The organism is Streptomyces sp. NPDC050625 (assembly GCF_040654755.1).
Lineage (GTDB): Bacteria > Actinomycetota > Actinomycetes > Streptomycetales > Streptomycetaceae > Streptomyces.
The window spans coordinates 1-52,768 of the sequence record NZ_JBFAIQ010000019.1 but is presented as its reverse complement, the minus strand read 5'-3'; the positions used below and the strand labels follow the sequence as shown (position 1 = coordinate 52,768).

General features: G+C 70.8%; 49 protein-coding genes and 1 pseudogene. 18 read left to right on the top strand and 32 right to left on the bottom strand.

Going from position 1 to position 52,768, the window contains the following annotated elements:
* Nucleotides 1-220 precede the first annotated feature (220 nt).
* The 11 genes from pstB to AB0I54_RS32170 form a co-directional block, all read right to left on the bottom strand.
* The gene (gene pstB / locus AB0I54_RS32220) at nucleotides 221-985 is read right to left on the bottom strand and encodes a phosphate ABC transporter ATP-binding protein PstB (RefSeq protein ID WP_363299868.1); all 765 of its coding nucleotides are present in this window, start codon (nucleotides 983-985) and stop codon (nucleotides 221-223) included.
* Between the two features lie 121 nt (nucleotides 986-1,106).
* Nucleotides 1,107-2,015 (bottom strand): sortase, encoded by a 909-nt coding sequence (locus AB0I54_RS32215; RefSeq protein ID WP_363299744.1) that lies wholly within the window; start codon nucleotides 2,013-2,015, stop codon nucleotides 1,107-1,109.
* 77 nt (nucleotides 2,016-2,092) lie between these two features.
* Nucleotides 2,093-4,087 (bottom strand): Ig-like domain repeat protein, encoded by a 1,995-nt coding sequence (locus tag AB0I54_RS32210; RefSeq protein WP_363299743.1) that lies wholly within the window; start codon nucleotides 4,085-4,087, stop codon nucleotides 2,093-2,095.
* Nucleotides 4,088-4,220: 133 nt separating this feature from the next.
* Entirely contained in the window at nucleotides 4,221-6,854 is a 2,634-nt protein-coding gene (locus AB0I54_RS32205) for a hypothetical protein (protein WP_363299742.1), read from the bottom strand.
* Entirely contained in the window at nucleotides 6,851-8,551 is a 1,701-nt protein-coding gene (gene pstS, locus AB0I54_RS32200) for a phosphate ABC transporter substrate-binding protein PstS (protein WP_363299741.1), read from the bottom strand. Before pstS ends, AB0I54_RS32205 begins: the two co-directional genes overlap by 4 nt.
* Nucleotides 8,551-9,927, bottom strand: a complete 1,377-nt coding sequence (gene pstA / locus AB0I54_RS32195; protein WP_363299740.1) for a phosphate ABC transporter permease PstA — start codon at nucleotides 9,925-9,927, stop codon at nucleotides 8,551-8,553. The genes pstS and pstA overlap by 1 nt, the downstream gene beginning before the upstream one ends.
* 1 nt (nucleotide 9,928) lies before the next feature.
* Nucleotides 9,929-10,948 carry a phosphate ABC transporter permease subunit PstC gene (gene pstC, locus AB0I54_RS32190; RefSeq protein WP_363299739.1) on the bottom strand — a complete coding sequence of 340 codons (1,020 nt, stop codon included), beginning with the start codon at nucleotides 10,946-10,948 and terminating at the stop codon, nucleotides 9,929-9,931.
* Between the two features lie 227 nt (nucleotides 10,949-11,175).
* Complete coding sequence (locus AB0I54_RS32185) at nucleotides 11,176-12,621, bottom strand: HAMP domain-containing sensor histidine kinase (protein ID WP_363299738.1); 1,446 nt, start codon at nucleotides 12,619-12,621, stop codon at nucleotides 11,176-11,178.
* A complete protein-coding gene (locus tag AB0I54_RS32180; protein ID WP_363299867.1) occupies nucleotides 12,622-13,347 on the bottom strand; it encodes a response regulator transcription factor in 726 nt (241 codons plus the stop codon).
* A 140-nt stretch (nucleotides 13,348-13,487) separates the two neighbouring features.
* A complete protein-coding gene (locus AB0I54_RS32175; protein WP_363299737.1) occupies nucleotides 13,488-14,078 on the bottom strand; it encodes an FMN reductase in 591 nt (196 codons plus the stop codon).
* On the bottom strand, nucleotides 14,075-15,181 hold the full coding sequence (locus AB0I54_RS32170) for an LLM class flavin-dependent oxidoreductase (protein ID WP_363299736.1): 1,107 nt from the start codon (nucleotides 15,179-15,181) through the stop codon (nucleotides 14,075-14,077). Before AB0I54_RS32170 ends, AB0I54_RS32175 begins: the two co-directional genes overlap by 4 nt.
* A 104-nt stretch (nucleotides 15,182-15,285) precedes the next feature.
* Here AB0I54_RS32170 and AB0I54_RS32165 point away from each other — a divergent pair, with 104 nt between their 5' ends.
* Nucleotides 15,286-16,095: a helix-turn-helix transcriptional regulator gene (locus tag AB0I54_RS32165; RefSeq protein ID WP_363299735.1), complete on the top strand. Its 810-nt coding sequence runs from the start codon at nucleotides 15,286-15,288 to the stop codon at nucleotides 16,093-16,095.
* Nucleotides 16,096-16,171: 76 nt separating this feature from the next.
* Here the strand turns inward: AB0I54_RS32165 and AB0I54_RS32160 are convergent, their stop codons facing one another.
* Both AB0I54_RS32160 and AB0I54_RS32155 read right to left on the bottom strand, forming a co-directional pair.
* Complete coding sequence (locus AB0I54_RS32160; protein ID WP_363299734.1) at nucleotides 16,172-16,669, bottom strand: MarR family winged helix-turn-helix transcriptional regulator; 498 nt, start codon at nucleotides 16,667-16,669, stop codon at nucleotides 16,172-16,174.
* A 79-nt stretch (nucleotides 16,670-16,748) separates the two neighbouring features.
* The gene (locus AB0I54_RS32155; protein WP_363299733.1) at nucleotides 16,749-17,195 is read right to left on the bottom strand and encodes a hypothetical protein; all 447 of its coding nucleotides are present in this window, start codon (nucleotides 17,193-17,195) and stop codon (nucleotides 16,749-16,751) included.
* Between the two features lie 119 nt (nucleotides 17,196-17,314).
* Between AB0I54_RS32155 and AB0I54_RS32150 the strand changes: the two genes are divergently transcribed.
* Genes AB0I54_RS32150 through AB0I54_RS32135 form a run of 4 tightly spaced genes read left to right on the top strand, consistent with a single transcriptional unit; the run spans nucleotide 17,315 to nucleotide 19,952 of the window.
* Nucleotides 17,315-17,653 (top strand): YnfA family protein, encoded by a 339-nt coding sequence (locus AB0I54_RS32150; protein ID WP_363299732.1) that lies wholly within the window; start codon nucleotides 17,315-17,317, stop codon nucleotides 17,651-17,653.
* A 59-nt stretch (nucleotides 17,654-17,712) separates the two neighbouring features.
* Nucleotides 17,713-18,489 carry an SDR family NAD(P)-dependent oxidoreductase gene (locus AB0I54_RS32145; protein WP_363299731.1) on the top strand — a complete coding sequence of 259 codons (777 nt, stop codon included), beginning with the start codon at nucleotides 17,713-17,715 and terminating at the stop codon, nucleotides 18,487-18,489.
* On the top strand, nucleotides 18,489-18,683 hold the full coding sequence (locus AB0I54_RS32140) for a hypothetical protein (RefSeq protein WP_363299876.1): 195 nt from the start codon (nucleotides 18,489-18,491) through the stop codon (nucleotides 18,681-18,683). The genes AB0I54_RS32145 and AB0I54_RS32140 overlap by 1 nt, the downstream gene beginning before the upstream one ends.
* Before the next feature lie 3 nt (nucleotides 18,684-18,686).
* On the top strand, nucleotides 18,687-19,952 hold the full coding sequence (locus AB0I54_RS32135; protein ID WP_363299730.1) for a tyrosine-protein phosphatase: 1,266 nt from the start codon (nucleotides 18,687-18,689) through the stop codon (nucleotides 19,950-19,952).
* Between the two features lie 6 nt (nucleotides 19,953-19,958).
* Here AB0I54_RS32135 and AB0I54_RS32130 read toward each other — a convergent pair whose 3' ends face one another.
* A complete protein-coding gene (locus AB0I54_RS32130; protein ID WP_363299729.1) occupies nucleotides 19,959-21,152 on the bottom strand; it encodes an RtcB family protein in 1,194 nt (397 codons plus the stop codon).
* Nucleotides 21,153-21,356: 204 nt separating this feature from the next.
* Between AB0I54_RS32130 and AB0I54_RS32125 the strand changes: the two genes are divergently transcribed.
* The 3 genes from AB0I54_RS32125 to AB0I54_RS32115 all read left to right on the top strand — a co-directional run bounded on the left by AB0I54_RS32125 (nucleotide 21,357) and on the right by AB0I54_RS32115 (nucleotide 24,666).
* On the top strand, nucleotides 21,357-22,166 hold the full coding sequence (locus AB0I54_RS32125) for a DUF3558 domain-containing protein (protein WP_363299728.1): 810 nt from the start codon (nucleotides 21,357-21,359) through the stop codon (nucleotides 22,164-22,166).
* Nucleotides 22,167-22,335: 169 nt separating this feature from the next.
* Nucleotides 22,336-23,208: a DUF3558 domain-containing protein gene (locus tag AB0I54_RS32120; protein ID WP_363299727.1), complete on the top strand. Its 873-nt coding sequence runs from the start codon at nucleotides 22,336-22,338 to the stop codon at nucleotides 23,206-23,208.
* A gap of 183 nt (nucleotides 23,209-23,391) precedes the next feature.
* A complete protein-coding gene (locus AB0I54_RS32115; protein ID WP_363299866.1) occupies nucleotides 23,392-24,666 on the top strand; it encodes a DUF2637 domain-containing protein in 1,275 nt (424 codons plus the stop codon).
* Between the two features lie 88 nt (nucleotides 24,667-24,754).
* Here the strand turns inward: AB0I54_RS32115 and lysS are convergent, their stop codons facing one another.
* The gene (lysS, locus tag AB0I54_RS32110) at nucleotides 24,755-26,494 is read right to left on the bottom strand and encodes a lysine--tRNA ligase (protein WP_363299725.1); all 1,740 of its coding nucleotides are present in this window, start codon (nucleotides 26,492-26,494) and stop codon (nucleotides 24,755-24,757) included.
* A gap of 132 nt (nucleotides 26,495-26,626) precedes the next feature.
* Between lysS and argS the strand changes: the two genes are divergently transcribed.
* The gene (argS, locus tag AB0I54_RS32105; RefSeq protein ID WP_363299724.1) at nucleotides 26,627-28,396 is read left to right on the top strand and encodes an arginine--tRNA ligase; all 1,770 of its coding nucleotides are present in this window, start codon (nucleotides 26,627-26,629) and stop codon (nucleotides 28,394-28,396) included.
* A gap of 32 nt (nucleotides 28,397-28,428) precedes the next feature.
* Here the strand turns inward: argS and AB0I54_RS32100 are convergent, their stop codons facing one another.
* Entirely contained in the window at nucleotides 28,429-28,851 is a 423-nt protein-coding gene (locus tag AB0I54_RS32100) for an ATP-binding protein (protein ID WP_363299723.1), read from the bottom strand.
* A 113-nt stretch (nucleotides 28,852-28,964) separates the two neighbouring features.
* On the opposite strand from AB0I54_RS32100, the gene AB0I54_RS32095 reads away from it, so the two are divergent.
* Genes AB0I54_RS32095 through AB0I54_RS32085 form a run of 3 tightly spaced genes read left to right on the top strand, consistent with a single transcriptional unit; the run spans nucleotide 28,965 to nucleotide 30,797 of the window.
* The gene (locus AB0I54_RS32095; protein WP_363299722.1) at nucleotides 28,965-29,792 is read left to right on the top strand and encodes a helix-turn-helix transcriptional regulator; all 828 of its coding nucleotides are present in this window, start codon (nucleotides 28,965-28,967) and stop codon (nucleotides 29,790-29,792) included.
* On the top strand, nucleotides 29,789-30,028 hold the full coding sequence (locus AB0I54_RS32090) for a DUF397 domain-containing protein (protein WP_363299721.1): 240 nt from the start codon (nucleotides 29,789-29,791) through the stop codon (nucleotides 30,026-30,028). The genes AB0I54_RS32095 and AB0I54_RS32090 overlap by 4 nt, the downstream gene beginning before the upstream one ends.
* Nucleotides 30,029-30,071: 43 nt before the next feature.
* Complete coding sequence (locus AB0I54_RS32085; RefSeq protein WP_363299720.1) at nucleotides 30,072-30,797, top strand: DUF4253 domain-containing protein; 726 nt, start codon at nucleotides 30,072-30,074, stop codon at nucleotides 30,795-30,797.
* Nucleotides 30,798-30,825: 28 nt separating this feature from the next.
* Here the strand turns inward: AB0I54_RS32085 and AB0I54_RS32080 are convergent, their stop codons facing one another.
* Complete coding sequence (locus AB0I54_RS32080) at nucleotides 30,826-32,031, bottom strand: PLP-dependent aminotransferase family protein (protein WP_363299719.1); 1,206 nt, start codon at nucleotides 32,029-32,031, stop codon at nucleotides 30,826-30,828.
* Between the two features lie 272 nt (nucleotides 32,032-32,303).
* On the opposite strand from AB0I54_RS32080, the gene AB0I54_RS32075 reads away from it, so the two are divergent.
* A complete protein-coding gene (locus AB0I54_RS32075) occupies nucleotides 32,304-32,507 on the top strand; it encodes a hypothetical protein (RefSeq protein WP_363299718.1) in 204 nt (67 codons plus the stop codon).
* On the opposite strand, the gene AB0I54_RS32070 is transcribed toward AB0I54_RS32075, so the two are convergent.
* Entirely contained in the window at nucleotides 32,450-33,757 is a 1,308-nt protein-coding gene (locus AB0I54_RS32070; RefSeq protein ID WP_363299717.1) for a helix-turn-helix domain-containing protein, read from the bottom strand. The genes AB0I54_RS32075 and AB0I54_RS32070 overlap by 58 nt on opposite strands.
* A 183-nt stretch (nucleotides 33,758-33,940) precedes the next feature.
* Here AB0I54_RS32070 and AB0I54_RS32065 point away from each other — a divergent pair, with 183 nt between their 5' ends.
* Nucleotides 33,941-34,687 carry a DUF4232 domain-containing protein gene (locus tag AB0I54_RS32065; protein ID WP_363299716.1) on the top strand — a complete coding sequence of 249 codons (747 nt, stop codon included), beginning with the start codon at nucleotides 33,941-33,943 and terminating at the stop codon, nucleotides 34,685-34,687.
* 6 nt (nucleotides 34,688-34,693) lie between these two features.
* Here the strand turns inward: AB0I54_RS32065 and hemB are convergent, their stop codons facing one another.
* From hemB to AB0I54_RS32050, 3 genes are read right to left on the bottom strand one after another with little or no spacing between them, the layout of a single operon-like run.
* Nucleotides 34,694-35,686, bottom strand: a complete 993-nt coding sequence (hemB, locus tag AB0I54_RS32060) for a porphobilinogen synthase (RefSeq protein WP_363299715.1) — start codon at nucleotides 35,684-35,686, stop codon at nucleotides 34,694-34,696.
* 60 nt (nucleotides 35,687-35,746) lie between these two features.
* Nucleotides 35,747-37,111, bottom strand: coding sequence for an FAD-binding oxidoreductase (locus AB0I54_RS32055; protein ID WP_363299713.1), 1,365 nt, complete (start codon nucleotides 37,109-37,111; stop codon nucleotides 35,747-35,749).
* Nucleotides 37,112-37,146: 35 nt separating this feature from the next.
* The gene (locus AB0I54_RS32050; RefSeq protein ID WP_363299712.1) at nucleotides 37,147-38,124 is read right to left on the bottom strand and encodes an antibiotic biosynthesis monooxygenase; all 978 of its coding nucleotides are present in this window, start codon (nucleotides 38,122-38,124) and stop codon (nucleotides 37,147-37,149) included.
* Nucleotides 38,125-38,224: 100 nt separating this feature from the next.
* Between AB0I54_RS32050 and AB0I54_RS32045 the strand changes: the two genes are divergently transcribed.
* The gene (locus tag AB0I54_RS32045; RefSeq protein WP_363299711.1) at nucleotides 38,225-38,791 is read left to right on the top strand and encodes a nucleoside deaminase; all 567 of its coding nucleotides are present in this window, start codon (nucleotides 38,225-38,227) and stop codon (nucleotides 38,789-38,791) included.
* 469 nt (nucleotides 38,792-39,260) lie between these two features.
* Here AB0I54_RS32045 and AB0I54_RS32040 read toward each other — a convergent pair whose 3' ends face one another.
* The 5 genes from AB0I54_RS32040 to AB0I54_RS32020 all read right to left on the bottom strand — a co-directional run bounded on the left by AB0I54_RS32040 (nucleotide 39,261) and on the right by AB0I54_RS32020 (nucleotide 44,961).
* Nucleotides 39,261-40,970 (bottom strand): uroporphyrinogen-III synthase, encoded by a 1,710-nt coding sequence (locus AB0I54_RS32040; RefSeq protein WP_363299710.1) that lies wholly within the window; start codon nucleotides 40,968-40,970, stop codon nucleotides 39,261-39,263.
* Nucleotides 40,967-41,938, bottom strand: coding sequence for a hydroxymethylbilane synthase (hemC, locus tag AB0I54_RS32035; protein ID WP_363299709.1), 972 nt, complete (start codon nucleotides 41,936-41,938; stop codon nucleotides 40,967-40,969). Before hemC ends, AB0I54_RS32040 begins: the two co-directional genes overlap by 4 nt.
* Complete coding sequence (locus AB0I54_RS32030) at nucleotides 41,935-43,692, bottom strand: glutamyl-tRNA reductase (protein ID WP_363299708.1); 1,758 nt, start codon at nucleotides 43,690-43,692, stop codon at nucleotides 41,935-41,937. The genes hemC and AB0I54_RS32030 overlap by 4 nt, the downstream gene beginning before the upstream one ends.
* The gene (locus tag AB0I54_RS32025) at nucleotides 43,689-44,450 is read right to left on the bottom strand and encodes a redox-sensing transcriptional repressor Rex (protein WP_363299707.1); all 762 of its coding nucleotides are present in this window, start codon (nucleotides 44,448-44,450) and stop codon (nucleotides 43,689-43,691) included. Before AB0I54_RS32025 ends, AB0I54_RS32030 begins: the two co-directional genes overlap by 4 nt.
* A gap of 235 nt (nucleotides 44,451-44,685) precedes the next feature.
* Nucleotides 44,686-44,961, bottom strand: coding sequence for a glutaredoxin family protein (locus AB0I54_RS32020; RefSeq protein WP_363299706.1), 276 nt, complete (start codon nucleotides 44,959-44,961; stop codon nucleotides 44,686-44,688).
* 103 nt (nucleotides 44,962-45,064) lie between these two features.
* Here AB0I54_RS32020 and AB0I54_RS32015 point away from each other — a divergent pair, with 103 nt between their 5' ends.
* The 3 genes from AB0I54_RS32015 (at nucleotide 45,065) to AB0I54_RS32005 (ending at nucleotide 48,585) form a co-directional block, all read left to right on the top strand.
* The gene (locus AB0I54_RS32015) at nucleotides 45,065-45,988 is read left to right on the top strand and encodes an HAD-IB family hydrolase (RefSeq protein ID WP_363299705.1); all 924 of its coding nucleotides are present in this window, start codon (nucleotides 45,065-45,067) and stop codon (nucleotides 45,986-45,988) included.
* A 334-nt stretch (nucleotides 45,989-46,322) separates the two neighbouring features.
* Nucleotides 46,323-47,102: an ECF subfamily RNA polymerase sigma factor, BldN family gene (locus tag AB0I54_RS32010; RefSeq protein WP_263211187.1), complete on the top strand. Its 780-nt coding sequence runs from the start codon at nucleotides 46,323-46,325 to the stop codon at nucleotides 47,100-47,102.
* Nucleotides 47,103-47,349: 247 nt separating this feature from the next.
* Complete coding sequence (locus AB0I54_RS32005) at nucleotides 47,350-48,585, top strand: DUF5667 domain-containing protein (protein ID WP_363299704.1); 1,236 nt, start codon at nucleotides 47,350-47,352, stop codon at nucleotides 48,583-48,585.
* Nucleotides 48,586-48,653: 68 nt separating this feature from the next.
* Here the strand turns inward: AB0I54_RS32005 and AB0I54_RS32000 are convergent.
* The 6 genes and pseudogenes from AB0I54_RS32000 to AB0I54_RS31975 form a co-directional block, all read right to left on the bottom strand.
* Nucleotides 48,654-48,791 (bottom strand): annotated as a pseudogene (locus AB0I54_RS32000) (glycerol acyltransferase); the annotation flags it as partial.
* A gap of 91 nt (nucleotides 48,792-48,882) precedes the next feature.
* The gene (locus AB0I54_RS31995) at nucleotides 48,883-49,941 is read right to left on the bottom strand and encodes a lysophospholipid acyltransferase family protein (protein WP_363299703.1); all 1,059 of its coding nucleotides are present in this window, start codon (nucleotides 49,939-49,941) and stop codon (nucleotides 48,883-48,885) included.
* 14 nt (nucleotides 49,942-49,955) lie between these two features.
* Nucleotides 49,956-51,017, bottom strand: a complete 1,062-nt coding sequence (locus tag AB0I54_RS31990) for an NAD-dependent epimerase/dehydratase family protein (protein ID WP_316758918.1) — start codon at nucleotides 51,015-51,017, stop codon at nucleotides 49,956-49,958.
* Nucleotides 51,018-51,213: 196 nt separating this feature from the next.
* Entirely contained in the window at nucleotides 51,214-51,312 is a 99-nt protein-coding gene (locus AB0I54_RS31985) for an AURKAIP1/COX24 domain-containing protein (protein WP_003948845.1), read from the bottom strand.
* A gap of 111 nt (nucleotides 51,313-51,423) precedes the next feature.
* Complete coding sequence (locus AB0I54_RS31980) at nucleotides 51,424-51,636, bottom strand: helix-turn-helix domain-containing protein (protein WP_263216600.1); 213 nt, start codon at nucleotides 51,634-51,636, stop codon at nucleotides 51,424-51,426.
* A 129-nt stretch (nucleotides 51,637-51,765) separates the two neighbouring features.
* Nucleotides 51,766-52,581, bottom strand: a complete 816-nt coding sequence (locus AB0I54_RS31975; RefSeq protein WP_363299702.1) for a phosphatase — start codon at nucleotides 52,579-52,581, stop codon at nucleotides 51,766-51,768.
* Between the last annotated feature and the right edge of the window lie 187 nt (nucleotides 52,582-52,768).

The following is a 52,768-nucleotide window of genomic DNA, read 5'->3' as shown; positions in this document are numbered from 1 at the left end:
ACACCCACGGCGGCTTCACCGTCGAGCCGCGCGACCACGGCGGCCCTCCGCGTTCCGGGCCTCGCCCTCACGGGTGAGACCCACGCCGCACGGAGACGACAGCCCGCAGCGAGGCGGTCGTCACCACCCATGTGGAACCCGCCCCCGGGCGAAGCCGGACGCGGTGGCCACGGTGCCGCCCCGGGCGCCGATACACCTCGCCCGCCCGCCCCAAGCACCGTCAGCCGAAGCGGCCCGCCACGTAGTCCGCCGTTCGCTGGTCCACCGGGGAGCCGAACATCTGGTCGGTGTCGCCGTGTTCGACGATTCCGCCCGGGGTGCCCTGTTCGGCGAGGAAGAACGCGCACTGCTGGGAGACGCGGGCGGCCTGCTGCATGTTGTGGGTGACGATCACGACGGTCACCTGGCCGGCCAGCTCCTGGATCGTCTCCTCGACCCGGCGGGTGGAGGTGGGGTCGAGCGCGGAGCAGGGCTCGTCCATCAGCAGGACCCGGGGGCGCACGGCGAGCGCGCGGGCGATGCACAGCCGCTGCTGCTGGCCGCCGGAGAGCGCGCCGCCCGGCTGGCGCAGCCGGTCCCGCACCTCCTTCCACAGGCCCGCGCGGCTCAGTGACTCCTCGACCAGCTCGTCCTTCGTACGGCGGTTCACGCGCGTGCCGGTCAGCCGCAGGCCCGCCACCACGTTGTCGTAGATCGACATCGCCGGGAACGGGTTGGGCTTCTGGAAGACCATCCCGATCCGGCGGCGGGCGTCCGTCAGCCGGCGCTCGGGGGCGTAGATGTCCTCGCCCTCGAACAGCACCTCGCCGCCGAAGGCCGCGCCCGGGATCATCTCGTGCATCCGGTTCAGGGTGCGCAGGAACGTCGACTTGCCGCAGCCGGAGGGGCCGATCAGGGCGGTCACCCGGCCCGCGGGCATCGTCAGCGAGACCCGGCTGAGCACCTTGTGGGTGCCGAACCAGGCCGAGACGTCGCGGGCCTCCAGGGTGGCGGGGTCGGCGGCCGGGTCCGCGTGGACGGGGAGTACGGCGGTGTCGGTCACGGCGTCGGTCGTGGGGTCGGTCACGGTCTCGGTCACGGTGTCGCTCACGGTCGGATACCTCGGTTCACAGCAGATTCGGCAGGAGTTCGGTGGTGCGCGTGGCGACCTGGAGGCCGAGCACCGCGACGACCGGGGCGAAGACGATCCACGTCTGGTGGCGGCCCCAGCGGTGCCAGGCCCAGACGGCGGCGACGGCGGCCAGCAGCAGCGCCTGCAGCCACATCACCAGCGGCCACGGCACACCGGAGGGGCGGGCCAGCGGCTCCTCGGACTGCGGCAGGGTGCCGGAGCGGATGACGGCCGCCGGGGTCTGGAAGGGCGCGGAGACCAGATCGGCGTCGACGCGCAGGACACCGGACGGCATGAAGCGGGGGCCGGTGGCGGTGACGAGCACGAGGCGGCTCTTGCCCGGGGCCAGTGCGCCGGGAGCCGGGTCACCGGCCCGCCGTACGTCGGCGACCTGGTACTTGGCCTTCCCCTGCCCGGTGGTCACGGTGAAGGTGTCGCCCTCGGCCAGGTCGGCGAGGTGCCCGAACGGGGCGCCGTAGGCCGCGGCCCGGCCCATCAGCACGCTGGTGCCCGCCTGTCCGGGCAGCGGGGTGTCCCGGCGGTGACCGGGGCCGTCGGTCATCACGGACGAGTCGGTGCCTTCGAGGACCACCTGGCTCAGGCCCAGCGCGGGGATCTCGATCAGCGCGACCGGGGTGCCGGGGGCCAGCAGCCTGCCCTCCTGGTCGGCCTGGGACACCGGGGCCGTGCCCAGGGCGAGCTGCTTGCGCAGGTCGTCGAAGGCGGCGTGCTGGGCGGAGTGTTCCTGGGCGCCGCTGATCAGGAGCAGCTGCGCGGTGATGCCGAGCAGCAGGGCGGCGAGGCTGAGCAGGCCGCCGCGGGCGAGATGGCGGACGGCGGTGACGCCCCGGACGCGCATGCGCGGCACGGCCGGTGCGAGCGTGGACTGTGCGGCGACGGCCACGGCGGCCCGCCTCCTTCGCTGGAGTTCGAGGCGCTGCCGGGGAGACAGGGGCGCTCTCCCCGGCAGCCGCGGGTGGATCAGGTGGACTTGATGACGAAGTTGGCGCCGCTCTTCGAGGCCACCGTCGAGGAGCCCGCGTAGTACGCGTGCAGCGTGTGCTTGCCGCGGCTCAGCTTCGGCAGGGTGATGGTCACCTTGCCGCCGCTCAGCGTGCCGGTGGCGATGACCTTGGTGCCCTCGTAGATGCGCACGGTGCCGGTCGGCGTGGTGCCGGTCGCGGTGACCTTCACGGTGACCTTGGCCCGGGCCGTGTGGCTGACCGTGGCGGGCGCCGTGCTGCTGATCGACGGGGCCGCCTTGGTGATCTTCAGGGAGGCGGTCGTCGACGAGGCGTTGAGCTTGGCGTTGCCCGCGTAGGACACGGACAGCGTGTGCGTGGCGACCTTGAGGTGGTTCGACAGGCCGATGGTGACCTTGCCGGAGGCGTCCAGGGTGCCGGTGCCGAGGACGGTGGCGCCCTCCTTCACCGTGACCTTGCCGGTCGGGGCGGCACCGTGCGAGCCGGTGACGGTGACGACGACCTTGGGCGTCTTGCCGTACGCCGTCGTCGCGGCGGTCGCCGTGGTCTTGCTCACGTACTTGACCGAGCCGCTCCAGGAGGCGGCCGTGCCCGTGCCGGCGACGTTGGCGCCGGCGACCGTGGCGGTGTAGCTGCCGTTGGCCAGGCCGGTGAAGGTGTACGAGGTGGTGCCGGCCGGGAGGTCCTTGACGGCCACGACGGCGCCGTCCGAACCGGTCAGGGTGACCCGGTAGTCGGTGAGCGGCAGGGCGGTGGCGGCCGGGGCGGTCCAGGACAGCTTCAGGCTCGCGTCGCCGGGAGTGGCCTTGAGGGCGGGCGCGGCGGGCGTGGAGGTGTCGGCGCCCGTCCCCTCCAGGCCGCCCAGCTTGGCGTGCTTGGCCACGCTGATCGAGCCGTTGTACGACTCGTTCACGAAGCCGAAGGAGGCGATGACCTTCTCGGCGTCGTCCGAGGCCAGCTTGGCGGTGTGGCTGCCGCTGGTGACGAAGACGTCGTAGAGGTCCTTGTCGAAGAAGATGCTGGTCGGGTCGATCGCCCGGCTCGGGACGACGTTGTAGACGTCACGGCCGAAGGTGGCGTTCTCGTAGTAGGCGTTGACCGGGGCGATCTTGCCGTTGACCGTGGTCACCGGGCTGGTGGCACCCGAGTCGCCGGGCAGCTGGACCGACGCCAGGTGCCCGCCGGCCGTGACCGCGTCCTTGGTGTAGTCCGGGGCCACGCCGTTGTTCTGGGCGATCCAGCTGCCGACCGAGAACGGTACGAGCGCGCCGTCCTCGGTGAGCGCGGCGTTGCCTTGGTTCTCCTGGACGGCCGGAATGTCCGCGGGGACGTCACCGGCGGCCACGCCGATCGCGTTGAGGAAGAAGTTGCGGGTGCCGGAGCCGGTCTGCGGGATCTTCGGGTGCACGGTGTGGCCGTTCACCTGGGTGAGGACGCCCGTGTAGATGTCGTGCAGCTGGGCCACGGTCAGGTTGTCGATGCCCGCGCCGCGCACCGCGACGCCGACGGCGTCCCGCGCCATCGGGATGTAGGTGAGCGCGGTGCCGGAGGCGGACGGGCCGCCGGAGGAGCGGGCGAAGTCGACCTGGCCCTTGGTGGAGACACCGTTGGAGTCCGGGAACTTGTCGCCGGTCAGCGACGCGCTCAGGGCGAAACGGCCCTTGCCGGAGCCGTTCGGGCGCAGGAAGGACGGACCGCCGGAGCGGGTGGTGATGGTGGAGCTGGTGGAGCCGGTGCCGGGCTCGATCGCGTCGTACGAGGCGAGGCCCGCGCCGTTCGCGGACTTCACGGCGGTGGCGGAGTAGCTGGTGCCGTTGACGGTGTCGCCCGCGAGGGCGTTGAGCACGTCCTGGGTGGTGTCCGAGCCCACGCCGACCAGCTGGCGGAAGGTGCCCGCGGGGGTCGGGTCGGCGGACGCGGGGGAGGCGAGAGCCAGGCCGCCGGCCACCACGGCCGCGGCGACGAGCGCCGCAGAGTAGCGCGTTGTGCGCATCGAAGTTCTCCTGACGAGAGCTTGGAGGAGAGAGGGAACGGGAGGGATCTGGCAGGGTGGTGCAGGCCGTCCGCCCCGACTGCCTTTCGGGGCGGGCGGCCGTCTGTGGGGGCGCCCGGTGGGCGCCCCGGTCTCAGGGGAGCCGCTTGCGAAGCCGCTCCGGGAGGGTGAACTCCGGCAGGACGGTCACCGTCCGCCCGCCGGGCAGCGGCACCCGCAGGGGAAGCCGCAGCCTGCGGCCGCCCGCGAAGGGCGCGCCCACACCGGCGACGGCGCCGAGCGCGGCCCCCACCGGGACGGCGTACCGCAGCGGGTTGGCCGGGTCGGCCGGGGTGTTCCCGGCGGCCGTGGTCTGCACGGCCTTTCCGCCGTCGAAGGAGGCCTGGGCGCTGGGCTTGCCGCTGCCGCCGCCCGCTCCCGCGCCGCCGTCGCCCGACGGGCCGCCGGAGACGCCGCCCGAAGTGCCGCCGGTGCCGCCGGTTCCGGTGCCGCCCGTGCCGCCGTCGGTGCCGGTGCCTCCGCTGCCGGAGCCGCCGTCTGGGCCTGAGGAGGTCGGTCCGGTGTAGTGCAGCAGCGCGTCGGCGGCGCGCACCGCCTGCTTGCGCAGGCCCGCGGAGAGCGGGGCGTAACCGGCCGGCAGGCGGCCCGGGTCGGCGCCGCTGACCTGACCGGCACCGGCCGCGTACTTCAGCAGCGCCGCATAGTCCTTGCGGGCGTCCGCCTTCAGCGCGCCGGGCCGGACGGCCGCGTACACCAGGTGGGCCAGCGGATAGGCGCCCTTCGCCTTGTCACCGCCCGGAGGGATCTCGGCGAGGTCCTTGCCGGCGGCGCCCGTGGCGGCCGTGCTCAGCGACTCGGCGGTGGGGGCGACATAGCGGCCGGCGTTGTTGCGCAGGCTCGCGGTCTGCAGGCCGTAGCGGGCGGCGGCGGCCGCGTCGGTCACGGTGATGACGAAGCGGGAGCCGACCATCTGCGGGCCCGAGCCCTTGTAGGCGGGCGGGGTGGCCAGCGGGTCCCAGGTCGACTTCCACAGGGTGTCGGCACGGCGGGTGTGCAGGGCTCCGGCGTGCATGTCGTCGACGTACGGGTGGAAGTCCGTCATGCACTGCGGCTGGTCCTTGGGCGCGCCGGAGCTGGGCGTGACCGTGCACCAGGGGTCGTTCTTCGGGTACTCGTCCGTGTGCGCCGGGTCGAAGGCCAGGCCGGCGGGGTTCAGGTCCGCGTTGGTGCTGTAGTGCGGGTTGACCCGCATGCCCCAGTCGTCGGAGATCCCGGCGAGGAACCGTCGCGCGTCCTTGTCGGCGAGGATCCACTGCCACAGCGCTCGGGCGCTGTCGCTGTGGCCGAGGGAGGTCATCAGGTCGGTGTCGGTGTTGGGCGTCTCGGCGACCGAGAGATCCGCGAACTCCGGGTTGAGGGAGATGAATTCGGGGTCGGTCGCCAGGCCGGCCGGGTTGTTCTTCACCCAGTCGTAGCCCTTGGCCGCCTTTCCGCTGAGCACCGAGCCCCACAGGGAGTTGCGGTACGACTCGGTGAGCAGCTTGGCGACCAGGCGGGCGTTCAGTTTCAGCGACTCGACCTTGGTGCCGGCGAGCCGCTCGACGCTCGCCGGGGCCCCGGCCCTGGGTCTGCGTTCGACGGTGAAGCCGATGACGGTGCCGCTGAGCGCCACGGGTGCGTACGTGGTCGTCCCGGTCGGCGGGCTGCTGCCGTAGTCGGCGCCCAGGGCGCGGGTGGTGAAGCCCAGGCCCAGGGCACCGTCGCCGCTCAGCCGGGAGCGGGTGTCGGGCTCGCCCATCTCCGTGTAGCCGTAGACCTTGCCGCTCGGGCACAGGGCCGCCTGCCAGCTGGTCATGGCGTCGGCGGCGAGCTCGCTGCCGAGGGTGGCGCGCTCCTTGGAGCCGAGGGCGCAGTTGCTGCCGACCGAGTTGAAGCGCAGCGGGATCGCGATGCGGTTCTGCCAGTTGGTGGAGGACACCGGGGAGCCCGCGTTGACCTGGCTGTGGTCCTGGTACGGCTTGCCGTCCAGGTCGAGACGGCCCTGCGGGACGATCACCAGCCAGCAGGAGCGCGGCCTGCTGACGCCGTTGCCGTTGACGGGTGCGCCGCAGCCCAGGTGCGGGGCCTCGTTCGCGGTCTGTACCTCGAAGAACTCCTTGCCGGTGCCGTCGGCGCCGGTGCGGGCGAAGTCGACCTCGTTGGTGGTGTTGCGGTTGAAGAACGCGTTGTTCTGGGTGCCGTTGGTGATCGTCGTGCCGTCCACCGACTTGAAGGGCACCTCGCCGGGGGCGTTGGGGTTGGCCGCCCCGTAGCGGTTGTCCTGGCCGTAGTTGGTGGGATCGGCGCTGTAGAAGATCTGCCGGGTGTCGTCCATTCCGTTGCCGGGCCAGTTGCCCCGGTCGGTGGTCGGGGACGCGCCGAACTGGCACTGGGTGCGCGGCGGGCCGGGGTTGGCCGGGACGGTGCCGTCGTCGTCGCCCCAGCACTGCATGATCTGCACGAAGTCGGTGTTGAACTGGCTGCCCGCGAGGGTGGTGGGGGTGCCGCCCTTCCAGGAGACGGTGATCGCCTGGCTGGTGAGGTGGCTGGTCTGGTCGACCGTGAACCTCATGTCCTTGAACTCGCCGCGCCCGGAGACGGTGACGGCGGAGCCGGTGGCGGGCGCGGCGGTGGCGGTCGGCGCCGCCTGGGCGACGGCGAGTCCGGCGAGGGCGCCGACAGTGGCGCCCGCGAGCAGGCGGACCAAGGCGCTGCGGATGCGGCTCATCGCGAACTCTCCTTCCCGGCACCGTCGTTGTCCCGGGCGCCGGCCACGAGACGTGAGACGACCGAGGGCAGCAGGAGCAGTCCGAGGACCAGGAAGGCGGCCAGCAGCATCAGCGTCTGGGTGCTGGTCCAGCCGTGCTCCGCGGACACCGCGACCGGCTGGGCGAGGGCGACCGTGCCGTCGGCGGCCGTACCGCTGCCGCCGGAGCCGCCGCCCGAGCTGCCGCCCGGGGCGATGGTCTGCCCGGTGTCCGGGTCGATGGACGGCTGCCCGCCGCCACCGGTGCCGGAGCCCCCCGCACCGCCGCCGGTGCCGCCACCGGCCGCGGAGCCGCCGGCCGAGCCGCCCGAGGCACCGCCCGAACCACCGGACCCGCTGCCGCCCTTGGCGCCGCCGCTGCCGGTGGTGCAGGGCGCGGCGCCCTTCTTGTCACAGGGCTTCGGGTAGGGCGCGGTGTCGGCGAGCTTGTTGTGCCCGTCGGGGGAGAACGTAGGGTTGTTGCAGCCCTTGATGTTGATGTTCTGCGCCTGCACGCCCGGGATCCGGCGGATCTGGTCGAAGCCCGCCTTGACGAGGTTGATCGGCAGCGGCGAGTAGCCGAGCTGGGGTGCCTGCTGCTGGCCCTGGCACATGAAGTAGTAGGAGAACGCGCCGAGCGTCTTGCCCTTGGCCTTGGTGAAGGTGCCCTGCACCTTCATCGGCAGGATCATGTACGAGTAGCTGGACAGCGGGTAGTTGCGCTGGTCGCTGTCGTTGTAGACGTCCTGCAGCTGCTGGGTGAGGTAGTCCGACGAGCTCCTGTCGGTGTTGATCTTCGCCTTGAGCAGCGAGACCGCGACGTTCTGCGGGGTCGGCTCGGTGTAGTAGCCCGAGTGGTTGAGGACCTTGGCGACCGGGTAGTGCGCGTTGAGCGCGTACGAGTAGTTGACGTAACCGATCGCGCCCTCGCCGTAGTTCTGGGCGACGTAACCGGCCACGCCGAGGTCGCCGGACTGGGCGATCATCCCGGAGACGGTCGGGTAGTACGAGGTCTGCCCGCAGGCGCCCGAGCGGCCGACGCGGCCGCAGTACGCCTGCCACAGCGACTTGTGCTGGTTGGCCATCCACATCGTGAACTGCGCCGTCGAACCCGAGCCGTCGGAGCGGACGACGGGGACGATGGTGCGGTGCGGGAGCTGGAGTCCCGGGTTGTCGGCCTTGATGACCGGGTCGTCCCAGGTCTTGATGACCCCGGTGAAGATCTTGGTGACCACGTCGCCCGACAGGCGCAGATTGGTGACCCGCTTGCCGTTGACGGTCAGGTGGTACATGAAGACGGTGCCGCCGGCCACGATCGGCATGTAGGCGTACGACCCCGTGCCCGGCCGTTCTGCGGCGGAACCGTCGGTCGGGTGGGTCTGGAACGGGATGTCCGAGACCGCGAAGTCGACGGTCCCGCTGAGGAACTGCCGGCGTCCGTCGGAGGATCCGGTACCGGCGTACGAGATCCGCATGCCGTACTGGTTCACGGCCCGGCGCCACTCGTCGACGGCGTTCTCCGCCCAGGTGGAACCCGCGCCGGCGATGGGGGTGTAGCTCTCGGCGGCGGCCGGCGCGGCCATGGGGCCCGCCAGCAGCCCGCAGAGCACGGCGAGCGTCGCGCCCAGCGTCCCCGGCGCCCGCAGGCGCCGGAGCCGTGTGATGAGGTGAGCGAGCATCAGACGTCGTCTCCGGTGGTCTCGCCGGGGTCTCCGGCGGCGGGGTCGGGGGCAGGAGGGGTGGACTTGCTGAGCAGCCCGGTGGCCGCGGGGGCCTGCGGGGTTGCGGTGGCCTGCGGGGCCGCGTCCTCGGGCTCGGTGGGTGCCGCGCCCTCGAACAGGGACAGTCCCGGTGCGTGCAGTTCCGCGAAGCGGGCCGTGTCGCGGCGGGAGGCACGGGCCGAGCGCCGGGCCTGGCGCTTGCTCTGGTGGCCGGGGCCGCGGCCGCCGATGATCCGGGCGATCGCGAAGAGCACCAGCACCAGGGCCATCAGCACGGCCGCCGCGCCGAAGCCGCGCGCGATCATCGTCGGCTCGGGCGACTTGACGAAGTTGAAGACGGCGAGCGGCAGCGAGATCATCGGCCCGCTCGCCGGGTTGGGGTTGAGCGCGGCCGTGAAGCCCGCGGTCAGCAGCACGGGCGAGGTCTCGCCGATGCCGCGCGCGGTGCCGAGGATCACGGCGGTCGCGAGGCCGGAGCGGGCCGTGGGCAGGACGACGTGCCACACCGTCCGCCAGCGCGGGGCGCCCAGCGCCTCCGCGGCCTCGGTCAGCGTGCCCGGCACCAGCCGCAGCACCACGTCCGCTGCCCGGATCACGATCGGCAGCATCATCACGCTGATCGCGAAGCCCGCCGCGAGTCCCGACTTCTGCATGCCGAGACCCAGGATCCAGGTGGCGTACACCATCAGACCGGCCACGATCGAGGGCAGCGCGGTCATCGCCTCGACGATGGTCCGTACGAACCGCGAGAAGCGGCCCGGGATCTGGTTGAGGTAGACCGCGCAGGCCAGCCCCAGCGGCACGGTGATCAGCAGCGCGATGGTGATCATGATGAGGCTGCCGAGCATCGCGTGGGCGATACCGCCGTTGCCCAGCGGGTCGAGCGGGCCGGCCGCCTGCATGTCCTGGGTGAAGAAGTTGCCGTGCGGCAGCGCCTCGCGGCCGCGCCAGGCGGTGAAGCCGACGACCAGGGCGAGCGCGGCGAACAGCAGCGTCGCCGCCGTCCACAGCACGACGCTCATCACCCGGTCGAGCACGGCCTGCCCGCTCTCCTCCAGGCCGGTCAGCACCGCGTAGACGACGAGGAAGGCGAGGTAGGCGGTGACGGTGAAGCCCAGCGCCCCGGAGAACGGGGCGAGTTCGCCGAACAGCAGCACCGCGACACACAGCCCGGAGGCCGCGGCACCGCACAGCGACAGCACACCCGACCGGGTGGGCCCGCCGATCCGGCGCGGCACGTCGGGGACATCGGGGAGTCCGGCGGATGCGGAAGCCGGTGCGGGGACGGCCTCGACCGGTGCGGGAAGGGGCGCGGTCTCTTCTACGACGGTCATCTCATGCCTCGCTCTGCGCGCCGGACCGGGAGCGGGCCACGATGGAGGAGGCGGTGAAGTTGACCGCCAGGGTGAGCAGGAACAGCGCCAGGCCCGCTGCCATCAGCGCTGACATTCCGAAGGTCGAGGCATCGCCGTAGTGCAGGGCGATGAGGGAGGAGACGGAGTTCGAGCCGGTCTGCAGGATGTGCGGCTGGATGGTGAAGACCGGCGAGATGATCAGGTACACCGCGATGGTCTCGCCGAGCGCACGGCCGAGCCCGAGCATCGTGCCGCCGATGATGCCGCCCTTGCCGTACGGCAGGACGACCGCGCGGATCATCCCCCAGCGGGTGGCGCCGAGTGCGTACGCGCCCTCCCGCTCACCGGCCGGGGCCTGTGCGAACACCTCGCGCATCACCGAGCACTGGATCGGCGCGACCATCAGCGCGACGACGATCCCGGCGACGAACGTGGACGCCGTGTAGACGCTGTCGGAGGCCAGCGGCTCGCCCGGCTGGGTGCCGTCCACCTTGAGGAACGGGATCCAGCCGAACCAGTCGGAGAGCCACCGGGACAGCCCGATGACGTGCTGCTGGAGGAAGAAGAGCCCCCACAGGCCGTACACCACCGAGGGCACGGCCGCCATCAGGTCGACCATGGTCACGAGGGTGCGGCGCAGCGGGCGCGGTGCCACGTCGGAGATGAACAGCGCGGTGCCCACGGCGAGCGGCACGGAGATCGTCACCGCCACGACGGCGATCAGCAGCGTGCCGGTGAGCACGGCCGCGATACCGAAGTTGTGGACGTCCGGCTGCCATTGGGCGGTCGTCAGGAACGCCCAGACGCCCCTGGTGCGCAGCGCCTGCCCCGCCCTCAGGAGCAGGAACAGCCCGACGGCCGCCATGATCCCGAGGACCACGACACCCGTGGCCGTCAACTGGAACCGGAAGATCCGGTCACTGAGCCCGCCGGCCGCCTGCGGCCGTTTGGGCACGGGTCTCGCGGGCTCCGGCCCGCCGAAGCCCTCTTGCGCGGACACCACGTGGGTCCCCCCAATACGGAAACGACTCTCCCCGCACGGCACCGACCGGTCGCCGCGCGTGGAGAGTCAATGGCCGGATCCTTGCGCTCCGACGCGTCGAACCTGGCTGGAGGATGAACGGTCCATGCCATTTCGGTGGGGGAGATGTGCGTGGCTGTGCCAGGCGGTGGCAGCCGAGGCTGCGGTGACGCCGCTCAGGCCCCCTCGGGCCCCCTCGGGCTCCCTCAGGCCCCGCCGCCCCGCGTGCCCCCGCTCGCGATCCCGCCGCCGACCGTGAACCCGATGACCGATCCGCCCCCCTCGCGCAGGAAGGCGAACGGTGCGCCGCCGTGGGCCATGGCCACCTCACGGACGATGGACAGGCCGAGGCCGGAGCCGGGCAGGGAGCGGGCGTCGGCCGCGCGGTAGAAGCGGTCGAAGATACGCATCAGGTCGCCGTCGGCGATCCCGGGCCCACGGTCGAGGACCTCGACGCGGACCGTGCCGTGCCGGCCGGGCCCGGTGACGTTGACCTCGATGGGAGCCCCGCCGCCGCGGTCGAACTTCGCCGCGTTCTCGACGAGGTTGGAGATCGCGCGCTGGAGCATGCCGGGCCGGCCGTCGGTGGACGTGTCGCCGCTCGCCCGCAGGACGATCTGCCGCCCGGTACGGCGCTTTGCGAGCCCCACGACGTCCTCGGCGATGTCGGCGAGGTCCACGCGCTGCGGCGGCTCGGTGTCGGACTGCCCGGCGGCGAGATCGACGAGTTCGTTGACCAGGTCGGTCAGCTCGCGCGCCTCCTGGCCGAGGTCGGCGACGAGTTCGTCCCGGGTGGCGGGCGGAAGCTCGTCGATCCTCCGCAGCAGCGAGATGTTCGTGCGCAACGACGTCAGCGGGGTGCGCAGCTCGTGCCCCGCGTCCTGCACCAGCCGGCGCTGGTCCTCCTCCGACTGGGCCAGCCGCCCCAGCATGCGGTCGAAGGCGCGGCCCAGGCGCCCCACCTCGTCGAGACCCGCCACGGGTACCTCGATGCCCAGCCGGCGGGTGCGGGCGACGTCCTCGGCGGCCGAGGTGAGGACGACCAGGCGCCGGGTGATACGGCGGGCCAGCCACCAGCCGAAGAGCCCCGCGGCGACCACGACGACGGCCATCAGCATCAGCGTCCGCTGCTGCAGCGCCCGCAGCAGGTCCTCGGTGTCGCTGAACTCCTGCGCGACCTGCACCGCGCCCCGCCCGTCGCCGAGCGACACGGTGGCGATGCGGAAGAGGTCCTCGCCGACCCGGACGTCCTTGTACTGGACGGTCCGGCCGGCCTCGCCCGCGGTGGCCGTGGCCCGGTCTCGGGCGGTGACGGGCAGCACGGGACTCCCGTGGTCGACGATCTGCCCCTTCGCCCCGAGCACCTGCACATCGGTACGGGCGGGCCGTACCAGATCGTGCCCCGGCCGCGAGGAGCTGAAGTCCTCCGGCACCATCTCGTGCTGCCGCACCTCGCCCTGCACGTCCTGCACGACCTGGGTGAACACCGACTGCTGGTCCACCCGCACCAGCCGCGCGGCGGCGCCGTAGGACAGGATGCCCACGAGGATGGTGACGACCGCGGTGACGGCCGCGAAGGACACGGCGAAGGTGGTGCGCAGCGACACGAGCTTGGGCCGGCGCCGGGCCGGCAGCCGCCTGAGGCGGCCCACTCAGTCCTCCCGGAGCACGTAACCCACGCCCCGCACGGTGTGGATCAGCTGCGGCGCACCGGGCTCGTCCAGCTTGCGGCGCAGGTAGCCGACGTAGACGGCCAGGTTCTTGGAGCCGGGCCCGAAGTCGTAGCCCCAGATCCGGTCGTAGATGGTGGAGTGGTCGAGGACGATCCCGGAGTTGCGGACCAGCAGTTCCAGCAGCTCGAACTCGGTGCGGGTCAGCTCCAGCTCCCGCTGGCCGCGCCAGGCCCGGCGGGCCTGGAGGTCCATGCGCAGCCCGGCGGCCTCGATCTGCCGGTCGGAGACCTGCGGCTCCCTGGCCAGGTCGCTGCCGCCGCCGTGGCTGTTTCCGCTGACCGCGTTCACCGGGCTGGTGCGGCGCAGCAGGGCGCGGAGCCGGGCGAAGACCTCCTCGACGTCGAAGGGCTTGACGACATAGTCGTCGGCCCCGGCGTCCAGGCCCGCGATGCGGTCGGCGGTCTCCACCAGCGCGGTGAGCATCAGGATCGGCGTGCGGTCGCCCTCGGCCCGCAGGACGCGGCACACCTGCAGCCCGTCGATGCCCGGCATCATCACATCGAGCACGAGCACGTCCGGCGGGGTGCGGTGGGCCTGCGCCAGTGCCTCCACGCCGTCGGCGACCGCCGTCACCTGGTAGCCCTCCAGGGTCAGGGCACGCTCCAGGGCATGACGGATGGCACGATCGTCTTCGGCGAGCAGCACATTCTGGGGCACGGACCCAGTCTGCCAAGGCCGGTGCCGGTTCGGCCGGGGCGAGCGGGCCTACGATCACCCTTTTTACCTGGCTCTCACCCTCACAGAGGCAACCCGGGGCGGGCCCCTACCGTCCTCTCACCGTCGGCTCAAGCACTGGCGAGCCGCGCGAGCTGATCCTCGAAGGGCACCACGTCCATGGCGCCCCCGGACTCCGGCCGGGCGGCCGACAGCCCGGTCATCAGCCGCGCCAGCTCCTCCGCCGCCCGCTCGATCCGCTCCGGCAGCCCTTCCGCGCCCCAGTCCTCCGATGCGGCGTACACCCCGGTCGGGACGACCACGGCCCGCAGATGGGCGAACAGCGGGCGCAGGGCGTGCTCCAGCACCAGGGAGTGACGGGCGGTGCCGCCGGTGGCGGCGATCAGCACCGGCTTGCCCGCGAGCGCGTCCTTGTCCAGCACGTCGAAGAACGACTTGAACAGTCCGCTGTACGACGCCGAGAACACCGGCGTGACGACGATCAGCCCGTCCGCCTCCGTGACGGCGTCCAGGGCGGCGGACAGGTCGCGGCCCGGGAAGCCGTTGGTGAAGTTGTGCGCGATCTCCACGGCGAGTTCGCGCAGCTCGACCACCTGGATCTCCACCGGTGCCTGCCGCTCGACGGCGGCGGCCAGCCGGTCGGCGAGCAGCCGGGTGGAGGACGGGACGCTCAGTCCCGCCGAGACGACGACGAGCTTCATACGGCGGTCACCTCGTTCTTCTCGAGGTTCTTCGGGTTCTTCGCAAGGAGGGACGCGTGGGTGGGGGCCTCGGGCACCTCGGCCGGGCGGCCCTTGGCGAACTCCTCGCGCAGCACCGGTACGACCTCCTCGCCCAGCAGGTCCAGCTGTTCGAGGACGGTCTTCAGCGGCAGTCCGGCGTGGTCCATGAGGAACAGCTGGCGCTGGTAGTCACCGGCGTACTCGCGGAAGCCCAGCGTCCTCTCGATCACCTGCTGCGGCGAGCCGACGGTCAGCGGGGTCTGGTCGGTGAAGTCCTCCAGGGAGGGCCCGTGGCCGTAGACCGGCGCGTTGTCGAAGTACGGCCGGAACTCGCGCACCGCGTCCTGCGAGTTCTTCCGCATGAACACCTGGCCGCCGAGCCCGACGATCGCCTGCTCGGGCCTCCCGTGCCCGTAGTGCGCGAACCGCTTGCGGTAGAACTCGACCATGCGCTTGGTGTGGTCGGCGGGCCAGAAGATGTTGTTGTGGAAGAAGCCGTCGCCGTAGTAGGCGGCCTGCTCGGCGATCTCCGGGGAGCGGATGGAGCCGTGCCAGACGAACGGCGGCACGTCGTCCATCGGCCGCGGGGTGGAGGTGAAGCCCTGCAGCGGCGTGCGGAACTTGCCCTCCCAGTCGACGACGTCCTCGCGCCACAGCCGGCGCAGCAGGGCGTAGTTCTCGATGGCGAGGTTGATGCCCTCGCGGATGTCCTGGCCGAACCACGGGTACACCGGCCCGGTGTTGCCGCGGCCCATCATCAGGTCGACCCGCCCGTCCGCCAGGTGCTGGAGCATCGCGTAGTCCTCCGCGATCTTCACCGGGTCGTTGGTGGTGATCAGGGTGGTGGACGTGGAGAGGATCAGCTTCTCCGTCTTCGCGGCTATGTAGCCGAGCATCGTGGTCGGCGACGACGGCACGAACGGCGGGTTGTGGTGCTCGCCGGTCGCGAAGACGTCCAGGCCGACCTCCTCGGCCTTCAGCGCGATGGCGACCATGGCCTTGATGCGCTCGCGCTCGGTCGGCGTGCGGCCCGTGGTGGGGTCCGGGGTGACGTCGCCCACGCTGAAGATCCCGAACTGCATGGTCGCTCATCCTCCAAGTCGTTGACAATTCAACTATACCCCTCCAACCGTCACCCCCTCCCGTGTATTCCGCCCCTGTCAGTGCCCCGTCCTACGATCGCGACATGGCCGCCCCCCGCCGTGACACCCGAGGCATCGTCGACGCCGCGGAACTCTTCGCGCGCGTGGACTTCCGCCGCCGTGAGCCCGCGGAGCCGCTCCGCCCCTACCTGGAGCACTACTGGCTGATCGACTGGGAGCTGAACCGGCCGTACGCCTCCCATGTCGTCCCGCACCCGTCCGTGAACATCGTCTTCCAGCGCTTCGAGGGGCAGGAGCCCTTCGCCGAGGTCGCCGGGATCGGGCTCGGCCTGTTCACACAGAAGCTGGAGGGCAGGGGCCGGGTCTGCGGGATCCAGTTCCGGCCCGGCGGCTACCGCCCCTTCGCCCCCGACCACCCGGTCTCGCAGTGGACGGGCCAACGGATCCGCCTGCCCGACACCGACCCGGCCCCCGTCCTCGCCCCCGACGACGAGGACGCCCGCGTAGCCGCCCTCGACGCGTACCTGCTCTCGCACGACCCCCGCCCCGACCCCCAGGCCGACCTGGCCATGGCCCTGGTCGACCGCATCCGCACCGACCGCACGATCCGCCGCGTCACGGACTTCGCCCGGTCCGAGGGCATGTCCGTACGCCTCCTGCAGCGCCTCTTCGCCGCGTACGTCGGCGTGGGCCCGAAGTGGGTCATCCTCCGCTACCGCATCCACGAGGCCCTGGAACACGCCGAGACCGACCACACGGTGGCCTGGGCCACCCTGGCAGCCGACCTCGGCTACGCGGACCAGGCACACCTGATCCGGGACTTCACGGCAACGGTGGGAGTACCCCCGACGGCCTACGCCACCAACCCGGCCACCTCAGCCACGACCCCCTGAGGAACCCGGCCTCCTCCGGCACGCGACCAGTACGACGCCGAGAACCAGGCCGCGGACGTACAGGACAGGGCCTGACTCAGGCCTGACCCCGCGCCTCCCGCAGCCGGGCGATCTGCTCCGTGCTGAACTCCACCGTCCGCCGCATGTGCCGCACGATCACGCCGAGTTCGACGTCGTCCAGGTCGGAGAAGAGCGCGGACCAGTCGCCGCCCAGCCGCTCCCACATCTGCCCGAACTCGGCGATCTTCTCCGGCACGGTCGCCACCAGCACCCGCCGCCGGTCGGCCGCGTCCCGCTCCCGGACCACGTACCCGGCCTTCTCCAGCCGGTCCACCAGCCGGGTCGCCGACCCCGTCGTCAGCCCCGTCAGCTCCGCGACCCGGCCCGTCGTCACCGGTCCCCGCTCCAGCGTGAGCAGATTCAGGCACTGCAGGTCGGTGGGGTGCAGACCGATGCTGTCGGCGACGGCCTGGTTGAACAGGGCGTAGGACGCCATGTAGCGGCGGGAGACCGTGGACAGCTCGGCCAGCAGCCGCGACCGCGCGGTACCGGTCCCGTTCGCGCTCCCGGACATGCCCTGCTCCCTTTCGTCTGCGCCGTGCAGAGATCGTACGACGCACCGGTCCCACCCCCGGCCGAACCTCCGGCCCCGGTCAGAAGGAGTACGCGTCTCCGGTGTTGAGCACCAGCACCCGCGCCCGGTCATTGCCCCGGTTGCGGTCCACCGTGCCACCGCTCCACTCCGTCTCGACCTCCAGCGTCACCTCCGGCGGGCTGTCCCTCAGCACCACGCCGACGTCGGTCGCCTGTCCCAGCCCGTCCGCGGGCAGCGCACCCGTCCCGCACACCAGTTCCCGCTCCCCCGTACGGACGCACCCGGCCGGCAGCCGCTGCCCGTCCGCGAGCGGCACCGACCAGGTCAGCCGCACGCTGGAGTCCGGAACGGCGGACGGCCCGTGGTTGGCCGGGGTGAGCCTGACGTACATCCGCTCCCCGGTCATCACCGCCGAACCGTGATACGACAGGTCGGCCTCCGGCGCACCGCCCGCCCGGGCGGGCCCGGCGACGGCGACCGCAACCCCGACCCCGACCGCAAGCACGGCCGGCACCGCACTGAACGCAGCAAACATCCTCGTCCTCACCATGTAGGGATGTATCCCACGCGAAGGCCCTAGCAGGCGCCATCCATCAGGTGACACGCACGTGCGAAGCTGCCCGCATGCTCATCCTCCGCTCCGCCGCCCTGTTCGTCGTCGCCGCGATCTTCGAGATCGGCGGCGCCTGGCTGATCTGGCAGGGCGTCCGCGAGCACCGCGGCTGGCTGTGGGTGGCCGGTGGGGTCCTCGCCCTCGGCGCCTACGGCTTCGTCGCCACCTTCCAGCCGGACGCCCACTTCGGCCGCATCCTCGCCGCGTACGGCGGGATCTTCGTCGCCGGTTCGATCCTGTGGGGCGTGGTCGCCGACGGCTACCGCCCCGACCGCTGGGACATCGCCGGGGCACTGATCTGTCTCGCCGGTATGGCCGTGATCATGTGGGCGCCGAGGAGCGGGAGCTGACCGCCGCCTACCCTGGTCGGAACGAACGTACGCACGCCCGAGGACCCGAGGAGCAGCCCATGGCCCCCGCAGCACCGCCCGCCGCCTCCCGCATCGCCGTCGTCACCGGTGCGAGCAGCGGCATCGGCGCCGCCACGGCCCGGGGGCTCGCACAGGCCGGCTACCGGGTCGTCCTCACCGCCCGCCGCAAGGACCGCATCGAGGCGCTGGCGGAGGAGATCGAGGCGGCCGGCCACTCGGCGACGGCGTTCCAGCTGGACGTCACCGACCGCGCGGCGGTCGACGAGTTCGCCACGGCCTTCAAGACCATCGGCGTCCTGGTCAACAACGCGGGCGGCGCGCTCGGCGCCGATCCGGTCGCCACCGGTGACCCGGCGCACTGGCGCACGATGTACGAGACGAACGTCATCGGCACGCTGAACCTCACCCAGGCCCTGCTCCCGAAGCTGGTGGCGAGCGGGGACGGCACCGTGGTCGTGGTGTCCTCCACGGCCGGGCTCGGCACGTACGAGGGCGGCGCGGGCTATGTCGCCGCCAAGCACGGCGAGCACGTCCTCGCCGAGACCCTGCGTCTGGAGATCGTCGGGCAGCCGGTCCGCGTCATCGAGATCGCGCCCGGCATGGTCAAGACCGACGAGTTCGCGCTGACCCGCTTCGGCGGCGACGCGGACAGGGCGGAGAAGGTCTACGCGGGCGTCGCCGAGCCGCTCACCGCCGAGGACGTGGCGGAGACGATCACCTGGGCGGTGACCCGCCCCAGCCATGTCAACGTCGACCTCCTGGTACTGCGGCCCCGCGCCCAGGCGTCCAACACCAAAGTCCACAGGGAGCTGTGATGAGCGAGCCTCAGGAGGCCGGCCCGGAGCTGGGCCAGGAGCCGGGCCAGGCCATGGACGTGTCCTTGGAGAAGCGCCGCCTGGCCCAGGAGACGAAGGACGAACGCCAGGTCTGGTACTTCCTCGCGTACTTCCTCTTCGGCATTCACTTCGTGGCGTTCGTGATGATCTACGCCGTCCGCCATGCACACTGAGGCGTGGACCGACACATAGCCTTCGAAGACCTGCACAACTTCCGTGACCTGGGCGGCTATTCGACCCCGGACGGCCGCCGGCGCATCCGCCCGGGCCTGCTGTACCGGGCCGACTCCCTGGGCAAGCTGGCCGAGGGCACGAAGGACTGGGACCGCTTCATGTCCCTGGGGATCGGCACGGTGCTGGATCTGCGCCACCCCTGGGAAGCCGAGGCCAGGGGCCGCGTCCCCGAGCACCCCTCCCTCGCGTACCACAACCTGAGCATCGAGCACCGCCCGTACGACCAGCCGTCCCAGTCCCCCGACACGGCCCCCGGCCCGTATCTCTCCGAACGCTACCTGGAGGTGGCCGAGGACGGGACGAAGGAAATGGCAGCGGCCCTGGAGCTGATAGCGGAATCGGCCGCCTCGGGCACCCCCCTGGTCTTCCACTGCGCCTCGGGCAAGGACCGCACGGGCCAACTGGCGGCGATGGTGCTGACGTTGCTCGGCATCGACGAGCCGACCGTCATCGAGGACTTCACCCTCACGGAACTCGCCTCCCCCGCTCTCCTGTCCGACTGGCGGCGCAGGAACGAGGGCCGCACCCCGACGTGGCCGTTCGTCGGCCGGGCCCCGGCACCGGTGATGCGCCTGTTCCTGACGGCCATGCGGGAGCGCTACCGCTCGATCGACTCCTACGTCACCGACACCCTGGGCCTGGACGCGAAGGCCCTCGCGGATTCCCTCCGCGCAAGCCTCCTGGAACCGGCCCCCACGTCCTGGCCCCCGCTGACCTACCGCAGGGCGACACCGGCCGACACCACCCTGCTGGTCCGCCTCCGCGACACGGCGGCCCTGTGGCAGCTGGCCCGGGGCATCGACCAGTGGAAGCCGGGCGAGAAGGACGAGGCCCACTTCCGCACCCGGATGCGCGAGGGCGAGGTCTGGCTGGCGCACACGGACGGCCACCTGGCGGGCGCCTGGGAACTCTGGTGGGACGACCCCGCGGCCTGGGGCCCCCGCCCGCCCGACGCCGGCTACGTCCACCGCCTGATGACCACCCCGCACACGTCCCCACCCGCCACGGGCCGCCACATGCTTAAGGAAGCGGAGTCCCGCATCAAGGCAACGGGCCGCCCCTACGCCCGCCTCGACTGCCTGACCTCCAACCCCCGCCTGCGCGCCTACTACGAGTCGGCGGGCTACACGGTGGTCGGCGAACAGCGCGCCAAGGACGGCGGATCGGGCAGCCCGTACGCGGTGACACTGCTGGAGAAGCGGCTGTAGGGCCGGTCAGCCCTTCACACAGATGAACTGCTTCAGCTTTGCCACGACCTCGACGAGGTCCCGCTGCTGATCCATCACCTGCTCGATCGGCTTGTAGGCACCCGGGATCTCGTCGACGACGCCGGAGTCCTTACGGCACTCCACGCCCCGGGTCTGCTCCTCCAGGTCCTTCGTCGAGAAGCGGCGCTTGGCCGCGTTGCGGCTCATGCGCCGGCCGGCGCCGTGCGAGGCCGAGTTGAAGGACTTCTCGTTCCCGAGACCCCGCACGATGTACGAACCCGTGCCCATCGAGCCCGGGATGATCCCGTACTCGCCGGAGCCCGCGCGGATCGCGCCCTTGCGGGTCACGAGCAGGTCCATGCCCTCGTAGCGTTCACGGCTCACATAGTTGTGGTGGCAGCTCACCTCGGGCTCGAAGGTCACCTTGGCCTTCTTGAACTCCTTGCGGATCACGTCCTTCAGGAGCGCCATCATGATCGCCCGGTTGTACTTCGCGTACTCCTGGGCCCAGTAGAGGTCGTGCTCGTACGCCGCCATCTGCGGGGTGTCCGCGATGAAGACGGCGAGGTCACGGTCGATCAGGCCCTGGTTGTGCGACAGCTTCTGGGCCACGCCTATGTGGTGCTCGGCGAGTTCCTTGCCGATGTTCCGGGAACCGGAGTGGAGCATGAGCCATACACAGCCGTCCACATCCGTGCACAGTTCAACAAAATGATTTCCGGATCCGAGCGTTCCAATCTGCTTCTCGGCGCGGTCGTGACGGAATTTGACCGCTTCAGCGACCCCGTCGAACCGCCCCCAGAACGCGTCCCACCCGCCGACGGCGAACCCATGCAGCCGGCCCAGGTCGACGGGCTCGTCATGCATCCCCCGCCCCACCGGAATCGCCTGCTCGATCTTGGACCGCAGCCGCGACAGATCCCCGGGAAGATCATTCGCCGTCAGCGACGTCTTCACCGCCGACATCCCGCACCCGATATCGACGCCCACCGCCGCAGGACAAACCGCCCCTTGCATAGCGATGACCGACCCGACCGTCGCCCCCTTGCCGAAGTGCACGTCCGGCATCACGGCCAGGCCCTTGATCCACGGCAGGGTCGCCACATTGCGCAACTGCTGCAGCGCGACGTCCTCGACCGTCGCGGGGTCGGTCCACATACGGATCGGGACCTGCGCGCCCGCCATCTCCACGTACGACATATCTTCCTCATTCCCCCGGATACCCAAGCAAAAGTCTTAATAGCAGCAAAACGCAAAAGCGGGGCCAAGGTCTACGAAACAGGACATGGGACCGGCGTCCACAGCAGTGCGTGCGATACACATTGTCTTCAGGGAGCGCCCCGCTGCGGCAAGCGATTAACCAGCGGGGACACTGGAGGACCCACCGTCGAGAGGAGCCCGCACGTGCAGCGGAAGGCATACGTAACCGGCACCGCCGCCCTCCTGGCGGCTCTGCTGGCCGGCTGCACCGGAGGCTCGGACTCAAGCAGTCCGACGGACAACGCGAACCCCGGCGAGCCCGGCACGGCCACCGTCGCCGCCCAGCCCGGCAAGTACCGCACGCTCCCGGAGGCCTGCGGCGCCGTGAGTCACGACACGCTCGACTCCCTGCTGCCCGGCATCAAGCAGATCACGGACCCGGACCAGCGGGACCGTGCGTACCGGGGCGAGGCGACGCTGACGTACGACACCGACCGCAAGGTCGGCTGCCGTTGGAAGGTCGAGTCCGCCGACGCCACCGATCATCTGCTCGTCGACTTCGAGCGGGTCGTGTCCTACGACAACGCGGTCAGCGACGACAACGAGGCCGAGCAGCTCTTCGCCACCAAGCAGACCGCGGCCGACCTGCCCGCACCCAGCGCGTCGACCTCCTCGCCCACACCCACGGCGTCGGCATCGGCGTCGGCATCGGCATCTGGCTCGACCGACCCCAGCCCGTCCTCGTCCGCCTCCACCGAGGCCGCCGCGACCGACCTCCAGCCCCGCACCCTCGACGATCTCGGCGACCAGGCGTTCCTCGACGACCAGCTGAGCAGCTCCGGTTCGACGGCCGAACAGCGAACGGTGACTGTGGTGTTCCGCACGTCCAACGTGATCGTGACCATCCAGTACGACGAGCAGCCGACGGCTCTCGGCACGGTCCCGGACAGCAAGGAAATGCAGGACAGGGCCCGGAATCTGGCCGGACGGCTGGACGACTCGCTCAACGGCTGACGGCCCCGCCGACCCCACCGGCGGCCGTCCGCAAAGGGCGTGAACCGGAACCGCACAGCTCACTCACCGCGTACCGTGGCCCCTCGGACCCGATCCGACCGCAGGAACCCCGAGCGTCATGAGTGAAGGAACCATGCAGCGAGCAGCCCAGCGAGACGACCGAGACGACATGCGTGACCAGCGTGACCGGCGAGCGGGGCGACTCCGCCGCGTCCTTGTCTGCGCGGCCGCGGTCCCCGTGGTGTTCGTCGCCGCCGGCTGCTCCTCGGACTCCGGCTCCGACGGCGGCGGCAGTGGCGGCGCCGGGCAGAGCGCGAGCGCCGACGGCTCCGGCAAGGGCTCCGCGAGCGCCTCGCCGACCGTGCAGGCGGCCAGGTACCAGAAGCTGCCGAAGGCCTGTGACACGCTCTCGGACAAGACTCTGGGCGAACTGATACCGCAGGGTTCGAAGTCGGGCAAGGAGGGCACTTCGGATGATGTCGACTCCCGTGCCAGCTGCTCCTGGAACAGCCTCGACAGCAACGGCGTGAAGGGCTCGCAGTTCCGCTGGCTCAACGTCTCCCTGCTCCGCTTCGACTCCGACGTCAGCCGCGGCTCGGGCGAGAGCCAGGCCAAGGCGTACTACACCAAGCAGGTCCAGGGCGCCCAGGGCGTGACCGGCGCCAAGAACTCGCAGTCGGTGCCGGTCTCCGGCGTGGGCAACGAGGCAATGACCGTGCGCTACGACCTGAAGAAGAAGGAAGGCAGCTTCAAGCAGACGACGGTCGTGGCGCGCGTCGAGAACGTCGTCGTCACCCTCGACTACAACGGCGCGGGCCTGGCCGGCGAGAAGACCCCGGACGCCACCGCCCTGACGAAGGACGCGCAGAAGGCGGTCAAGGAGGTCGTGGCCGCCGTGACCTCGGCGAACGGCACGGGCAGCGGCTCGGACGCGGGCACGGCGAAGCCCTCGCCCTCCAAGTCGGCGTCGAAGCCGACGGGCGGATCTTCGTCGAAGACCGCGAGCGCCTCTCCGTCGAAGTCAGCGTCCAAGAAGAGCTGACCGTCACACCTGGCACACAACTCCCAGCTCAGCCACGCTTTTCGCCGGAGCCCGGCCCCCTCGGGGACCGGGCTCCTGGCAGTCCGGCAACGCGTTCGCCGCACTCATGTGCCACCCTGTTGCGCGCAACAACACGCAAGGGGAGGGGAGTAACGGGTGGCCGCGCCACTGCAGCTGACTCGGATGCACCGCGTTCTCATCGGCGTGGTCGTGTCCGGCGCCGTGATCATCGCCGGCATCGGCTTCGCCGGGTCGTACGCCGCCGTCCGCGAGCTGGCTCTCAAGAAGGGCTTCGGGAACTTCTCCTACGTCTTCCCGATCGGCATCGACGCGGGCATCTGCGTCCTGCTCGCCCTGGACCTGCTCCTGACGTGGATCCGGATCCCCTTCCCGCTCCTGCGCCAGACGGCCTGGGTCCTGACGGCCGCCACGATCGCCTTCAACGGCGCGGCCGCCTGGCCGGACCCGCTGGGCGTGGGCATGCACGCGGTGATCCCGGTCCTGTTCGTGGTCGCCGTCGAGGCGGCCCGGCACGCGATCGGCCGGATCGCCGACATCACCGCCGACAAGCACATGGAGGGCGTCCGCCTCACCCGCTGGATGCTCTCCCCGGTGCCCACCTTCCTCCTGTGGCGCCGTATGAAGCTGTGGGAGCTGCGCTCCTACGAGCAGGTCATCAAGCTGGAGCAGGAACGTCTCGTCTACCAGGCCCGCCTCCAGGCCCGCTTCGGCCGAGCCTGGCGCCGCAAGGCCCCGGTCGAGTCCCTGATGCCCCTGAGGCTGGCGAGGTACGGCGTCCCGCTCGCGGAAACGGCCCCGGCGGGCCTGGCAGCGGCCGGCATAGAACCGGCACTGATACCTCCGGCGCCCACGGCCGACGTAGCTGCGGGCAGTCGTGCCGCTGGGGCGGCTCCCGTCCCACAGAAAGCGGCACCCCTGAGCGGGCAGCGCCCCGAACTGGACCGCGGCCCCGACGCCGGGCAACCAGAAACCCCGCCGGTCCAGGACGACGACCAGAGCCCCTGGTTCCACTCGGCGGACCCCCAGCAGATCCCCTACTACGGCGACTACGACCCCGCCTACGACCCGGACCAGCAGTACGCCCAGTGGTACGCGGAACAGCAGCAGGCCGAGCAGTATTACCAGGAACAGGGCCAGGAGCAGGAGCCGCAGCAGTACCCGGAACCCTCCGGGGAGGAGACCGGCAGCTTCCCCATCCCGGTGGGCCCGGGCCGCACCCGCGAACTGGGCGAGGGCGGCGGCTCCGAGCCGGACGAGGAGGCCTACTACCAGGTCTTCAAGCAGTCGATCAACGGCAGCTACCCGACCCCCCGCGAGTTCGGCGAGAACGTCGACGCGGAGTTCAGCATCGCCCTCCCGGTGGAGGAGGCCAAGCGCATGGTCAACCGCTTCACGAACCGCTACAACGCGGAGCTGGAAGAGGACCACATCGCATAGGAAGCCGTACGACGACCAGGAAGCCGTACGACGACAAGAAGAGGGGCCCTCGGCCGAGGGCCCCTCTTCTTCACATCACCGCGCCGTCCTACTCCCCGAGCAGGGCCCGTACCCGGTCCTGCCCCACCGCCAGCAGCAGCGTGGGCAGCCGCGGACCGGTGTCACGGCCGACGAGCAGGTGGTACAGCAGCGCGAAGAACGTCCGCTGGGCGGTCTTGATCTCCGGCGGCAGCTCCTTGGGCGTGGCGTCGGCGGCGAACCCGGCCTGGACCTTGGGCACGCCGTACACGAGGTGGGTCAGCCCGTCCAGGGACCAGTTCTCGGCGAGCCCGTCGAGCAGCAGCCGCAGCGACTGCTGGGAGGCCTCGTCGAGGGACTTCAGCAGCGCGACGTCCGGCTCCTCGCGCACGATGGTCCGCTGCTCGGCGGGCACGTGCGTGTTGATCCAGGCCTCGGCCTTGTCGTACCGCGGCCGGGCCTCGTCCAGCGAGCCGAGCGGGTCCGCCGGGTCGAGCTCGGACAGGATGCGCAGCGCCTGGTCCTGGTGGCCGGCGGTGATGTCGGCGACGGAGGCCAGCGTCCGGTACGGCAGCGGGTGCGGCGTCTTCGGCAGCTCGCCGCCCGCCGTACGCACCGCGCGCGAGTGCGCGGCGACGTCGGCCGGGAGGGCGGAGCCGTCGGCGACCTTGCCCTCCAGCTTGTCCCACTCGTCGTAGAGCCGCTGGATCTCCTGGTCGAAGGCGATCTTGAACGACTGGTTGGGCCGACGACGGGCGTACAGCCAGCGCAGCAGCTGCGGCTCCATGATCTTCAGCGCGTCGGCCGGGGTCGGCACGCCGCCGCGCGACGAGGACATCTTGGCCATGCCGGAGATGCCCACGAACGCGTACATCGGGCCGATCGGCTGCTTGCCGTCGAAGATGCCGACGATCTGGCCGCCGACCTGGAAGCTGGAGCCGGGCGAGGAGTGGTCGACACCGGAGGGCTCGAACACGACCCCTTCGTACGCCCACCGCATCGGCCAGTCGACCTTCCAGACCAGCTTGCCGCGGTTGAACTCGCTGAGCCGGACGGTCTCCGAGAAGCCGCACTCGTTGCAGGTGTAGGCCAGCTCGGTGGTGTCGTCGTCGTACGAGGTGACCGTGGTCAGGTCCTTGCCGCAGTTGCCGCAGTACGGCTTGTACGGGAAGTACCCGGCGGCGCCGGAGCTGCCGTCGTCCTCGCTCGCCGCGCCGGAGCCCTCCTCGGCCTCCAGCTCGGCCTCGTCGACGGGCTTCTGGCCCTGCTTCTTGGCCTTCGGCTTGGTCCGGTACTGGGCGAGGATCGCGTCGATGTCACCGCGGTGCTTCATCGCGTGCAGGATCTGCTCGCGGTAGACACCGGAGGTGTACTGCGCGGTCTGGCTGATCCCGTCGAACTCGACGCCCATCTCGGCCAGCGACTCGACCATGGCGGCCTTGAAGTGCTCGGCCCAGTTCGGGTACGCCGAGCCCTTCGGGGCGGGCACGGAGGTCAGCGGCTTGCCGATGTGCTCGGCCCAGGAGTCGTCGACGCCGGCGATGCCCTGGGGCACCTTGCGGTAGCGGTCGTAGTCGTCCCAGGAGATGAGGTGGCGCACCTGGTACCCGCGGCGCCGGATCTCGTCGGCGACGAGGTGCGGGGTCATGACCTCGCGCAGGTTCCCCAGGTGGATCGGGCCCGAGGGCGACAGCCCGGAGGCGACGACGACCGGTTTGCCCGGGGCCCGACGCTCCGACTCCTCGATGACCTCATCCGCGAAACGGGAGACCCAGTCGGTGGTCTCGGTGCTCTGAGCCACGTTCGGCACGTCCTCTTGTCCTGGAGCTCTTGGTGGACCTCCATACTCCCAGACCGACCCGCGACCGGGAAAACCGCTTTACCTCCCATGGGATACTGGCTGGGTCTATCCATCCCCACGAGGAGAACGGCACCCATTCCTATGGCCCCGGTCACGTCCCTCAGCGACTCAGTCCAGCAGCACCTCGCGACGGCACTCTCGGCAGCCCTGCCGGACGCCGGCTCCGCGGACCCGCTGCTGCGACGAAGCGACCGGGCCGACTTCCAGGCCAACGGCATCCTGGCGCTGGCCAAGAAGGCGAAGGCGAACCCGAGGGAGCTGGCCACGCAGGTCGTCTCCCAGGTCGTCACCGGTGACGTGATCAAGGACATCGAGGTCTCCGGCCCCGGCTTCCTGAACATCACGATCGGCGACAAGGCGATCATCGAGACCCTGGCCGCGCGGTACGCGGACACGGACCGCCTGGGCGTGCCGTACGCGGAGCGGCCGGGCACCACGGTGATCGACTACGCCCAGCCGAACGTGGCCAAGGAGATGCACGTCGGCCATCTGCGCTCCGCCGTGATCGGCGACGCGGTGGTCCACCTCCTGGAGTTCACCGGGGAGACCGTCGTCCGCCGGCACCACATCGGCGACTGGGGCACCCAGTTCGGCATGCTCATCCAGTATCTGGACGAGCACCCGCACGAGCTGGACCACAAGGCCGGCGACGTCAGCGGCGAGGAGGCGATGTCCAACCTCAACCGCCTCTACAAGGCCGCGCGGGCGATCTTCGACTCCGACGACGAGTTCAAGACGCGCGCCCGCCGCAGGGTGGTCGACCTCCAGGCCGGCGAGCCGCGGACGCTGGCCATGTGGCAGAAGTTCGTGGACGAGTCGAAGATCTACTTCTACTCCGTCTTCGAGAAGCTGGACATGGAGATCCGGGACCCGGACATCGTCGGCGAGTCGGGCTACAACGACATGCTCGCCGAGACCTGCCGCCTGCTGGAGGAGTCGGGCGTCGCGGTCCGCTCCGAGGGCGCTCTGTGTGTGTTCTTCGAGGACATCAAGGGCCCGGACGGCAAGCCGGTCCCGCTGATCGTCCAGAAGTCGGACGGCGGCTACGGCTACGCGGCCACCGACCTCTCGGCCATCCGGGACCGCGTCTTCAACCACAAGGCGAGCACGCTGCTGTACGTGGTCGACGTCCGCCAGTCGCTGCACTTCCGCATGGTCTTCGAGACGGCGCGCAGGGCGGGCTGGCTGAACGACGGCGTGACGACGCACCAGCTGGCCTTCGGCACGGTCCTCGGCAAGGACGGCAAGCCGTTCAAGACGCGTGAGGGCGAGACGGTCCGGCTGGAGGACCTCCTCGACGAGGCGGTCGAGCGCGCTACGGCCGTCGTCCGGGAGAAGGCCGAGAAGGTGGGCCTGTCCGAGCAGGAGATCGTCGAGAACGGCCGGTACGTCGGCATCGGCGCGGTGAAGTACGCCGACCTGTCGACCTCCGCGGTGCGGGACTACAAGTTCGACCTGGACCAGATGGTGTCGCTGAGCGGCGACACGTCCGTCTACCTCCAGTACGCGTACGCCCGTATCCAGTCGATCCTCCGCAAGGCCGGCGAGGCCCGCCCCGCCGCCCACCCGGAGCTGGAACTGGCGCCCGCCGAGCGCGCGCTCGGCCTGCACCTGGACCGCTTCGCGGAGACGGTCCTGGAGGTGGCGTCGGCGTACGAGCCGCACAAGCTCGCGGCGTACCTGTACGAGCTGGCGACGCACCTGACGAAGTTCTACGACCAGTGCCAGGTGCTGAGCGCCGAGAACGCCCCGGAGGTCGTGGAGAACCGCCTCTTCCTGGTCGACCTGACCGCCCGCACGCTCCACCGGGGCATGGCACTCCTGGGCATCCGGACCCCCGAGCGCCTCTGAGACGAGACGCACGAACTCGACGGCCCCGACGGTCACTGGTGACCGTCGGGGCCGCGGTCATTGGCGAACTCCGCCCACACCAGTTTCCCCAAGTCCCGCTCCCCCACCCCCCACTTGTCGGAGAGCGCCGCCACGAGCAGCAGCCCGCGCCCGCCCTCGTCCGCCTCCTCGGCGACCCTCGGCACGCCGGGCCCACTGTCGTGCACCTCGACGCGCAGCACCTCACCGTCGTACCGGAGCCGCAGCAGGAAGCCGCGCCCGGTCGGTACCCCGTGCACCAGCGCGTTGGTCGCCAGCTCGCTCACGCACAGCGACACGTCCTCGGCGCGTTCCCATTCGTCGAGTCCCCAGTACTTCAACGACCACCAGGTGAACCGCCTGGCCGCGGGCACGGATCGGCGGTCACGGCCGTAGAACTGGTCGCGCTGGTGGGGGAGTTCAGTTTCGACGTTCACGAGACGAAGGTCGCGCAGAGTGACTAGCGTGGATCACCGAGTGAGCCCGTACAGATTATTTGTACGGGTTCGTACGGGGTCGCGTAAGCGCACGCGTGGGGAGTTGGACCCGCATGAACTCCAGGAAGCTTCCGCGGAAGAAGAACCTCTCGGCCATGAAGATGCTGGGCGCCCAGCTCGCGACGGCGCGCCGGGCGGCCGGTTTCACGCAACGCGCGCTCGCCGAGCGGCTCATGGTGGACGAGGAGACGATCGCGTCGATCGAACAGGGCCGACGACCACTGAAACGGGACCTCGCCGAGCTGCTGGACGAACTACTCGACACCAAGGGCTTGTTGAGCGCGGGGGTGGACAACCTGCCGGAGATCGACCAGTTCCCGCTGTACGCCGAGCAGTACATGGCGCACGAACGGGAGGCCATCTCCCTGTCCTGGTACGACGCGCTGGTCGTCCCTGGCCTGCTCCAGACCCGCGAGTACGCCCGCGCGGTGCTTTGCGAGCGGGTACCGGCGTACGACGAGGACGAGCTCGCCACCAAGACGGAAGCCCGAGTGGCCCGGCAGGAGATCCTGCAGCGCAAGTGTCCGCCGACGATGAGCTTCGTGGTGTGGGAGCCGGTGCTGTATCTCTGTATCGGGGGCGAGAAGGTACGGCGGGAGCAGCTGCGCTGGCTGCGGAGCTGTGCCGAACTTCCGGGCCTGTCATTGCAGTTCCTGTCCATGCAGGCGTCCGCGCATGCGGGATTGGACGGCACCTTCACCCTGCTCGAAACGCCCGACCACCAGCTCCTCGCTTACACCGAGGGGCAGCGTGGCAGCCAGTGGGTCGCGGACCCCGACAAGGTGTCCGTCCTGGCACGTAAGTATGCGATGCTGCGGTCACAGGCCATGTCCCCTCACGAGTCGAAGGGCCTTCTCGACCGTCTGCTAGGAGAGCAATGAACGCACTTGAGTGGTTCAAGTCGAGCTACAGCGGCAGCGAGGGCGGGCAGTGCCTCGAAATCGCATACGCATGGCAGAAGTCGACCTACAGCGACGACGAAGGCGGGCAATGCCTCGAAGTCGCCACCTGCCCCCACACCATCCACATCCGCGACTCCAAGAACTCCCCCGAAGCAGGCCCAACCCTCCAGGTCACCCCGGACAGTTGGACCGCCTTCACCACGTCCCTCAAGTAGCCCCCGGGGGCCACTGTCAGTGCCTGCGCCTACAGTCACTGGCATGGCGACTCTTCCCAACCCGCTGCCCACACTGGCGACCGACCCGAGCGGCCGCTCGCTGGGGCTTCAACTTCCGCCTGGGCGTGTGATCGACGAGCTGCTGTGGTACGCCGACGGCCCCGCGGCGCTCAGTGGCTGGACCGCGCTCCAACGTGCCCCGCGGAAGGCCGGACTCCTCCCGCTGCTGATAGACGCCGGGGGTGAGCTGGGCGGCCCGGAGAACTGGGAGCTGCTCCCCGAGGAGACCTCGTACCCGGGGGACCACGACGCGGAGGAGGTGCTGGCCGAGGCGTGGGACGAGTGGCCCGGACTCGCGCCGGCCGGGTCGCCCGGGGCGGACCCGGAGGCGCGGGCGGCCGAGGCGGTGGCGGCTCTGCTGGATGCGGCTCCCAGGTCGGCGGACCACCGGCTGGCCCTCGTCCCGGCGCGCCGTTCCGCCGATGTCCCGGCGGCCTTCGGCTGGACCGGCCCCCTCAACTACGAGCCCGACGTGGCCCGCCTCTGTGCCGTACTGCGTTCCTGGGAGGACCGCTTCGGCGCGCGTGTCATAGCGCTCTCCTACGCCCGCCTGACCGTCTCGGTCGCGGCGCCGCCCACCACACCGGCCGAGGCGGAGGCACTCGCGGTCGAGCACTTCGCGTTCTGCCCGGAGGAGTCCGGGGAGGACCTCCAGGGCTACGCCAAGCGCCTGGTCGGCGCCCACACCTGGTCCTTCTGGTGGGACTGACCCGTGCTCCGGTGAGCCGCCCGCGGCTTCAGATGCCCAGCCCTCTGGCCAGTCTCCGCAGGCCCTCTCCGATCTCCTCGGGAGTCTGGGTCACGAAGCACAGGCGCAGGGTCGAGGGGTCGGGGGTAGCGGCGTAGAAGGGTGCGCCCGGGACGTACGCCACGTCCTGCTTCACCACCTGAGGGAGCAGGGCCGTGGTGTCGTACGAGTCGGGGAGGCGGGCCCAGAGGAACATGCCTCCCTCGGGGCGGTTCCAGGACGAGCCGTCGGGGAGGGCACCGGGGAGTCCGGCGAGCATGGCGTCCCGGCGTTCGCCGTACACCGCCCGGACCTTCGCCACATGGGCGTCCAGCACGTCCAAGTAGCGTGCCGCGGCCAGCTGGTTGAGTGTCGGGGTGTGCAGATCCGCCGCCTGCTTGGCGACCGCGCAGGCACGCAGCAGCTCGGCGGGGGCGCGCAGCCAGCCCAGGCGCAGGCCCGGTGCCATGACCTTGGAGAAGGAGCCCAGGAGGACTGTGCGGTCCTCGGCGCCGGGGTGGGTGGCTATCCACGGCACCCGCTCGCCCTCGTAGCGCAGTTCGCCGTACGGGTCGTCCTCGACGATCCACAGGCCGTGCCGGGCCGCCGTCGAGGCCACGGCCGCGCGGCGGGCGGTGGGCATGGTGCGGCCGGTGGGGTTCTGGAAGGTCGGGACGAGGTAGAGCAGCTTGGGCCGCTCGCGCCGTATCAGTTCCTCCAGCGCCGCCGGGTCCACCCCGTCGTCGTCGCCCGGCACGGCCACCACCCGCGCGCCCGCCAGCCCGAACACCTGAAGTGCCGCCAGATAGCAGGGGCTTTCGACCAGGACCGTGTCCCCGGGGTCGAGCAGGGCCGTCGAGAGGAGCGAGAGTGCCTGTTGCGAGCCGGTGGTGATCAGCAGGTCGTCGGGGGTGGTGGGCAGCCCTTGTGTGGAGATGCGGACCGCGAGCCCCGCGCGCAGCGTCGGCTCGCCCTCCGTCGTGGAGTACTGGAGCGCTCGCTCCGGGACCTGGGCCAGGACCTGGTGGAACGCGGCCGCGATCCCCTCACGGTCGAACAGCTCCGGTGCCGGCAGACCACCCGCGAAGTTGATCACCTCGGGGCGTGCGGTGACCGCGAGGATGTCACGCACCGGCGAGCCGCCGACCGTACGGGCTCGCGCGGCGAGCGGTGGGACGGGGGTGGTGGAGGAGGCAGCGGGCTCGGTGACGGTCATGGCAATGGCTCCTTCGGCAGGCTGCGCGTACGGGTCCGTGCCCGCAGCCTAGGAAGGTAGCTGCTGCCTACACCCATGATTCCGCGATCCGGACACGTCCGCACGTCCCGGAACGCCGTCCCAGAGGTCTTCGTTTCCGCAGGTAGGACGCGTGGTCCCGGTTCAGGCGTCCCGAATCACGCGCGGAAGGTGGCGAACGGACCGGATCTCCTCGCAGGCTGGGGGCACACCGAGCGCCGTTCCGCATCCCCCCTCGCGCCCAGGAGACCCCCATGCCCGCACGCCCCCTCGCCGCCGCAGCACTCGCGCTGGTCGCCGTGTTCACGCTCTCGGCCTGTCAGGACGGCCAGGGCATACGCGACGAGGGACCCTCCTCCTCGGCCTCCCGGCACGCTCCGGCGCACACCGGCGCGTCCTCTCAGGACTTGGTCGTCCCCTCGTCGACCCAGCCCGAGCCGCCCAGCGGGAACTCGTAGGCGGGCCGCCCGTTGTTGCCGCTCGTGCGGAACGGCCTGCCGTGGTCGTCGATCCGCAGCGTGCCGTGGCGGGCGCCGCTGGACCAGTTCAGCTCCAGGTACCAACTCACGTCGTACGCCGAGGCGTCGGCCCTGATGTAGTAGACCTCCGGGTCCGACTCGCTCACCTTGAACGGGAAGTTCCGGTGCCCGGCCTCCGGTACGACGGCGGGGCGCGCCGCGTCCAGGGCGACGGTGAAGGAACGGGTCGGGACGCCACCGCCGCAGCCGACGCCCGGATAGCCCATCGCGTAGTCGTTCCAGGCGAGGGGCGAGCGCTTGTCGCTGCGGACGGTCAGACTCTCGACGACCACGGTCTCCTTGCCGGTGCCCTGCACGGTGAGCGTGACGTACTGCTCCCCCGAGGAGACGGCACCGTGCGCGGCCACCCAGGCCGTCGCGTCGTTCTCGGTCGGCGGCGGGGCGACCTTCGTCGGGGGCCGGTCGATCAAGTAGCGCTGGTCGCAGGGGCTTTCCCAGGTATAGGGGTGGGTGGCGACGGTGAGGGGCGGTGCGGTGGCGCTCTCACCGGCCCCGGATGTGCCGCGGGCGCCCGGCTGATCCCGCTCGTCCGTCGCGGAGGACGAGGCGGAGGTGGAGGTGGAGCGCGAGGGTGCGGCGGACCCGGTGGCCGACTCGGACGGCGCTGCGGTGCCGCCCGGTGTCTTCGCGGAGTGTGCGCCGTCCGCGGTCCCGCCCTGTGCCGAGGCCGCCGCGACGGCACCGCTGTGCGTGCCGTCCGAGCCGTCCGACGAGAACTTCACCCCCAGCGTGACCGCACCGAGAACGGCGGCGACCGCGATACCGGCGACGAGGGCGGTGCGGGTACGGCGACGGGTGTCCGCACGGACCGCGGTGACCGGTTCCCGGGACTCCTCGGGCCTGTCCGGCTCCCCCGCCCCTTCGGGCTCTTCCGGCTCCCCCGGTACGGAGTCCGCCCGTGCCGGCTCCCCCTTCCGCCCCCGCATCGCGTCCGCCAGCACCCAACGCCGGTGCAGCTCGACCAGTTCCTCGGGCGCGGCCTTGCAGAGGCGGGCCAGCCGTTCCACGGGCGCGTAGTCCGCCGGTACGGCGTCCCCGTTGCAGTAGCGGTGCAGCGTCGACGTACTCATGTGGAGCCGCTTGGCCAGCACGCCGTAGCTGAGCCCCGAACGGTCCTTCAACTCCCGCAGCAGCTCGGCAAAGCCGCCGCCGACAGTGCTGTCCGGCACTGTTCCTCCATCCCCCGTGTCCCACTCCCGCGTTCCAGGGAAGGACTGTTTACGCAGGTCACAGCCCGTATGGCCATTCCAGCGTCCCTGATCGGCCGCCGGGTGTGGCAGGTGGGACGGATCGCCCCGCAGGCTCTGGTCATCCAAGCACGACACCACCCTCCGCTCGAAAGAGGACTTGCCATGCGCACCCGCCGTACCCCGCTGCTCGCCGTCACCGGAGCCGCCCTCGCCGCCCTCGCCCTCACGGCGTGCAACGGCGGTGACGGGATCAAGGACGAAGGCGCGTCGCGGCCCTCCGCCACGGCGGCCACGACCGCGGGCGACAAGGGCGCCACGACACCCACCGCCGACACCACGAAGGGGTCGGGCTCCGCCTCGGGCTCCTCGTCGGGCTCGTCCGGATCCGCCAAGGGGTCCAAGGGGTCCTCGTCCTCGGGCTCGTCCGGGTCCGCGAAGGGCTCCTCGGGCGGCGGCTCCTCGGACCCGTGGGACCCGAAGAACCGCGTCCTGTGCAACGGCTCCAACACCAAGGTCACCGCGCAGCCGGTCCCCCGCCCGCTCAACCACATGCTCATCACGGTCAAGAACACCGGGTCGAAGTACTGCGACCTGACGTACTACCCGGTGCTCCGCTTCGACGAGATGCAGTGGGTGCCGCAGGCCGCCGAGGAGACCCACCCGCAGGCCGTGACGACCCTCGCGCCCGGCGAGTCCGGTTACGCGGGCGTCCTGCTGTCCGCCGCCGACGGCAGCGGGGAGGGCGGCATGACGGGGCACAAGCTGACCGTCGCCTTCCAGGGCAAGACGCCCAACAGCAGCGGCGGCGCGTCCGCGACCCCGTCGCTGCCGGCCAAGGGCGTGTACTACGACAGCTCGCTGAAGGTCACGTACTGGCAGCAGGACGCGGACGACGCCCTCAACTGGTGAGCCGCGTCAGAGCAGCCGCTGGGCGACCTCAGTGGCCCAGTAGGTGAGGATGTTCCGGGCGCCGGCCCGCTTGATGCCGGTCAGCGTCTCCAGGATGGCGCGGTCGCGGTCGACCCAGCCCTTCTCCGCGGCGGCCTCGATCATCGAGTACTCGCCGGAGATCTGGTACGCGGCGACGGGCACGTCGACGGCGTCCGCGACCCTCGCCAGGATGTCGAGGTAGGGCCCGGCGGGCTTCACCATCACCATGTCGGCCCCCTCCTCCAGGTCGAGGGCCAACTCCCGCAGGGACTCCCGCCAGTTGGCGGGGTCCTGCTGGTAGGTCTTGCGGTCGCCCTTGAGCGAGGAGGCGACGGCCTCGCGGAAGGGGCCGTAGAAGGCGGAGGAGTACTTGGCGGTGTAGGCGAGGATGGCGACGTCCTCGCGGCCGATCTGGTCGAGCGCGTCGCGGACGACCCCGATCTGCCCGTCCATCATTCCGCTGGGCCCGACGACATGGGCACCCGCGTCGGCCTGCACCTGCGCCATCTCGGCGTACCGCTCCAGGGTGGCGTCGTTGTCCACGCGGCCGTGCTCGTCGAGCACCCCGCAGTGCCCGTGATCGGTGGTCTCGTCGAGGCACAGGTCGGACATCACCAGCAGTTCGTCCCCGACCTCGGCCCGCACGTCGCGGATGGCGACCTGGAGGATCCCGTCCGGATCGGTGCCCGGGGTGCCGAGCGCGTCCTTCTTGCTCTCCTCCGGCACGCCGAAGAGCATGATCCCGGAGATCCCCGCCTCGACCGCCTCCGCGGCCGCCTTCTTCAGGCTGTCCCGCGTGTGCTGTACGACGCCGGGCATGGCGGCGATCGGCACCGGCTCAGCGACCCCCTCGCGCACGAAGGCGGGGAGGATGAGGTCGGCGGGGTGCAGGCGGGTCTCGGCGACCATGCGACGCATCACGGGGGACGTCCGCAGTCGCCGGGGCCGCGAACCGGGGAAGGAGCCGTACTTCGTCATGCGCTCTACGCTACGCCTGGCTCAGGGGCCCCTTTGCCGACGACCTGTCGGCCCCCGGTGTCACGGCGTGAGATAGGTGTGGAAGACATTTTCCGGGTCGTACGCGGCCTTCAGCGCCCGCAGCCGCTCCCAGCCTGCCGGGGTGTACGAGCGCCGGGCCCGGGACGGATCGGCGGTGAGGTCGGCCTCGGCGATGTAGTGGCCGGTTCCGTACGGCTCGACGATCCGCATCGTGTCCCGCAGCCAGCGCACATTGTCGGCGTCCGCGGCCGGGTCGTCCCAGGTCGCGAAGGGGGCCAGATAGGTCTCGCCCAGGACCGGGAAGGCCATGTCGCGCGAGAGGGAGCGGTCCCGCGAGACCGGCCACAGGGGTGCCAGGACCAGCGACTGCTCCGAGGGGGCCGCGGCGACGGAGGCGGCGAGCGCGGGCAGCAGGGTCTCGTACCCGGTGTCCGACCACAGGGTGTCCACGACATTGCGGTGGCCCCGGGGCCAGAAGCGGGACGACGTGTCGTAGAGGTCCTCGAAGGTCCTGGGCGCGTCCACCCTGCGGAACAGGGCGCGGTCGGCCAGGGGGCAGTCCCGCAGCGGCTCCAGGCAGGCGACGGCCTCCTCCCGCGTGCGGGCGAAGGCGGTGCCGGTGAAGCCGATCACCTTGGGCCTCGGCGTCGACGTCGCGTAGTCCGGGGATGCGGTCGCGAGCATGAAGGACGCCTCGACGTTCGGCGGCAGCCGCTTGGCCGCCGTGGTGGCCCAGCGGGTCACCGGTTCGACGTCGGCCAGGGGGAAGGCGTACGTGGACTCGGCGACCGCCGTCGGCAGGTCGTACAGCGCCAGATGGAAGCGGGTGGCGACGGCGAAGAAACCGGGACCCGCGCCACGGGCGGCCCAGAAGAGGTCGGAGTGCTCGTCCTTGCTGCAGGTGAGGGTGGAGCCGTCCGCCGTGACCACCTCGACCGCCCGCACGCTCGCGGCGGCCGGCCCGAGGACGCCCGCGTTCCAGCCGAGGCCTCCGCTGAGCAGATAGCCGCCGAGGGCGACTGGTCCGCAGTGCCCGGCCGGGAAGGCGAGGCCGTGCGGGGCGAGCGCGGCGACGAACTCGCGCCCGCTGAGCGCCGGTTGCACGGTTGCGGTGCGCGAAGCCGGGTCTATCTCGCATGCGTTGAGCGCGGAGAGGTCGATGAGCATGCCGCCGTCACGCAGCGGTGAGCCGCACCAGCTGTGCCCGTGGGAGCGCAGGGCGATCCGGTGCCCCTCGGCGCGGGCCAGCCGGACGGCGGCCGGGACGTCGCGCTCGGTGGCCACGCGGACGATCAGGTCGGGAAAGCGCCGCGGCTTGAGCTCGTTCCACAGCATGGCCGACCAGGTGCTGTCGTAGACGGCGTCGCCCCGTCGGACGACTTCTCCCTCGATCTCTTCACTCATGCCGGCTCCTCAAGGCTCCTCAACCGCTCGTGAAGTCAGCCGCTCGTGAGGCCGAAAATCAGGATGCACAGCGCCCAGCCCAGCATCACGAGGGCCGCCCCCGCCACATGGGTGCGCACGGAACGCGCCCGCTGGGGCACCAGCCAGAAGGCGAAGACGCGGTTCACCAGGGGCATCATGAACCAGGTCAGGATGGAGACGCTCAGCACGTTCGAGATGAACAGGCTGAGGTAGCCGGGCACTCGGAGGTCGGTCAGCACACGACCGACCGTCAGGTTCAGGACCATCACGGTGGGATAGAGCCCCAGAACCACGGACATGGCCTGTTTCCAGTTGGGCGGGGCCGTGTCGTCCGCGCCCGCGCCGAAGCGGAACCAGCCGCTGAAGGCCGACCCCACTTTGTGCACGTCGTAGCCGGAGAAGTAGCGCTCGCCCTCCTCCAGGAGCCTTTGGCGGGTGTCCGACGCGAGCCAGTCGTCGAGGTGTTGACGGGTGTCGAAGCGGAAGACGACGACCCAGTTGTCCTGGATTCCCTCGACCGGCCTGAACAGTTCGTTGCCCATGAAACCCGGGTACTTCGCCTGGGCCTTGAAGGCCTTGGCCTGCCACCGTGCGAAGTCCTCCTCGCGGCCGGGGCGCACATGATGGGAGATGACCGCCGTGACGGCCTCCTCCTTGGCCTGCGGCGGCGCACCGCCGGCCAGGACTTCCTGTGTCGGCGTCCCGTCGAACAGCGGGCGGGCCTCGGCCAGCAGTTCCCGGCGCTCGCTGGAGTCCAGCCATGCGGTCAGCTGGTCGAGACGGGAGAAACGGAAGACCACCACCCAGGCGCGCTCGTCGCCGACGCCCGGGGGATACATTTCCGTCCCCTCGAATCCGTCGAATGCGCGCACGGCCCGGTTGGTCCGCTCCTGCCAGCGCTGATAGTCGTCTTCGCAGCCTTCCCGCACCTTTTGGGAGGTCACAACGGTCGCGCCGTCTCCGGCCGGGGCATGGATTGCACGTGAACCCATACGGAGTAGTCTAGTTCAAAGGGGAGTTACAGGACAAACGGTGCAATGCGTGACAAAGGTGGGGCAATTTTTTCTCGGCAGTGCTGAGTGGAGGTCCGACATGGGTCACAAAGAGTTCCTGGCCGAAGCGGTACGGCTGGCCACAGAATCCGTCGTGAAGGGCTGGGGCGGGCCGTTCGGCGCCGTACTCACCCGGGACGGCGAAATCGTGGCCACGGGACAGAACCGTGTACTGCTCACCGGCGATCCCACCGCGCACGCCGAAATGGAGACCATCCGCAAGGCCATACAGCGCCTGAACCCCGCGGCGCCGTCGATATCGCCGGAACACCAGAACGAGAGCACACTCGAATACGTGCCGCGCCCCGAGGGCTCCCCCGACCCGGTGCCGGAGCGGGCGAAGATGCTCCAGGGCTGCTCGATCTACATCAGCGGCGCACCCTGCCCGATGTGCATGAGCGCCATCTACTGGTCGCGGATCGACAACGTCTACTACAGCTGCGATCTGACGGCCACTCGGGAAATCGGCTTCGACGACTCGTTCCAGTACGAGGACTTCCAGCGGCCCCTCGACCAGCGCCGAATCCACGTCGAACAGATCCTCCCCGAACTCGGCGCGGAGGCCTACGAAGCCTGGACCCACAAGGCCGACCGACACGCCTACTGACGCACTGAACTCGGCCTTCACCACAGGGCGCGCAACCCGACCGAATCATGGACCACCCCGGCCGCGCCCCCGGCCGCCACTCACTCGGCCGCGCGACGGACTCCCCCACCCCGAGCCACAGGCCGGCAGCGCAGGCCGGAGGCGGCCGATCTCTCCGCCGGCTCGTCACCCCCCACTATCCGCACCCATCGCGAACGCCCCCGCCTCCCGCAGGAGAAGGGGGCGTTGCACTTCAGCGCACGCGGCGGAATCCGACTAGGTCGTCGACCGACGCCGCCGGGCACCCGGCCGCCGTTCGCTCGCGCGTGTGAGGGGGTCCCCCACCCCGAGCCGCAGGCCGGCAGCGCAGGCCGGAGGCGGCCGATCTCTCCGCCGGCTCGTCACCCCCCGCTACCCGCACCCATCGCGAACGCCCCCGCCTCCCGCAGGAGAAGGGGGCGTTGCACTTCAGCGCACGCGCGGGCTTCGGCTAGGTCGTCGAGCGACGCCGCCGGGCCCCCGGTCGCCGTTCGCTCGGGCGTGTGACGGGGTCGCCGGCCTCCAGGGCCGCGGTCCTGCGCCTCAGGCCGAAGTCGGCCAGGGCCTCCGCCAGCTTGTGGACGGACGGCTCGGGGGCCATGACGTCGACGCGCAGGCCGTGTTCCTCCGCCGTCTTCGCCGTCGCCGGGCCGATGCACGCGATCACCGTCACGTTGTGCGGCTTGCCCGCGATGCCGACCAGGTTCCGGACCGTCGACGACGAGGTGAACAGGACCGCGTCGAAGCCGCCGCCCTTGATCGCCTCCCGCGTCTCCGCCGGCGGCGGCGACGCCCGCACGGTGCGGTACGCCGTGACGTCGTCGACCTCCCAGCCCAGCTCGATCAGCCCGGCGACGAGGGTCTCCGTGGCGATGTCCGCCCGGGGGAGGAAGACGCGGTCGATCGGGTCGAAGACCGGGTCGTACGGCGGCCAGTCCTCAAGGAGGCCCGCCGCGGACTGCTCGCCGCTCGGCATCAGGTCCGGCTTCACGCCGAAGGCGATCAGCGCCTTCGCCGTCTGCTCGCCGACCGCGGCCACCTTGATGCCCGCGAAGGCGCGCGCGTCGAGGCCGTACTCCTCGAACTTCTCCCGGACCGCCTTGACGGCGTTGACCGAGGTGAAGGCGATCCACTCGTAACGGCCGGTCACCAGGCCCTTGACCGCGCGCTCCATCTGCTGGGGCGTCCGCGGCGGCTCGACGGCGATCGTCGGCACCTCGTGCGGCACGGCCCCGTACGACCGCAGCTGGTCGGAGAGCGACGCCGCCTGCTCCTTCGTACGCGGTACGAGCACCTTCCAGCCGAACAGCGGCTTGGACTCGAACCACGACAGCTGGTCGCGCTGGGCGGCCGCGAAGCGCTCACCGACCACGGCTATCACCGGCCGGCCGCCCTCCGGGGAGGGCAGCACCTTCGCCTGCTTCAGGGTCTGCGCGATCGTGCCGAGCGTGGCGGTCCAGGTGCGCTGACGCGTCGTCGTACCCGCGACGGTGACCGTCAACGGAGTGTCCGGCTTGCGGCCGGCGGCCACCAACTCGCCCGCGGCCGCCGCCACGGAGTCCAGCGTCGTCGAGACGACGACCGTGCCGTCCGACGCGCCCACCTCCGTCCAGCACCGGTCCGACGCCGTACGGGCATCCACGAACCGGACGTCCGCGCCCTGCGCGTCCCGCAGCGGCACACCGGCGTACGCGGGCACACCGACCGCGGCCGCGACACCGGGGACCACCTCGAAGGGCACCCCGGCGCCGGCGCACGCCAGCATCTCCTCGGCGGCGTACGCGTCGAGCCCGGGGTCCCCGGACACCGCACGCACGACCCGCCTGCCGCCCCGCGCGGCCTCCATGACAAGATGAGCCGCATCCCGCACCGACGGGACCCCAGCGGTTGTTGACGCGCCGTCAACAATCGCCAGTTGAGGCGTGCCCTTGCCCGGATACGTATCCAAAGAGGAATCCGTGTCCGTCGGCACGACGGAGACACCCTGTCGGGCGTGCGTCCGGATCACGTCGAGCACGTCGTGCTCGGCGATCAGGACGTCCGCGTTCGACAGTGCCTCCACGGCACGCAGAGTCAGCAGTCCCGGATCCCCGGGTCCGGCACCGAGGAAGGTGACGTGCCCGTGTTCAGGACCGGCGGCGGGAAGGGTGGTGGGGCTCAATGTGCTCGCTCCCCCATCAGACCGGCCGCGCCCTGGGCAAGCATCTCGGTGGCGAGTTCGCGACCGAGCGCCACTGCCTGCTCGTACGTCTCGGGCACGGGACCGGTGGTGGACAGCTGCACCGTGCGGGAGCCGTCGGTCGTGCCGACGACAGCGCGCAGGCGCATTTCCTTGACAATCCGCCCGTCGGCCAGCAGGTCGGCCAGCGCGCCCACGGGGGCGCTGCAGCCGGCCTCCAGGGCCGCGAGCAGTGACCGCTCGGCGGTCACGGCGGCCCGCGTGAACGGGTCGTCGAGCGCGCCGAGCGCCGCGATCAGGGCAGTGTCTTGGGCGGTGTTCCCCGCCCTGCACTCGATCGCCAGGGCCCCCTGGCCGGGGGCGGGCAAAACCGTGTCGACCGACAGGAAGTCGGTCACCTCCTCGATCCGCCCCATGCGGCTGAGGCCGGCCGCGGCCAGCACGACCGCGTCCAGCTCGCCGTCCCGGACGAATCCGATGCGGGTGTCGACGTTGCCCCGGATCGGGACCGTCTCTATGTCCAGCCCATGGCTGCGCGCGTACGCGTTCAGCTGCGCCATGCGGCGCGGCGAACCCGTGCCGATGCGGGCGCCCCGCGGGAGGTCGGTGAACTTCAGCGCGTCCCGGGCGACGATCACGTCACGCGGGTCCTCGCGCTCGGGAACGGCGGCCAGCACCAGCTCGGCGGGCTGCCCGGTCGGGAGGTCCTTCAGCGAGTGAACCGCGAAGTCGACCTCACCGCGCAGCAGCGCCTCACGCAGCGCCGCGACGAACACACCCGTGCCGCCGATCTGCGCGAGGTGCTCACGGGACCTGTCGCCGTACGTGGTGATCTCGACGAGCTCGACGGGCCGTCCGGTCACCTGGCGTACGGCGTCCGCCACCTGCCCCGACTGGGCCATGGCGAGCTTGCTTCGCCTGGTCCCCAGTCTCAGTGCCTTGGTACTCATGCTGGCCCTCGGTTCTTGGCCTGGTTCTCGGTGCTGTCCTCGGCGCGGGAGACGGAGGCCACCGTCTCGGGGTCGAGGTCGAACAGGGTGCGCAGCGCGTCCGCGTACCCGGCGCCGCCGGGCTCGGCCGCGAGCTGCTTGACCCGTACGGTCGGTGCGTGCAGCAGCTTGTCGACGACGCGGTGCACGGCCTGCCGGATCTCGCCGCGCTGGCGTTCGTCCAGGTCGGGGAGGCGTCCGTCGAGCCGGGCGATCTCGCCGGCGACGACATCGGCGGCCATGGTGCGCAGCGCGATCACCGTGGGCGTGATGTGCGCGGCCCGCTGGGCCGCCCCGAAGGCCGCGACCTCGTCGGAGACGATACGCCGGACCTGGTCCACGTCGGCCGCCATCGGCGCGTCCGCCGCCGCATCGGCCAGCGACTCGATGTCCACCAGCCGCACCCCGGCCAGCCGGTGCACGGCCGCGTCGATGTCGCGGGGCATGGCGAGGTCGAGGAGGAAGAGCGCGGGGGCCGGGCGCGGTATCTCGGCCACCGGTTCGGGCCTGCGGCGCTCGGGGATGCGGCCGACCAACGCCACGGTGGCGGCCAGGGCGGCGATCGCCTCGGCGTCCTCGGCCGGGTCGAGCGCGATGACGGCACCGGGCGCGGCGGACGTACGCCGGTCGCGGCCGGGGGTGTCCGGGGCGCCGTTGTCCACCCAGGCCGCGTGCTGCTCCAGCTCGGCGGCGGCCATTCCGGCGACGGCGGCCTCGCCGAGCACGGAGAAGCCGGCGGTGCCCTGTACGGCGGGCAGGTCGAGGGGGCAGTTCTCCTCGGTACCGACGCTGGTGGGCGGCAGCGGAGCCGTTCGTACGTCCGTCCGCACCGCCGCGGGGGAAGTGTCCTCGGCCCCGGCGACGGGCTCGCCGGTACGGCCCGTGACGGCCCGCGCGACTACGTCCGCCGTGAGCACCAGGCCCGTCGCTCCCGTGCAGGACACGGCGACGTCGGCACGTGTCAGCTCGAACGGCACCGATTCCATCGGTACCGCGCGGGCCGTCACGTCCGTCTCGGCGCTCTCGGTGAGGATCTGCGCGAGGCGCTCGGCGCGGTCCAGGGTGCGGTTGGCGACGACGACCTCGGCGACCCCGGCGCGCGCCAGCGTCGCGGCGGCCAGCGAGGACATCGAGCCGGCGCCGATGACCAGGGCCTTCTTGCCCTTGGCCCAGGTCTGCACCTCGGTGCCCGCGGCCAGCTGCTCCATGCCGAAGGTGACCAGGGACTGGCCCGCGCGGTCGATGCCGGTCTCGGAGTGGGCGCGCTTGCCGACCCGCAGGGACTGCTGGAACAGGTCGTTCATCAGCCGGCCGGCGGAGTGCAGCTCCTGCGCCTTGGCCAGGGAGTCCTTGATCTGGCCGAGGATCTGCCCCTCGCCCACGACCATCGAGTCCAGTCCGCAGGCCACCGAGAAGAAGTGGTGGACGGCCCGGTCCTCGTAGTGGACGTAGAGGTAAGGGGTGAGCTCCTCCAGGCCGACGCCGCTGTGCAGGGCGAGCAGCGTGGACAGCTCGGCGACACCGGCGTGGAACTTGTCCACGTCGGCGTACAGCTCGATGCGGTTGCAGGTGGCGAGCACCGCGGCCTCGGTGGCCGGTTCGGCGGCGACCGTGTCCTGGAGCAGCTTGACCTGGGCGTCCGTGGACAGCGCGGCGCGTTCCAGCACGCTGACCGGAGCGCTGCGGTGACTCAGTCCGACGACGAGGAGACTCATGCCGGCATCACGGCGGGTACGTCCCCGTCGGGCCCCTGGTCGGCGGAGTCCTTGCGGTCTGCGACGGCCGGGGCCCCGCCGTCGGGGGTGGCCTCCTCGCCGGCCTTGCGCTGCTCGTGGAAGGCGAGGATCTGCAGCTCGATGGAGAGGTCGACCTTGCGCACGTCGACGCCGTCCGGGACGGTCAGCACGGTCGGCGCGAAGTTGAGGATGGAGGTGACACCGGCGGCCACGAGCCGGTCGCAGACCTGCTGGGCCGCGCCGGCCGGGGTGGCGATGACGCCGATGGAGACCCCGTTGTCCTTGATGATCTTCTCAAGCTCGTCGGTGTGCTGGACCGGGATGCCGGCGACGGGCTTGCCCGCCATCGCCGGGTCGGCGTCGATGAGCGCGGCGACCCTGAAGCCACGGGAGGCGAAGCCGCCGTAGTTGGCGAGGGCGGCGCCGAGGTTACCGATACCGACGATGACGACCGGCCAGTCCTGGGTCAGGCCCAGTTCGCGGGAGATCTGGTAGACGAGATACTCGACGTCGTAGCCGACACCGCGCGTTCCGTAGGAGCCCAGGTAGGAGAAGTCCTTGCGCAGCTTGGCGGAGTTGACCCCCGCCGCGGCCGCCAGCTCCTCGGAGGAGACCGTGGGTACCGAGCGCTCGGACAGTGCCGTCAGGGCTCGGAGGTACAGCGGAAGCCTGGCGACGGTGGCCTCGGGAATCCCTCGGCTGCGGGTCGCCGGTCGGTGTGTTCGGCCAGTTGCCACGGTGCTCCTGCGGGTAGAGCGGGGCTGCGGGCGGTCACACGTACCCAGACCGCCCCGTCGACAGCAGGCTATGTCTTTGTGAACGCGTGCACAAAGATGGTGTCCGATTTGCCCGGCCAACGTGACCGGGGTCACGCGCTTCTCTCCTGGGGGCAAAACCGCACACTTCCTCGTCAATCCCGCCCCCAAGACCAAGACGCCGTCGATCCTAAGCGACCATCCGTGGAACTTTGAACTAGTCGGTCAGTGCTTTGCGCAACCGTTCTTCGTTCACACGCCAGAACGTGTGCTGCTCACCGTCGACCAGGACGACCGGAATCTGCTCCCAGTACTGGTCGTGGAGTTGCGGATCCTGAGTGATGTCCTTCTGTTCCCAAGTCACACCGAGATCACCGCACACCTTCTCCACCACGAGTTGTGCGTCATCACACAGATGACAGCCGGGCTTGCGGACGAGAGTGACGAGCCGGTCCTGCGGAGCCGGTGCCTTACGGCGGAAGAGGGGACTCATGTCGGCCATTGTCCCGCCTCTTTAACGGCGTGGTCGCGGAGAGTTCACGGGCTTCAAACCTCCGGACTCCGGAACCACCGAACAAACTGGCTATGCTCACGCCATGGCCGCTCTCGGATGGCTCACTCCCCGTAGGCGCTCCGCCACGGCGCGGAGCGTGTTGGCAGGCGAGGCCTCGGCGGAGGCAGCGCGCAAGTCCTCGCAGGACGCCGCCGGTGTTCCCGACGAGGAAGAGCCCGACTTCCCGGTGCTCGGCGACGACAAGGCCGCCGCGTTCTTCGACCTGGACAACACCGTGATGCAGGGCGCCGCGCTGTTCCACTTCGGGCGGGGGCTGTACAAGCGGAAGTTCTTCGAGACCCGCGATCTGGCGAAGTTCGCCTGGCAGCAGGCGTGGTTCAGGCTGGCCGGGGTCGAGGACCCCGAGCACATGCAGGACGCCCGCGACTCCGCACTGTCGATCGTGAAGGGGCACCGCGTCGCCGAGCTCCAGTCGATCGGCGAGGAGATCTACGACGAGTACATGGCCGAGCGCATCTGGCCGGGCACCCGGGCGCTGGCCCAGGCCCACCTGGACGCGGGCCAGCGGGTATGGCTGGTCACCGCGGCCCCCGTGGAGATCGCCGGGGTCATCGCCGGGCGTCTCGGCCTGACCGGCGCCCTGGGCACGGTCGCCGAGTCCGTCGACGGCGTCTACACGGGCAAGCTGGTCGGCGAGCCGCTGCACGGCCCCGCGAAGGCGGAGGCGGTCCGCGCGCTGGCCTTCGCGGAGGGCCTGGACCTCTCCCGCTGCGCCGCCTACAGCGACTCCCACAACGACATCCCGATGCTCTCGCTCGTGGGGCACCCCTACGCGATCAACCCGGACGCCAAGCTGCGCAGACACGCCCGCGAGAAGGACTGGCGGCTGCGCGACTACCGCACCGGCCGCAAGGCGGCGAAGGTCGGCATCCCCGCGGCGGCGGGGGTCGGAGCGGTCGCCGGCGGCACCGCGGCCGCGATCGCCCTGCACCGACGCCGTCGGTAGACGCTTTCGGTCACCACTTCTGTCACCAAGGCGCTTCTGTCACCAAACCCCCGGTCGGCCGCACTCAGGTGCCGGATTATGCCGTCCGACGTCTCAACACGCCCTCGCTCCGTAGGAACTCGCACTTTTCCGATCAACAAGCGTTCACCCTATGGCACTTGAAGTGGCGTCAAACGGTTACCGAAGCGACGCAATCGATGATTTGAGCAACTGGGTGTAGCAGCGCCTACACGAAGCGTTATTCTCCTGGGACGCAAACCGGTACCTCTCCGTCGCTACGACGGGTGAACGGTTCCGCACTGCACGTGATGGAAGCTCTGCCTCTGGGAGTCCCGTGTACCCACACGTCGGGGTTGACGCCTCGGGCCTGGCTACGCTGCGCGCAACGGTCGCGACGGCCCAGCAGCTGTTGCGCGGCTACGTCCCCACCGCGTCCGCCGTCCCCGCCTTCGCCACCGCCGCGCCCGTGGGCCCGTGCTACGCACTGGCCGACGGCGGCGCCGCGGTCGGCAGACGCGGCCGCTCGGCCGGTGCGGCCACCGCCCGCCGTCCGGCCGCGGACAGCGACAGCGCGCGGATGATGGACCTCGTCGAGCGCGCGCAGTCCGGCGAGGCCGAGGCCTTCGGCCGCCTGTACGACCAGTACAGCGACACGGTGTACCGCTACATCTACTACCGCGTCGGCGGCAAGGCGACCGCCGAGGACCTCACGAGTGAGACGTTCCTGCGCGCCCTGCGCCGCATCGGCACCTTCACCTGGCAGGGCCGCGACTTCGGGGCCTGGCTCGTCACCATCGCCCGCAACCTGGTCGCCGACCACTTCAAGTCGAGCCGTTTCCGCCTGGAAGTGACGACCGGTGAGATGCTCGACGCCAACGAGGTCGAGCGCTCCCCGGAGGACTCGGTCCTGGAGTCGCTCTCGAACGCCGCTCTGCTCGACGCCGTACGACGGCTCAACCCGCAGCAGCAGGAGTGCGTGACGCTGCGCTTCCTCCAGGGCCTCTCCGTCGCGGAGACGGCCCGGGTGATGGGCAAGAACGAGGGCGCCATCAAGACCCTCCAGTACCGGGCCGTGCGCACCCTCGCCCGGCTCCTGCCCGACGACGCGCGCTGACTCGCACTGCCGCCCGGACACGGCGAGCAACGGCCAACTCACGCTCCGTGAAGGCCTGTTGTCTTTCTGATCCATTCATCTGGCGTCCGTAACCCAAGTGCCGCGCCAGTCGTTGTGCGGGATGCAGGCTCCCTGTGGTCACGTCCGGGCCGACCCTGATCACCAGATCGTGTGGAAGTGCTCGGGGGCGTGCAACCCTCAGGACCCCCTGGGGAGTCGACCGTCATGACGAGAGGAGGTGCCGCCAGTGATCGCGAACGTATCGGCGCACCGGCGGGCGAACGCCTTCGCCCAGGCCCTGGAGGAGCAGTCCGACCGGGACACGGCGGCCACGCAGTCCGAGAGTCCGGGAGCATCGCCACCGCTCCCCTCGACTGCGGAACGGACCGAGCAGGGCGAGCTGTTGGCCCTCGCGGCCGGTCTGGGCGCGCTGCCCAGACCGGAGCTCGACCCGGAGGTCAAGGTCGTCCAACGGGCCCAGCTCGTGGCCGCGATGGAGGCCATGCTGCGGGAGGGCACCGTGGGCGGGGCGGCGGATCCTTCGGTGCCCGAGCCGCGTTCCCACCGGGCCAAGGGCGCACATAGGGCTGGCCCGTTGGGGAAGTTGCGACCGCGTTCACGGCTGACCAAGGGCCTTGCGGCCGGCGGACTCAGCGTCGGCGTGGCCGCCGGGGCATTCGGCGGAGTGGCCGCCGCGAGTTCCGACGCGCTGCCCGGTGACTCGCTCTACGGCCTCAAGCGCGGCATCGAGGACTTCAAGCTCAACTACCTGAGCGACGGGGAGGACGAGCGCGGCCAGACGTATCTCGACCAGGCCTCGACGAGGCTGAGCGAGGCCAGACGGCTGATGGAGCGCGGTCGCAGCGGCCAGCTGGACCACGAGTCCATCGGCGAGATCCGCCACACGCTGTCCGGCATGCAGCACGACGTCTCGGAGGGCCACCGCCTGCTGCACGCGGCCTACGAACGCGACCCGGACTCCCTGGGCCCCATCCAGGCTCTCTCCACCTTCTCGCGGTCCCACCGTGAGGCCTGGGGCGCGCTCCGCGACAAGCTGCCCGTCCAGCTCGGGGACGTCAGTGAGCAGGTCTCGTCGGTGTTCGACGCCATAGACGAAGAGGTCGCGCCGCTCCAGTCCCTGCTCCCGCAGACGCCCTCGCAGACCGCGGACGGCAAGCGGCAGGGCACCGGCTCGGCGTCCCCCGGTTCCTCCGGCACACACCGGTCGACCGCGCCCTCCACGGACAGCTCCGCCTCCGGCCGGAGTTCGAGCACGGGCAGCCCCAGCGGCTCGGCCTCCGGCAGCGAGAGCGACGGCCTGCTCGGCGGCACCACGGGCGGCCTGTTCGACCCACCGAAGAGCAGCGGCAGCGCCTCCCCGTCCACCAGCAAGACCCCGACCACACAGCCGGACGTCACGTTGCCACCCCTCCTCCCAGGCCTCCTCCCGGGCCTGGGAATCGACAGCAACGACGCCAACTAGCCCACGGCCCAACCCAACGGGGGCGCCCCTCTCAGGAGGGGCGCCCCCGTCGCCGTACACCGACCAAGCGGATAACCGTCCGTCGGAATCGGCTCACCGAACTGGATCGTCCACTTCGTCGGAAGCGGAATCGCCCCGAGCGGACCCAGCCACGGGAAGGTCGGGGTGAGCGGGAAGTACGGGAAGCCGAGGGGCCGCGCGAGGGACCCATTCACACGGCCGCCCTCGCACCGCTCCGCGGGCTTCGGCCGCCTGCGCCGGACTCCGTCCGCCGACCCGACGCGCTCCCGAACGCACTCAGAAAAACACGGACCGCCGCTGCACCAACAGCTTGTAGAGCGTGTGCTGGATCTGTTCCCGTACCTGGTCCGTCAGGTTGAACATCAGCATCGGGTCCTCCGCCGCCTCCGGCGGATAACCGTCCGTCGGAATCGGCTCACCGAACTGGATCGTCCACTTCGTCGGAAGCGGAATCGCCCCGAGCGGACCCAGCCACGGGAAGGTCGGGGTGAGCGGGAAGTACGGGAAGCCGAGGAGCCGCGCGAGGGTCTTCGCATTGCCGATCATCGGGTAGATCTCCTCCGCCCCGACGATCGAGCACGGAATGATCGGCGTGCCCTTGCGCAGCGCCGTGGAGACGAAGCCACCGCGGCCGAACCGCTGGAGCTTGTAGCGCTCACCGAAGGGCTTCCCGATGCCCTTGAAGCCCTCCGGCATCACCCCGACCAGCTCACCCTGGCCCAGCAGCCGCTCGGCGTCCTCCGTGCACGCCAGGGTGTGCCCCAGCTTGCGCGCCAGCTCGTTCACCACCGGCAGCACGAAGACCAGGTCCGCCGCGAGCAGCCGCAGATGCCGGCCCGCCGGATGGTGGTCGTGCACGGCGACCTGCATCATCAGGCCGTCCAGCGGCAGCGTCCCGGAGTGGTTGGCCACGATCAGCGCGCCACCCTCGGCCGGGATGTTCTCGATGCCCTTCACCTCGACCCGGAAGTACTTCTCGTACACCGGCCGCAGCAAGGACATCAGGACCTGGTCGGTCAGCTCCTCGTCGTAGCCGAAGTCGTCGACGTCGTAGTTCCCCGTGAGCCGCCGCCGCAGAAAGGCAAGGCCGCTCGCCACACGCCGTTCCAGACCGCCGTCCTGCTGCTGCTTCGGCTCGGGCGGCAGCTCTTCCTCACGGGTCACGGGAACATCATCCTGCGCGGGCGCCCTGCTGGGCAGAGGCTGTACCTCACGGACCACTGCGGACTCGCCGCCCTTGCGCCGGTTCCCCGCGCTCCGGCGCCGCGGCGGCCGCTGTACGGCGCTCCCGCGGGTCCGGTCGTCGTCGAACGGAATGACCTTGGCATCCGCCATCGTTGATGCGCTCCTCAGTTGGCGCTCTGCGTCGGGGGGTGGCCGCTGTCCCGCAGGGACAGCGCGGCGATCCGGTCGACGGCTCGCGCGAGGTCCTCCGGCGGCAGCAGGCCCGGGCCCTGGCTGCGGACGAAGTCCGCGAACGTCTCCGCGGTCGTGTACTTCGGCTTGAATCCCAGCGTCTCGCGCATCTGATCCGTCGCCACGACCCGGCCGTGGGTCAGCAGCCGGATCTGCTCGGGCGAGAAGTCCGTCATGCCCAGCGTACGGACCAGGGAACCGGCCCAGGTGACCGCCGGCAGCAGCAGCGGCACCGTGGGACGCCCCAGGCGCCTGGAGCACTGCGAGAGCAGCAGGACGCCGTCGCCGGCGATATTGAACGTGCCGCTGTTGAGCGTGCCCCGCTCCGGCTCGTGCGAGGCGATCCGCAGCACCTCGATCACATCGTCCTCGTGCACGAACTGCAGCCGCGGGTCGTAACCGAACACGGTCGGCAGCACGGGCAGCGCGAAGTACGAGGCGAGCGGCGTGTCCGCGGTCGGCCCGAGGATGTTCGCGAACCGCAGCACGCACACGGCGACATCGGGCCGCCGCCGGGCGAACCCGCGCACATACCCCTCGACCTCCACGGTGTCCTTCGCGAAGCCGCCGCTGGGCAGCGACTTGGCCGGGGTGGTCTCGGTGAAGACGGCCGGATCCCGCGGCGCGGACCCGTAGACGTTCGTACTGGACTTCACCACCAGCCGCTTCACGGTCGGCGACTTCTGGCAGGCCCCGAGCAGCTGCATGGTGCCGATGACGTTGGTCTCCTTGACCGTCGTACGGCTCCCGCTGCCCAGCGCTGTGCCGGTCACGTCCATATGCACGACGGTATCCGCGGACGTCTCGGCCAGCACTCGCGCGATGGTGGGCTGGCGGATGTCGGCCTGGATGAAGTCCGCCCCGCCCAGATGGTGCTCGGGTGGCACCGCGTCCACGGCGACCACCCGGTCCACCTGTGGGTCACGCTGGATCCGTCGCACGAACCGGCCCCCCAGCTGACGGGCCACTCCGGTCACGAGCACGACCTTCCCCAAGATCAGCGCCTTCCTTCCGCCCTCGGCGTTGTGCCGCTCCTGCCGCGTTCCCCGTGTGCGCCAACTTAGCGGGTCGGTGTTGCGCTGTGATGACCTCCCGATGCACGAAGTGACGAGATTCGCCCGGTCCGCATATGACGGCGGCCCCCCACCAGCAACGGTGAGGGGCCACGCGAACACGCTTTCGCGGCGTCGCTTACTTCTTGTTACGACGCTGAACGCGCGTGCGCTTGAGCAGCTTGCGGTGCTTCTTCTTGGCCATCCGCTTGCGCCGCTTCTTGATAACAGAGCCCACGACTACCCTCGCTCACTTCTCATCACTCGGTGTTTGGGCGCCATGGGCCCATACGACCTACGAGGGGCCAGCCTACCCGTCCGAGCGCTGAGGTCGTAATCGAGGGTTTCGTCAGGCCGTCTCCACCCCCACATAGCTCTCGCGGAGGTACTCGTGTACCGCTTGCTCCGGGACACGGAACGACCGCCCGACCCGGATCGCGGGCAGATGACCGCTGTGCACCAACCGGTACACGGTCATCTTCGACACTCGCATCACCGAGGCAACCTCCGCCACGGTAAGGAACTGAACCTCGTTCAGAGGCCTCTCGCCACCTGCAGCCATGACACACCTGAACCTTCCGCACTCGACGGCCACCGGCTTCCCCTTCCGGTGACTCTTCGTCGTTGCGTGCTCACTCCCCAATGTAGGGGCGGGTGATGCGAGTGGGGAAGAGGTGCACCCATCGGCGGCCTACTGTGACAGACACGCTCGTTTGAGTACGTAGCGGGTAAGCGGGCGGTAGTAATCAGACCGCACAGCGTCATCAACCGGAACGACGACGGACACGACCCCCTCCGCCTCCCCCACAAAGAGCGCAGGGTCATCCGTATCCGCCAGACCCATGGCTTCAAACCCCAGCTGACCTGCTCCGCAGACCCAGCCGTGATCGCCGATCACCAGCTCGGGCAGCGGCCCGCCGCCCTCCGCCGCCGCGGCCAGCGCGGTACGAACCGGGAGCGGTGAATGCGTGTGTGCGCCGGGCTCACAACCGGGGCGTTCGGTGTCGGCCGCCCGGGCCAGCGCGACACCTCGTACGTAATCAAGGTTGTGCGTACGTAGACCGAACCGGGTCGTTATGTCGACACAGCGACCCTGCGCGGGGGTGAGGACCTCACATCCCGCCGCCGACAAAGCGTCTGCCAGGTCGGCGTAGAAACCGAGCAGCCGATGCGGGTGCCCGGTACCGAACAGCACCGGCGCCCCACGCCGGGCGACCTCGGCGAGCCGCTCCGCGAAGGCATCCAGCGCAGCCAGGGTCAGCTCCGGGTCGATCACATCATGCCCGGAAGTATGCGCAGGGTCGGCCGAAACCCCACACCTTTCCGCCATGAGCCCGATCAAATCCCGCATCCCCCAGCCCCGTTCAGGATCGATACCGATCATCACCCGAGGATCACGAGCGGCGAAGAGCCGATAGCTCCGCAGACTCTCCTCCCGCGTAGTAGCCACACTCCCGGCAAGCCGAGCACCGAGAAGATGCGCCCGGACGACTCCACTGCTCAACACGGGAGCGATGGTGACGGACGGGAGGTGGGGGACGGGCCGGGATCGGGGGAAGACCGCACGGTTGGCGTAACGGTTCGCTCTTCAGCCCGTCCGGCGTTTGAGGACGAGGCCGTTCAGGCCGAAGCGGGGGTCCAGGGGGGCGGCAGCCCCCCCCCCCCCCCCGGGGGGGGGGTGGGGGGGCGGCCCC

Excerpts from the sequence above, each read along its gene's own strand:
- AB0I54_RS32210 (WP_363299743.1), bottom strand. The coding sequence starts at position 4,087 with ATGCGCACAACGCGCTACTCTGCGGCGCTCGTCGCCGCGGCCGTGGTG.
- AB0I54_RS32205 (WP_363299742.1), bottom strand. The coding sequence starts at position 6,854 with ATGAGCCGCATCCGCAGCGCCTTGGTCCGCCTGCTCGCGGGCGCCACT.
- pstS (WP_363299741.1), bottom strand. The coding sequence starts at position 8,551 with ATGCTCGCTCACCTCATCACACGGCTCCGGCGCCTGCGGGCGCCGGGG.
- pstA (WP_363299740.1), bottom strand. The coding sequence starts at position 9,927 with ATGACCGTCGTAGAAGAGACCGCGCCCCTTCCCGCACCGGTCGAGGCC.
- AB0I54_RS32175 (WP_363299737.1), bottom strand. The coding sequence starts at position 14,078 with ATGAAGCTCGTCGTCGTCTCGGCGGGACTGAGCGTCCCGTCCTCCACC.
- AB0I54_RS32170 (WP_363299736.1), bottom strand. The coding sequence starts at position 15,181 with ATGCAGTTCGGGATCTTCAGCGTGGGCGACGTCACCCCGGACCCCACC.
- AB0I54_RS32165 (WP_363299735.1), top strand. The coding sequence starts at position 15,286 with ATGGCCGCCCCCCGCCGTGACACCCGAGGCATCGTCGACGCCGCGGAA.
- AB0I54_RS32160 (WP_363299734.1), bottom strand. The coding sequence starts at position 16,669 with ATGTCCGGGAGCGCGAACGGGACCGGTACCGCGCGGTCGCGGCTGCTG.
- AB0I54_RS32150 (WP_363299732.1), top strand. The coding sequence starts at position 17,315 with ATGCTCATCCTCCGCTCCGCCGCCCTGTTCGTCGTCGCCGCGATCTTC.
- AB0I54_RS32145 (WP_363299731.1), top strand. The coding sequence starts at position 17,713 with ATGGCCCCCGCAGCACCGCCCGCCGCCTCCCGCATCGCCGTCGTCACC.
- AB0I54_RS32140 (WP_363299876.1), top strand. The coding sequence starts at position 18,489 with ATGAGCGAGCCTCAGGAGGCCGGCCCGGAGCTGGGCCAGGAGCCGGGC.
- AB0I54_RS32130 (WP_363299729.1), bottom strand. The coding sequence starts at position 21,152 with ATGTCGTACGTGGAGATGGCGGGCGCGCAGGTCCCGATCCGTATGTGG.
- AB0I54_RS32120 (WP_363299727.1), top strand. The coding sequence starts at position 22,336 with ATGCGTGACCAGCGTGACCGGCGAGCGGGGCGACTCCGCCGCGTCCTT.
- AB0I54_RS32115 (WP_363299866.1), top strand. The coding sequence starts at position 23,392 with ATGCACCGCGTTCTCATCGGCGTGGTCGTGTCCGGCGCCGTGATCATC.
- argS (WP_363299724.1), top strand. The coding sequence starts at position 26,627 with ATGGCCCCGGTCACGTCCCTCAGCGACTCAGTCCAGCAGCACCTCGCG.
- AB0I54_RS32095 (WP_363299722.1), top strand. The coding sequence starts at position 28,965 with ATGAACTCCAGGAAGCTTCCGCGGAAGAAGAACCTCTCGGCCATGAAG.
- AB0I54_RS32090 (WP_363299721.1), top strand. The coding sequence starts at position 29,789 with ATGAACGCACTTGAGTGGTTCAAGTCGAGCTACAGCGGCAGCGAGGGC.
- AB0I54_RS32085 (WP_363299720.1), top strand. The coding sequence starts at position 30,072 with ATGGCGACTCTTCCCAACCCGCTGCCCACACTGGCGACCGACCCGAGC.
- AB0I54_RS32080 (WP_363299719.1), bottom strand. The coding sequence starts at position 32,031 with ATGACCGTCACCGAGCCCGCTGCCTCCTCCACCACCCCCGTCCCACCG.
- AB0I54_RS32075 (WP_363299718.1), top strand. The coding sequence starts at position 32,304 with ATGCCCGCACGCCCCCTCGCCGCCGCAGCACTCGCGCTGGTCGCCGTG.
- AB0I54_RS32065 (WP_363299716.1), top strand. The coding sequence starts at position 33,941 with ATGCGCACCCGCCGTACCCCGCTGCTCGCCGTCACCGGAGCCGCCCTC.
- hemB (WP_363299715.1), bottom strand. The coding sequence starts at position 35,686 with ATGACGAAGTACGGCTCCTTCCCCGGTTCGCGGCCCCGGCGACTGCGG.
- AB0I54_RS32055 (WP_363299713.1), bottom strand. The coding sequence starts at position 37,111 with ATGAGTGAAGAGATCGAGGGAGAAGTCGTCCGACGGGGCGACGCCGTC.
- AB0I54_RS32050 (WP_363299712.1), bottom strand. The coding sequence starts at position 38,124 with ATGGGTTCACGTGCAATCCATGCCCCGGCCGGAGACGGCGCGACCGTT.
- AB0I54_RS32045 (WP_363299711.1), top strand. The coding sequence starts at position 38,225 with ATGGGTCACAAAGAGTTCCTGGCCGAAGCGGTACGGCTGGCCACAGAA.
- hemC (WP_363299709.1), bottom strand. The coding sequence starts at position 41,938 with ATGAGTACCAAGGCACTGAGACTGGGGACCAGGCGAAGCAAGCTCGCC.
- AB0I54_RS32030 (WP_363299708.1), bottom strand. The coding sequence starts at position 43,692 with ATGAGTCTCCTCGTCGTCGGACTGAGTCACCGCAGCGCTCCGGTCAGC.
- AB0I54_RS32020 (WP_363299706.1), bottom strand. The coding sequence starts at position 44,961 with ATGAGTCCCCTCTTCCGCCGTAAGGCACCGGCTCCGCAGGACCGGCTC.
- AB0I54_RS32015 (WP_363299705.1), top strand. The coding sequence starts at position 45,065 with ATGGCCGCTCTCGGATGGCTCACTCCCCGTAGGCGCTCCGCCACGGCG.
- AB0I54_RS31995 (WP_363299703.1), bottom strand. The coding sequence starts at position 49,941 with ATGGCGGATGCCAAGGTCATTCCGTTCGACGACGACCGGACCCGCGGG.
- AB0I54_RS31980 (WP_263216600.1), bottom strand. The coding sequence starts at position 51,636 with ATGGCTGCAGGTGGCGAGAGGCCTCTGAACGAGGTTCAGTTCCTTACC.